This is a genomic window from Bradyrhizobium cosmicum (assembly GCF_007290395.2).
Taxonomy (GTDB): Bacteria; Pseudomonadota; Alphaproteobacteria; order Rhizobiales; family Xanthobacteraceae; genus Bradyrhizobium; species Bradyrhizobium cosmicum.
This window is the reverse complement of the sequence record NZ_CP041656.2, coordinates 3,052,800-3,107,082: the sequence shown is the minus strand read 5'-3', so window position 1 is coordinate 3,107,082 and position 54,283 is coordinate 3,052,800. Positions and strand designations below refer to the sequence as shown.

The window sequence follows — 54,283 nt, the reverse complement described above, 5'->3', positions numbered from 1 at the left end:
CCTGCGCGACTTCCTCAAGCACACCGCGCACAGCTATGCTGGCGATCGCGACCGCCCGGACCGGGAGGGCACCTCAAGCCTCTCCCCGCATTTGAGGTTCGGCGAGCTCAGCCCGCGCCAGGTCTGGCACGCCGCGCGGTTCGCTGCGGCCGAGAACCCAGCGATCGGCCCCGGCGTCGAGAAGTTCCTGAGCGAGCTTGGTTGGCGCGAGTTCTGCCGCCACCTCCTGCACGATCACCCCGACCTCGCCACCGAGAACCTGCAGGCGAATTTCGACGGCTTCCCCTGGAAGCCCGACAAGACAGCGCTCGCCGCCTGGCGACGCGGGCGCACCGGCTACCCCATCGTCGATGCCGGTCTACGCGAGCTCTGGCACACCGGTGTGATGCACAACCGGGTCCGGATGGTGGTGGCGTCCTTCCTGGTCAAGCATCTCCTGATCGACTGGCGCGACGGCGAGAGCTGGTTCTGGGACACGCTGGTCGATGCGGATGCCGGCAGCAATCCGGCCAACTGGCAATGGGTCGCCGGCTGCGGCGCCGACGCCGCGCCCTATTTCCGCGTGTTCAATCCGATCCTCCAGGGCGAGAAGTTCGACCCCGACGGAAGCTACGTCCGGCGCTGGGTGCCGGAGCTGAAGGACATGCCGGCCAAGCTGATCCACCAGCCCTGGCAGGCGACGCCGATCGAGCTTGCGAGCGCCGGCGTCACGCTCGGCAAGACCTATCCGCAACCGATCGTCGATCACGCCAAGGGGCGCGAACGCGCGCTCGCGGCCTACGCGAAGATCCGCAAAGGTTGAGCGTTGCTTTGACACAATTTTGAAACCCGCTATCGTCATCGCTCCATACAAAACGTGGGGGACGATATGGACGACGAGAAGACGATCACCGAACAGGCGATGGACACCATCACCACCGCCGTGGAGGCGACCAAAGACGCCGCTGTCACCGCCGTCAAGAAGGTGAAGAAAGCCGCCAAGAAGGCCGCGAAGAAAGTAGCGCCGAAGAAGGCAAAGAAGGCTTCCAAGAAGAAGGCCGCCAAGAAGTCGTCGAAGAAGGCGGCCAAGAAGACTTCGAAGAAATCGGCGAAGAAGACCGCCAAGAAGGCTTCCAAGAAAACTGCAAAGAAAGTCGCCAAGAAGAAAAAGGCCAAGAAGGCCAAGCGCTGATCGCAGCGCTCAAGCGTGTCTCCGGGTGCGGGCGGCGCCCGGAGATCGCTCCTGCGCCCTACCCGCGCCTGCTGGCCGCGCGCCGGCCCGGGTGATGCTCGCCTTGCGGATCGCGGAATTCGCTGCGATGGCCGCGCCGGTCCTCCTTGGCGAAGCGCCGCCGCTTCTCGGGCGAGCCGAACTGCTTGATCACCTTCCTGCCGTTGACCCTCTTGATGACATAGCCGCCCTCGGTCATCGAGAAAGGCTCCTTGAGCGTTCCCTTGTGGTCGAACCTAGTGCCGCGGGGATGCTTGAACGGTTCGAACCAGGACGGATAGACGAAGTTCGACATCGGAAAACCGTTGACGAGGAAGGAGTCCTCCTCCACGGCGTCGCAGACCTCATAGGCGTATTGCGTGTTCCTGTTCTTGTCGGCCCAGAGATTGGCCATGGGATCGAGCACCATCTCGAACAGCTCGTGTGAGGCCGCCAGGCTGACCGGATCGTCCTCGCCGAGCGTCTTGAGGAAGATTTTCGAGATCGGCTGGCCGCGATGCGTCAGCTCGTGCCGCGCGCCGAAGTTTTTGTTGGTAACATCGTCGAAATAGACCAGTTGCCAGTCCGTGGGTTTCGGCTTCCTCGTGACATCGAGATCGACAGGATAGCCCCAGACCGGCAGGAAATGCTCGTCGTAGCATTTCTGGAGCGCGGCGGTGAGCCGCGCCATCATCCGGTCGCTCATCATCTCTTCCGCGTAGTTGATGCAGGCAATCCGGACCGGCTTCAAGGACCTGCCGAGCAGTGCGCGCCGCGCCTTCTTCATGGAAATCACCGTTCCGAAAGGGAAACTGAAATGCGTCCAGCCTAACACGAACGCGCCGCGCACGTCAGGGATGTATTCCCGCCATTTGGTCCACCGTTCTAGAAGCGCCGGTTGACTACGAACACCGCCGCCGCGCACATCACCATGCCGGCAATCGCAAGCGCGTCGAGCCTCTCCCCGAACAGCAGATACGCCATCAGCGCCGTCACCGCCGGCACCAGATAGAACAGGCTCGCGACCGAGGTCGCCGCGGCGTGACGGATCAGCCAGTAGAGCAGCCCGATCGATCCGATCGAAAGCGCCACGGCGAGCCAGCCCAGCGCGAGCACGAACTCGCGCGTCCAGTGCACGACGCGATCCTCGAACAGGAAAGCACCGATCGTGAAGAAGATCGTGACGGAGACGTATTGCACCAGATTGCCGGCGCGCCAGTCGATGTGATTGCAGTAGCGGCGCTGATAGAGCGTGCCGAGCGTGATGGAGATCAGCGAGACCACCGAGGCGAGCCAGCCGAGCCCGGCTTCGCCGGTCATGGGGCGGCCATGCAGGATCAGCACGACGCCGCCGAGGCCGAGCACGAGGCCGGCCCATTGCACCGGGGTCACTTTCTCGCCGAGCCAGCGGTTGGCGATGGTCGAGGTCAGGATCGGCTGCAGGCCCGGGATCAGCGCCGACAGCCCGGCGGGAATCGAATGCGCGATCGCGATCGCGGTGCCGCCGAGATAGAAGCCGTGGACGAGGATGCCGGCCACCGCGCTGTGCGCGATCCCGATCCGATCGGGCCATTTCGGACGCGCGATCGCCGCGATGATCGCCATCAGGCCGACCACCACCGCCATGCGGATGGCGAGATAGGTCAAGGGATCGGCGTTATTGATGACATATTTGGTGCCGATGAATCCGGTGCTCCAGAGCACGACGAACAGGATCGGCGCGGCGCGGGCGGTCAGGGCTTCTTGATTATGGTTCATTGCCGCCCTCATTGCCCCACCGGGGCCTATGCGGCAATGCGAATTTCCACGTAAGAGATGCTGCGCCGCGACAGATTGCGAAAGCGCCGGATCAGTTCACCCGCTCACCATTCTTCCGGACAGGGATCGATGATCCTCCAGAGATCGACACCGTTCTTGATCTTCTTCATGTCGGTGGTGAGCCCGCCATTGCGGCGGATCCAGTCCTTCACCGTATCAGGGTAATAGGACATCAAATCGGAGGTCCCCTCCGCGCTGGTGACCTTGATGCCGAAGGTGAAGGCCTTGTCGTAATAGGCCTGGTGGAAGCCGAGGCTCGCGCGCGGCGTCACGCAGATCTTGTTCATCGGCACGATGCCGAGCACCAGGGTGCAGGCCGAGTTACAGATGCCGTCGATGATGACGCGCTCGCCCTTCTCGCGGACGCGCTTGTACTTGGCCTTGTACTCCTCGACGTAGCCGCCGTGGTCGCGGGTGATGTGCAGCTCGGCGCGCGCCGGCGTGGCGGCGGCGATGCAGAGCAACAGCAGACTCAGAAGCGTGATGCGCATGGCGGCGTGACGACGAAAGCCTTCAGGAATGGACCGGCCTCGAAGGACCCCCAAAGGGCCGGCAATAGGATTCTCAACCGAATTCTGTTTGGTCATACTTGTGTGGGGAATTCGTTAAGCATCCCGAAAAGGCCAAAAATGGGCAGCCACGGACGGCCATTCCGGCAATTCTGTCACACTCACCCGGGAATCTGCGGGATTGGCCCCGATTTACCGCCCCCGGACGGGTGTCCCGGCGGCTCGAACTGGCTATAAACGGCTCACCTATTCGAGCGGGTTCCGGAGAATCGAGATGAGCAAATTGAAGCTTGTAGCCGCGGTTGCTGCCTTGTCGGCCGCAATACTAGCCCCTGGTCTCGCGGAGGCGCGGGGACATCACCGGTACCATCGCTACGCCAACCCGCTGCCCTACCCGATCAGCTATGTGCACAATTACGGCCCCGGCATCGCGCCCGGCACCTTCGCCTTCTACGACGGCCCCTCGACCAATCACTGCTACCGCAGCGCCGCCGCCTATGTCGGCCAGGACCGCCGCCGGCACCCCTGCTACTGAGGAGCGCCAGCGCGTCCTTGACGGGCGTCCCTATCTGGCGGCGCCCGTCAGCAGCAACTGCTTCTCGATTTCGTAAACCGGCAGCTTGACGAGGTCCTTGCCGACTTCGCCCTGAAGTGCTTTGCGCACCGCGTCCGAATAGTCGGCGCGTATCATGCCGAGCGCGCGCGGTGAGGCCACCATGGTCAGGGCCGTGGTCTCGCCCGTGCTGACGGCGGCATCGAGCCGGCTGGCCAGGCTGCGCAGGAAAGCGCGCTCCGCCTCGTCATGCCAATCGGTCTGCTCGACCGAACTGCGCGCGCCGCCGGCCGCGGCATGCAACCGGCCCGGCGCATCGGTCCCTTGCGCGCTGGTCGACGGATTGGGTTGCTCGTGCACCTCTTTGGTGTGGAGGTTCGGAAACATCCCGTCGCCGAGGTTTTCCAGAATGAGCGCCTTGCGCCCATCGCACACGACCAGCCAGTCACCTTTGTCTAATCTCATCTTGTCCATTGCACAGCTCCAAGCAATCCGTGAGCCCGCCCTTCGATGTCCTCGAAAGCCAGGCCACGGCGACAAGACTAGGGACGAAGCCGCGCCGGTGAATTGCGCAGGATCAAGGATGCCGGCAACGGCTTGCTGAGGGCAGCGCCCGCGCAGCATTGGTCACGCGCCCGAACCTGGGATAGTCTCTCAAGACCGAAGGTCAGGCCTGCGGCGGACCGGCTGAAGATTTGTTCATCAGCATTACATTTCGGTTCCGCCACAATTTGATCAGAACAACTTCGATATCCTGTCCTGCGTAAGCGGAGGAAGACATTATGAAGATTAAGATTGGCCTCGTCGCCGCATCCCTGTTCGGTGCCATCGCGGCATCGCCGGTGGCGTCCGCCATGCCCATCGCACCCGCGCCTGCGACACCGCAGGCCTCCGGCGTCGAGCAGGTCCGCATGGTCTGCGATGCCTGGGGGCGCTGTTTCTGGCGTCCGAACGTTTATGGATATTACGGCCCGCGGCCGTACTATGGCCCCCGATATTATGGCCCGCGCTATTACGGTCCCCGCCCTTACGGACCCCGTCTCTACGGGCCCCGCTATTACGGCTATCGCGGCTGGTGACATCAAGAGGGGCCCTCCGGGGCCCCTTCGCTTTGAGAGATCCTGAATGGCGACGTGATCCAATCTAGACCGGTTCCAAAACTGATCTAGATCAAGGACGCCGCGCGCCATCCAGTCATGCTGTCTTGATGGTGGATTTTATTGTTTTCCGGTGCCCCCAGACGGGCATGAATGTGCAAACGCATTTGGAAAAGCAGCACAGACCTGAAGGTCGTAGCTTCGAGTCCATCACCTGTCCCGCATGCACGAGGCTCCACTTTATCGACCTCGCCACCGGCCAGCCGATGAACCGAGACCGTTGACGGTGACATCAATCCGTCCGGCCACGTGGCATGATGTCCGCAATACTACGGCCCGGAATCCGGTTTACTGAATCGTCGTGTTTCGCCAATGATGGCGCTGTACAGACGTTCATTTGATTGTCACATTTCAGCACCCGGCCGGACGCATGTTCTTCGACGCGCTTGCCCCCTCTTCCGCCCTTCAGTTGGTCCGCTTTGCCGATGTCGACGCGTTTCGACCGGCCGAGTCGCTCGAAGATGCCCGGAGCATTCCGCTAGACGTCACCAATTTCGCGGCGGCGCGCGCGGTCGTGAACCTGCCGGCGTGCCGGATCATCGTCGCGAAGTCGTTTGCGCGCATCCTCGATACCTCCTACCGCGCACCAGGCGGCATGGTGATCCTGCCGATGACCGACGATCTGCGCGCGACGTCGAGCGGGGTGAATCTCGATGCACGTTTCTTCGTGGCCCTGCGCGGCAACCATGACTGCCATTTCGTCGAGCCCCAGATCAGTTATCACGCGCTGATCATGTTCTCGCCCTTGCTCAGAGATCGCGGCTGGTTCGATCGTGCCGACAAATTGTGGGTTCGCGTCGCGGACAGCGCCGCTCAACTTCATGCCAGGCAGCTCGTGCTCGACATCCTCCGCACCGCCTCGGTCGAGCCGCACATGTTCGAGACGACGGAGGTCGCCGGACATCTCCAGGAGGGCCTGTTGCTCGCCCTGGATGATCTGTTTCGCATTGACCCGCTGGCGGTCGGCGGCGCTCCGATTGCGGGCGCCCGATGCGCGAAGCTCGTGCAGCAGATCGACGATTATATCGCGGCCTATCCGACAGCGCCGATTTATACGGCCGATCTCGCCGGTGCATTCGGAGTCTCGGTGCGGACTCTCAGCGGCGCAGTGACCAAGGTGCGCGGCATGAGCCTGCACCAGTACATCCGCCTGAAGCGGCTGTGGGCGACCCGCACGCAGCTCCTCAGGAGCAGTGGTGCGTCGGTCGCCACATGCGCACGCGCCCAGGGCTTTCATCACCTCGGCGAGTTTGCCGCCGCTTACCGTGCGACCTTCCACGAAGCTCCTTCCGCCACGCTGGCGCGCGGCCGGCAAACCGGTCTTTCGGCACACTGACCTCCCGGCGCCAGATGCCGGCCTCGGACTCGCATTTAGAGCCCTGGAACCAGTTCCCTTGAGTCGCGTTAGCTTGCCAGGCACCCCGCGAATCCCAAACGCGGGGTTTTTCTGGCCGTCATCAACCCGGTTCAAGGAAGCGAATGTCCATCAGCCGCAATTTGTTGTTTCTGATCATCGGCGCTCTGGTCGTCACCGCAGGCGTGCTCGGCTACAATCTCTACCAAGAGAAAAAGCAGCCCGACGGCGTCCAGATTAATGTCGGCCCCAATGGGCTGAAGATCCAAGGCAAGTAGACTGGTTAAGCGGATTGCAGCGGCCTGGTCCCAAAGCCCCGATCTGATAAAGCCCTGATCATAGCGGCGCGCTGACCAAGGTCATCGAACTCACTTGCAGGATTTCGGACGAACGACACACGGCGAATCTGATGGCAGCGACGCGAGTTAGCTTCGCTTCGCGTCTGCCAGCTGAAGTAAATCGGCGCTCCGAAATTCTCGTCGAAAGAATCCCTCGAACTGAACCTCGCTCGCGACCGAAGGGATCGGGAAACCGGCCCCCAGCGCGGCGACGCGCGAGCCGTAGATTCTTCAGGTTCTCTCGATCGGCTGTACAGACAGCGTTTCGCAGACGCCGCCGTGCCGATCTGTTGCTGCGCGAAGGCCGATAAGATCGCCGCGCGCGCCGTTGGCGCAGGACTTCTGGATGGGACGCGTCCTCACACGATCATCGCGAGCGAACGCATCGGACGAGTAAGGCGAACTGCGGCGGCTGCGCTGATCGGCGTCGCACCGCGCGGACCATGGTGTTCGTTGACATCGAGAATGAATGGCACGATAGTTCCAGTTAGACGAACGCTTGTTCAATAGGCGAACAGATTTGCGCACAGACATTCCCGGACGAGCGCGAGGGCCGACGTGAGCCAAAGGCTGGGGTTTGACCGCGTTTCGAAGGTCTTCGAAGGGACTGGTGACGACGCCGATTTCGTTGCTTTCGACGACATCACGCTTGAGGCCGCGCCATCGGAGTTTCTTGCGGTCGTCGGACCTTCGGGATGCGGGAAGTCGACCCTGTTGCGGATGGCCGCAGGTCTCATGGACCCCACCAGGGGCCAGGTCGTTCTGGACGGAAGGCCCGTTGTGGAGCCGCCGCCGGGCGTGATCTATCTCTTCCAGCAATACGCCAAGTCCCTCTTCGCCTGGCGCACGGTCATCGACAACGTCATGTTTCCCGTCGAGAGCGCGCCCCGGGCAAGGCGCGGCGAATTGCGGGCGCAATGCCGGGATTACCTGCGGCAGGTCGGCCTCGGCGGCTTTGAAGACAAGTATCCCTGGCAACTCTCCGGCGGCATGCAGCAACGTGTCGCCATCGCGCGGGCGCTTGCCGCCGATCCGCAGGTGCTGCTGCTCGACGAGCCCTTCAGCGCCGTGGACGCGCTGACGCGCATGGAGCTGCAGACCCTGGTGCTGCAGCTCTGGGAGCGGCGGAAGTTCACAGCGATCCTCGTCACCCACGACGTCGAAGAGGCGATATTCCTCGCCGACCGCATCGCCGTGCTGGGCGCACGGCCCACCTCGCTCAGGGAGGTCATCGACGTCGGCCTGCCTCGGCCGCGCGACCAGTTCGCAACGCGCGAGGATCCGCGTTTCCTGAAACTGCGCCATCACATCACCACCGCCTTGCTCACCGGGAATGACGGGCATGTCGCGTCGGCGTGACCGCATCGGCCCCGGACTGCTGGGGCTGGTTTCGCCGATTGTCGTGCTGTGCATCTGGGAGCTCGCTTCGCGCCTTGGCTGGACCAACCCGGTGCTGCTGCCCAGTCCCTCGCAAGTCATCGCGGCGTTATTCGCGCTGATGGCCTCGGGCGCGATCGTATCTCCGCTGGCGCATACGGTGGGCCTGTTCGCCGTCGGCTATGGGCTCGCCGTGCTGATCGGGACGGGTATCGGCATTGCCATGGCCACTAGCCGAACCCTTTACGGGCTGCTCGAGCCGCTGGTCGAAATCGTTCGCCCGATTCCGAAACCCGCGCTGGTCCCGGTGCTGTTCCTGTTCCTCGGCATCGGCAAGGCGACGATGATCACCCTCGTCGTGCTCGCGGCCGTGTTTCCGGTGCTGATCTCCACCTTCCAGGGCGTCAGGGGGCTCGATCCGGTCCTGCTGGAAACGGCGCGCACGCTGCAGGTCTCTCGCGCGCGCACGATCGTCTCGGTCATCCTGCCGGCGTCTCTGCCGATGGTTCTCGCGGGGATGCGCGTCGCGCTCGGCATCGGGCTGGTGCTCGTCATCCTCGCCGAGATGCTGGCCGGAGAAGACGGCATCGGCTTTCGCATTCTCGACCTCGAGCGCTCGTTCCAGATCCGCGACATGTTTGCGTGGATCGTCGTGCTGGTCGCAGTGGGCGGAGTTTTGACGAAACTGTTCGACATCGCCGAGCGACGCCTGGTGCCCTGGCGAGGCCGAAGCTGACAACCGAAAGGGAGAAAATCATGCGCAGAGCATTCGTTTGGCTGGGATTGGCGATGCTGGGGCTCTCCGCGCCGCCGGCCGCATCGGCAGCGGCCGATCTGGAAAAAGTCCGCGTCAGCATCATCCCGATCGGCGACGTAGCGCCGCTGTTCGCCGCCGTTCAGCAGGGTTATTTCCGCGAGGTCGGGCTCGAGATCGACACCACCCCTTCTGCAGGCGGCGCGGCAGGAATTCCCGGCCTCGTCGGCGGCAGCTTCGACATCGCCTACGGCAACGTCGTATCGGCGCTGCTGGCCGCCCAGCAGGGGCTCGATGTCAAAGTCATCGCGGCCGGCACTAACGTCACGGACCCCAAGCTCGATGCCACGGGAATCTTCGCGAAGAGCGATTCCGGAATCAAGAGCGGCAAGGACCTCGAGGGCAAGAGCATCGCCGTCAACACCCGCAACAACGTGATCTGGCTCTACGCCCGCGCCTGGGTAAAGACGACGGGTGGCGACCCCGAGCGCGTCACGTTCAAGGAAGTGCCGTTCCCGCAGATGGAGGACGCGCTTCGGCAGCAGCGCGTCGATGCGGCTTTCATGGTCCCACCGTTCTCCATCGTTGCCGCGCAGAAGGGCGGCCTCGGCAAGGTCGGCATGCCCTATTCGGACGTGCAGCCCGGCGTCGACGTCGGCCTCTATGTCACGACCGGAAAGCTGCTCACGACGAAGCCTGAGACGGTGAAGAAGTTCGTCGCGGCGCTTCGCAAGGGCGTCGAATGGTACAATGCCAACCTCACGAACGAGGCGCTCCTCACCCTGATCAGCGGCTACACCAAGGCGGACGTCGCGCTGCTCAGGCTGGCCCCGGTGCCGACCGCGCCTTCCCGCACCGACATGGCACAGGTCAGGAAGACGATGGAACTGATGATCGAGAGCAAGCTAATTCCGGCGCCGCTCGATCTGGACAAGATCGTCGATCCGCTGGCGCGTTGAGATCGGGAAAGGTCGCGTATGTCAGCGATGGACGGTGTGGAAGGGGTGCGCGACTCCAGGCGTTCGCGCCGGTCCGATCCGAACGGGGTCGATCGCCGTGCCTACGGCTTCCTGCTGCTCGCCGTGCTGCTGTTATTCTGGGAAGTGTCGTCGAGGGCGGGCTGGATCGTCAGCGCCTACTGGCCGCCAGTCTCGCAGGTCTTCGCGGCAGCCATCGAGCAGCTGGCGGGCGGCGAAATCCTGCTTGCGCTGGCCTCGACGCTGCGCCGGGCCGCGATCGGCTATGTCGCGGCTTCAGTGGCAGGTATCGTGCTCGGGATCGTGCTGGCCAGAAACCTGGTGCTGCGCTACGCCCTGCTTCCGCTGATCGAGATCGTCCGGCCGATGCCGACCCCAGCGGTGATCCCGCCGCTGATCCTGCTGCTCGGCGTCGACGACGCGCTGAAGATCTTCGTCGTGGCACTGGCGAGCTTCTTTCCGATCTTCAGCAACACCTTCGCCGGCGTCGCCACCATCGACGACACCCTGATCCAGACCGCCCGGACCTTCCGGACGCCGACGGTTCGCCTGCTCGTCCAGGTCGTCTTCCCCGCCACCTTGCCGGCGATTGCGGCGGGCCTGCGCACGGCCACCAGCCTTTGCCTCGTCGTCGCCGTGCTGTCCGAGATGATCGCAGGTTCCAGCGGCATCGGATACTATCTGGTCGAGACTCAATACGCGATGCGGCCCGATCTGATGTACGCTGCCGTCCTCTACCTCGCCGCCACAGGCTACGCGCTGAACCGGATCTTTCTCGCGCTGGAAGCGCGGTTGGTGCCGTGGATGGGTAGGTCGTGAGTTTTCCAGGATCGTCGGTGCATCTGATGCGATTGGCGCGCTCGGAGAGATTCGAACTCCCGACCCTCGGAATCGAAATCCGATGCTCTATCCAGCTGAGCTACGAGCGCCTCGGCCCTGGGATTGGGCCAAATCCGAACCGCCGGACCGCGGCTGGCAGGCCAGCACGCCGGGCGGGGTTCGGATGGGTTCGAATTAGCAGAGAGACTGACCAATAAAAAGCCCCACCCGTCTCGTTTCGAGGCGGGTCGAAGGCGATGTCACCAGGTCGTGTTGAAGAGCCCGAAATGCGGCTGTTGGGCCACCAGCATCATCGGACGGCCCTGCTGCTGCGGCGCCGGATGAATCCGGGCGACCTTGCGCTTGGGCTGAACGTGAGGAACCTGGACCTGAGCGACCTCTGCCTGCGGCTTGGCGTCGTTCCTCCTTGCCGCGGCGGTCTCAGCCTTGGGAGCCGGCGTGAACTGGGCAAAGGTTTCGCGCACCCTTGCCTTGGCCGACATCTCGGCCAGCACGTCCGCCTGCGCGGGCTGCTGCGGCGCGGCCACGGCGGCCGTCTTCAGCGCAGGCGCGACAATCGTGGGCTGGCTGGTGTCAAGCACGACGCGATCCGGCAAGTGACGATCCGACCGGATCCGGATCAGGGGCTGATCATTGCTTGCCATTGCGATCGCTTTGGCGACGGGCGCGGTCGGCCAAACGAAGTCCGCCCCAAGCAACAGTGCGAGCAAGGCTCCACCGACAAACAGGAAATACCGAAAGATGGGCATTGACCGAACTCCGCCCACCGCATCCCCGCGTGGGCACTTCGCCTCAACAGGCGATACTCTGATTGGTTCCTGCACCCGGCCTTGCGGTTCAAATGGCAACGCCGAGTTTTTTACCAAGGGGCAACGACCGTCACTTTTCCGCTACCGGCAAACGCCGCACTTTATGCACGCCGCGCGGCAATCAGCGAACATTTCGCCTGATCGGCGTTAACGTTGATGACGCCGACAGCCACGCCCACAAACGTTTTGCGGCTCTTCATGTTAACGGTATCGGCCAACACACGGCTGCGGTTGGTGAGATGACTGCCATCGCGTCGTGCGAACGCGCAAACCAACTCTAGATCCTTTACGGCATAGTCATTGTCGTTTCGCAACGTGAAGGTCACCAGCGCCTTCGAGCCGAGCCCGCCGCGACGCCATGTCTGCGATGAAATTCTGAGACGATCGATCTCTGCCGCAGTTGAAGCCTGAGCAATCGGCAAGACCACAGTTGCCACATCGCTGGGGACAGCAGGCTCGACGGTAGCCACGTCTGACTTCACCGGCTCGGTACTGCTTCCTTTGGAGAGAGGCAGCAGCATCCAGACACCGCAGCCGACAATGAGGGCCGCCAGCCCCCATAGCAGGCCTCGGCCGAACGTGACGCTCGCGATCGTCACGGTCCGCGCCAGTCGCTCGCCGTTCCCGACAAAACGTCCCAACCCGATCCGGTCAAACCTCGCACTCATGGGTATGTCACCGATGGCGGCCGAAGCAGTGTTCGAAGACTGGGCCACTGCTTACCTTAATCGAGCAGACGAACTAGGGTTCCCGCGCAGATGCGAATCGGCGAGGACGGTGGCGATCGTCGGTCGCCATCGCTAATATGCGCTGCAACATCGCAGCCCCCCGTTGGGAGAACATGAAATGCCTGTCGTCGTCACCTGGGATCACGTCCATCTGCGCAGCCCCGATCCGGAGGCCACGGCGACCTGGCTGCGGGACATTCTCGGTGGCGAGGTCGTGCGCGCACCGGGACGGATCGACGTGAACCTCGGCGGCGCAAAAATCTTCATCGCGCCGCTCGAGGGCGACAACGCCGTCAACCCGCCGCCCCCGCACCCGCATCAGGGCCTCGACCATTTCGGTCTCACGGTGAAGGACATCGACGCCGTCGCGGCCGAGCTCAAGGCCAAGGGCGTCACCTTCACCCGCGAGCCGACCACGCTCCGGCCGGGCGTGCGCATCTGCTTCATCCGCGGCCCCGAAGGCATCTCCATCGAGCTGCTCGAGCGCGACAAGAAATACACCTGACGCGGCACGCATCGGGTATCGACGAGAAGCCGGGCGGGCTGCCGCCCGGCTAAGTCATGCTACCGGGCATAAAGCAGCGGATGGTCACGCCCATGTAGCCATAGACCGGCCAGACCATGGTCCGGCCAACCCGGTTCGGCTCCGAGATCACGGCCTCCTCCGGTACGTCGACCCAGACGAGTTCCTGCTGCTGGCCGTCGAGCACATAGCCCAGGCGCGGGACGCGGACACGAAAATGTCCGTCCTTGCTTTCCCAGTCGGTGTCCGAGAGCGCCGAGCCATCGGCATCGGAGCAGCACGGCCCCTTGCCGCTTCGCAATCCGTCGAACCAGGCCTTCAAATCGGCATTGGTGTTGACGAACTGACCGCGATCGCGCGCGTACCCGAGCGGGGCAACGAGGGCGATCAGGGCCAAGGCACAGGGCAGGCTCGACAGGCTTGGCCAGCGCGTCGCGCGACTTGTCCTCCGGTGTTCGCTTTTGCAATTCGTGGAACGCGCACTGTACAGACGCGGCTCATGGCCGCCGGAATCGATCCAGTTGGTCACGTTGCTCTTGCTCCAGCACCCCGCGGCTAGTGCAACAATGGTTATGCATTTCGCGGGCCAGTTTTGATTCGCTCCAACTGGTCTCGCCCCGCAATGAGACGGTCATAGCCCTGTCGCAGACAAGCCGGGACAACTACGGCTCGTCGGTGGGCGGCGGCCGGCAAACTGCCGCGTTGCGCGAGCGAATGCGCTTTGGCATAAAAGCACTACCGGTTACGCCATTGGGCGATGGCGGCCGGCCTACGGGACGTTATGAAGAACGGCCTCTATTCGATTCACGTGAACCTGCTCGATGGCCGGGTCGGCAAGGGCAGCGGTGTGATTCTTTTCCGCGACGGCAAGATCCTCGGCGGCGATGCCTACCTCTATTACACCGGCAGCTACGTGGTGAAGGACAACACCTTCAAGGGTGAGGTGCTGGTGCAGCGGCACACCTCCCCGCGAGGCGACGACAATCCCCTGTTTGGCGGCCCAGCGGCTGTCGGCATCGGCGTGACCGGCACTTTCACCGATACGCGCGGGGACATGACGGGCACGGCGCTGGTCGGCAAGGCCAGCCAGATCTTCGGCGCCACGCTCCACAAACTTGCAGACGCAGACTAGGCGCGAAGCTATTCGGCAGCTTGCTCCAACGGGGCCACCCGCGGCAGGATGATCTGGATCCGCGTGCCCCCGCCCTGCTCGGAATCCAGATCGAGCCGGCCGCCGAGCCTGTTGGTGACGATGCTGTAGACGATGTGCAGGCCGAGACCGGTGCCACCCTGGTCGCGCCGCGTCGTGAAGAACGGGTCGAAGGCACGGCGACGGACGTCGAGCGACATGCCGCAGCCATTGTCGGCGAAGATGATCTCGACGTTGTCCTTGCCGGACTCGCGCACCTGGATGTCGATGATGCCCGGACGTCCATCCGGAAAGGCGTGCGCTACCGAGTTGAGAAACAAATTGGTCAGCACCTGGCCATAGGGGCCGGGATAGCTGTTCATGGTCAGGCTGGGCTGGCACTCGACGTTGAGCGTCAGATTGTGTTTGCGCAGGCCTGGCCGCAGGCTCATCACCACCTGCTCGGTGAGATCGCCGAGGTCGAAGCTGCGCTGGTCCGAATAGTTTCGGTCGGCAGCGACCTGCTTGAACGACTGGATCAGCTCGGCGGCGCGGTTGAGATTGGAGACGAGCTGCGAGGACGCATCGCGGCTGGTATTGAGGAAATCGTTGAGCGTGGAGCGGCGAAGCTCGCCGCGCTCGACCTCGGCGGTGAACATCGCGGTCTTACGCTCCAGCGCGGAGGCCACCGTGAGGCTGATGCCGACGGGATTGTTGACCTCATGCGCGACGCCGGCAACGAGCCGTCCAAGGGCGGCGAGCTTCTCCGCCTCGATCAGTGAAGCCTGGGTCTCGCGCAGATTACGCAGCGCGGTCTCGGCGGATTCCTTGGCTTTGCGCATCTCCTGCTCGCCGCGCTTGCGCTCGCCGATGTCGAGCGCCACGGTGACGATCCGCTCGATCTCGCCTTCGGCGTCGAGCAGCGGCAGCTTGTTGACCAGCCATTGCCGCATGTTGCCGGAGGAATCCTTGTACTCCTCCTCGTAGAAGCCGAGGCCCTTGCGAAGCTTGAGCACCCTCTTGTCGTTCTCGTCGGTCTTGGCCGCGCCATAACGCGACATCAGATCCGCAGTGGTGCGGCCGAGTGCGTCACCGGGCTCGATGCCGAAGATTCCGGCCATGTAGCGGTTCATCAGCACGTAGCGCAGATCGCGGTCTTTGACGTTGATCACCGCGGGCACGGTGTCGATGACCTGCTGGAGCAGGCGCCGGCCTTCGGCGATGGCGTCCTCCGCCCGCTTCTGGTCGGTGATGTCGCGCAGCGTGCCCTCATAGCGCACGATGTTGCCCGCCTCGTCACGCACGCCCGTGGCGCTGTCGGAAAGCCACAGGATGTCGCCGCTGCGCTGGCGCACTTGGTATTCGAATTCGCGCACCATGCCGTCGCGATTCATCAGCCGCTGATATTCGACGCGCGCCTCGGGATGGACGTAGATGGTGTGGGCAATGTCGTTGATGCTGTCGATCAACTGCTGCGGGCTGTCATAGCCCATCATCCGCGCCAGCGCCGGATTGGCGTTGAGAAGGTCACCGGCCGGCGTCGTTACATAGATGCCGTCGACCGAGCCCTCGAACAGTTTTCGGTAGCTTTCTTCGGCGAGGCGCTGTTCGGTGAGCGCGCGCACCGCCGCCTCGCGCGCCGTGTCGGCCTCTTCCAGCGCCCGGCGGAACACTTCGGCCGCGCGCGCGATGTCGCCGATCTCATTGTCGAGGTCGGCCGACGGGATCGAGGTGTTCTTCTCGCCGGCAGCCAGCGCGCGGATCGATCTGGCGATCTTCGCCAGCGGCCGCACGGTCCGCCGCACCACGAAGCCGGCCGCGAGAATGCCGATCAGCACGCCGATGGTGCCGAACACGATGCTCTGCCACCGCGCCTCCGTCAGCGTGCGGGCAAAATCGCGCGACAGTACGTGGCCGCGCCTTGCGCTGACCTCGCGCAGCAATTCGGTGACGCGGCCGATCAGCCGGCCCTCGGTGCCCAGCACTTCGCGGTCGATGTCGGCAATCTGCCGCTCCCGGACAGCCACCGCGATGATGGCCTCGGCATAGTCGCTCACGGCTCCCTTCAGCCTGGCATCCGCGATCTCCATCATCCGCATGCTCTGTGCGGCCTGCTCGGCCGCGGACGGGTTGCGCGCAAGCAGGCCGAGCGCGATCCGGCTCTGCGCCTCCGACAGGCGCGAGGCCAGCTCACGGTCCGCCGTGCCTCCGACGGCCGCATCGAACCGGTCACGCAGCGGCGGCAGGCCGGCCAGCAGCTGGGCACGGCGATCGATCAGGGTCGAGATCCGTTCGAGGCCGTTGCGATAGGTCGCAAGGCGCTCGGTGACCCCGTCGATCATGTCCTGCTGCTCGGGAGCGAGTTCGATGCGGGTCTTCTTCAGGATATCGCTCAGCGTCGAGGCCGCCTCGCCCACCTGCTTGAACTGGATGCCGGCGCCTGGGTCGGTGACGAAGTCGCGCGCGGCAAGGCGCAACTCGTTCATGCGGCGGTCGATGTCCTCGGCGAGGTCGCCGACGCTCTGGAGCCGCTGCAGCTCGGCGAAGGTCGTGTCGATGTGCCGGATCGCGATCACGCTCGCGGTCGAGGTGACGATGATCACCGCCAGCACCAACAGGAAGCTGCCGAACGTGAGCTGGCCGATGGAGAGCGAGAAGGTTCGCTTTTTCTCAGGGGTCGGCGTCAATTCGGCGGACATGGGTATGGTTGAGGGACCGGGCTACTGGGGGCCCAATATACGACGTAATGCCCCCCCGGGGGAACATGCCTCAGGCCGGCCAATATCCTTAATATCGCGGTCGTCCTGCCCTCCCGATTATGACGCTTTGACGGCGGCGGCCTTGCGCGCCGGGATCGTCATGGCGGCGACCCCGAGGACGACGCAGGCAAGCCCGATCCAGGCGGTCTGGCTCAGAGTTTCCCCAAGGAAGGTCACGCTGATGGCGACCCCGATGGGCACGCGCAGATAGGCCTGCGCGGTGGTGCCGACCGAACCCAAGGTCTGGATCAGGCGGAAATAGATCGCAAACGCTGCCGCGGTCGAGAACACCGCCAGGGCCAGCAGCGCCAGCACCGAACCCAGCGAAGGCGACAACGTCCAGGGCTGCTCGACGATCAGCGAGGCCGGGATCAGGGCCGCGGCCCCCGCCAGCAGCGAGCCGGCCGCAGGCGCCATGGGATCGAGCCCCTTGAAGCTGCGGCCGAAGATCGCGGCGCAGGCGTAGCAGATGGTCGCCGCGACGATGGCCGCCTCCGCGACGAAGCCGGTGCCGACGTCATGGAAGACGTCGACGCCGACGATCAGCAGGATACCGGCCATGCCAGCGACCACGCCGAACAGTTTTCGCGGTGACGTCGCCTCGTGGCGGGTGACGATCGCCGTGAGCAGGAAGGTGAAGATCGGTCCTGCGGAATTGAGGATGGTCGCGAGCGCGGCATCGACGTGGCGCTCGCCCCAGGCGATCAACGTCCAGGGGACGACGCTGTTGAGCACGGCCTGGAACGCGAAGCGCTGCCAGGTCGCCGCATCCGTCGGCATCCTGATGCCGCGCGCCCACATGACGGCGAGCAGCAGGAGGCCCGCGATCGCGGTGCGGGCCGCGATCAGCGTGATTGGCGGAATGGTGGCGACGCCGAGCTTGATGAAGGTGTAGGAGCCACCCCAGAGCGTTGCGAGCGCGACCAGCAGCGCCAGTTCGACGGCGATGTTGGTATCCTGCCGGTTGTCCATGGTGCTCATTCCGCCTCGCTGTCAGAGGACGGAACATACGGCAACGGCGGGGCGCGATAGTTCGTCGCCTGTCGAAGTGTGTCAGCCGACGGCGCCGACCTCGAACACCTCGCCGTCGTAGCCGGCCTCGAGGGGAATCCGGAGCTGGCGGCCGGCTTCGGTCTTGGTCATGACAGGCATCACCGTGACGATCGACATGCCACGGGCATGGTCGAGCGCAGCATCGACGCTACCCTGCTTGGCGAGCCGGATCAGGTTGCGCGTGGTCGGGAACGGCAGCTTGAAGCGTCCGCTCTCGCCACCCTCCACCGCCTCACGCGGCGACACCCAGATCGAATCCGTCGACTCACGACCGTCATGCGCGCCGAGCTGGTCGGGCGGCGCTGCGGCGAGGAAGAACCAGGTGTCAAAGCGCTTCGGCAGGCCCTCCGGCGTGATCCAGTGCGCGTAAGGCACCAGCGTGTCGAGCGCGAGCTGAAGCCCGTTGTCGGCCAGAATGCTGAGGAAGCTGATCTTGTGCTCGTTGAGCGCCACGCGATGCGCAGCCGCGATCTCGCCGGCGCGCCTGGCATCGATCGGCGTGCCCGAGTCCTTCGCGCGCGCCAGCAGGATGCCGCTCTCCTCAAAGGTCTCGCGGATCGCGGCGATACGAAAACCGCGGTCCGCCTCGCTGAGGCCCTCGCCGCCCGAATACAGGTCGGCACGGGCGACAATCTCCTGATCGCCGGCATCAACACTGCCGCCCGGAAACACCAGCGCGCCCGAGTTGAACTCGATCTGATGATGGCGGACCATCATGAAGACTTCGATCTCGTCGCGGCTCTTGCCGTCGACACTTGCGCCATCGCGCAGCAGGAGAATCGTCGAGGCCGGACGTGACGCTGATGTTTCGGGCATTCATTTAACCTGCAGCGCTGGATTGCGGGCCGAGATTGGCGCGCTTGTCGACACGGGCGACGCGCGACAGCAGGTACTCGACCTCCGCCTTCGCCGCCGGGGTGATGGTCGCGCCCGGCTTGCGCTGCGCGCTCGAGGCGATGATGCCGCGCTTCTGGAGCACGTATTTGCGCACGGCAAGGCCCGCGCCCGGCTGCTGCTCGTAGCGGATCAGCGGCAGATGCGCGTCGAACAGATCGTGCGCGGCGTCGCGCTTGCCGGCCTTGGAAAGGTTCACGACGTCGATCAGCAACTCGGGGAAGGCGTAGCCGGTCATGGCGCCGTCAGCACCGCGCTCCATCTCGAAATCGAGGAACATGCCGCCATTGCCGCAGAGGATCGACAGCGGACGGAGCGAGCCGTCCTTCTGGAAATTGCGTAGCGTCGATATCTTCTCGAGCCCCGGCCAGTCCTCGTGCTTGAGCATCACGCAGTTCGCATTGTCCATGACGATCTTGCGGATCACGGCGGGGGTGAAGATGACCGACAGCGTCAGCGGGTAATCCTGAAGCACCCAGGGCACATCGGGGCCGATGGCTTCGGCGGCCTGCTTGAAATAGCCGACAATCTGGTCGTCGGTACGCAAGCTCGGCGGCGGCGCGATCATCACGCCGGCCGCGCCGGCGTCCATCGATGCCCTGGCCAGCGCACGCATGGTGGCAAAGCCCGGCGCGGAGACGCCGACGATCACTTGCATTTTCTTGGCGCGCTTGACGAAGCGCACCGCCACCTGCTCGGCCTCGGCTGCGTCGAGCTTGGGCGCCTCGCCGAGGATGCCGAGCACCGTGACGCCATCGCAGCCGACCTCCTCGTAGAAATCGGTCAGGCGGTCGATCGAGCGTTCGTCGATCCGGCCGTCATCGTGGAACGGCGTCGGCGCGATTGCGAAGGTGCCCTTGGCGTCGGCGGTCAGTTTCATCGTCTTCCTTGTTTTCTCTCTCGTAGGGCTAAAACCGCCGCGCCCCCATCTTGATCTGCTCTTCGGAGAAGAAGATCTCCTTGGCATGATCGGCGATGTCCTGAGCCTTCCAGCCCGTGTGCGGCGGTTTCCAGCCTTCCATTTCCATCATCCGCATTTCGCGCACGCCGCGGGGCCCGGACACGCCCAGCACCTTGCCGGTCTGATCGCCCGACAAATCGCTGACCATGTATAGCACGGCCGGCGCGATGCCGTCCGGCCCCAGCGCGGCCCCCGGGTTCTCCTTATAGCGGGGCAGGTCTGCGGTCATGCGGGTCAGGGCGCCCGGGGCCAGCGTCCAGATCCGGATGTTGTACTTACGGCCCTCGATCGCCAGCACGTTGGACAGCCCCCAGATCCCGCCCTTGGCCGCGCCGTAGTTGGACTGACCAAAATTGCCGATCAGCCCCGAGGTCGAGGAGGTGTTGACGATGACGCCGCCGCCGTTTTCGCGCATCCAGCGAAACACCGGCATCGTGCAACAAAAGGTACCCTTCAGGTGGACCTTGATGACCTTGTCCCAGTCGGCCTCGGAGGCCTTGGCAAAGGTCTGGTCGCGCAAAATTCCGGCATTGTTGACCAGGATGTCGGCGCGGCCGAAATGCTTGATGGCGTCGTCGAACACCGACTGGCCGCCCTCCATGGTGGAGATGTCGGCGCCGTTGGCGACCGCCTTGCCGCCCTCGGCCTCGATCGCGTCCACGACCTGCTGCGCCATCGACTTGTCGGCGCCGGAGCCGTCGCGGGGACCGCCGAGATCGTTGACGACGACCGAGGCCCCTTCCCGCGCGAACAGTCTTGCGTAGGCCTCGCCGAGCCCGCCGCCCGCCCCGGTGATCAGCGCAACCTTGCCGTCGAGCAGTCCCATGGTGGCTTCTCCCTGTTTGTTTTTGCTTTCTCGTGTCCCGGACGCGATGCAGCGTGAAACGCTGCTTCGCAGAGCCGGGCCCCAATTCTTTCTTTGCCTGGGCTCTCTGGGCCCCGGCTCTGCGGCGCATCACTGGGTGCTGCGCCGCGTCCGGGGCACGAGACTGCACTAACCCAGCACCGTCTTCCCATTCTTGATCACGGTGACGCCGCGCGATTTCACCTTGGCTTCGAACGAGATCGTGTTGCCGTCCTTCCAGAGGTCCATCGTCACGGTCTCGCCGGGATAGACCGGCGAGGAGAACCGCGCGACGTGCTGGCGGAAGGCGGAAGCATCGTAGTCGGCATAGGTCTGGAGCACGCCGCGGCAGGTGATGCCGTAGGTGCACATGCCGTGCAGGATCGGACGCGGGAAGCCGGCCTTCTTGGCGAACTCGGGATCGGAGTGAAGCGGGTTTCGGTCGCCGCAGAGGCGATAGACCAGTGCCTGGTCGGGACGCGTGACGATGTCGATGGTCTTGTCGGGGCTGCGCGACGGGATCTTGTGCGGATCGGGCTGGGTCAGGTTCGGCCCGCCGAAGCCGCCGTCGCCGCGGGCGAAGCGCGAGGCAACCAGCGTTGCCAGCTTCTCGCCCTTCTCGTTCTTCAACACGGTCTGGTGAGCGATGACGACGCCCTTATCCTTGCCCTTGTCGTAGACCTCGACGACAGAGGAGTCGGCGGTGATGTTGGCTGCCACCGGCAGCGGCTGATGGAAAGTGATGTCGCGCTCGCCATCCACCACCATCACGCGGTTGAGATTCATCTCGCCGGGCCCCGAGCCCCACGCCGCCACGGACGCAAAGGTCGGCACCACCTTCAGCGGCCGCGGCGTCAGCGTGCCCTCGTTGACGAAGGCGAGCTCGTTCTCGTCCATGGGATCAGCGCCGAGGCCGATGCCATAAGCGTAGAGCATCACGTCGCGATCGGTGTAGGCGTATTTCTGGCCGATGTTCTTGAGGGCTTTGAGTTCTTCATATCTGGCGGACATTTTTTGTTTCCTCCCGGCATTTCACCGGCGCTCATTGAGGCGCCCTCTCCCCTTGCGGGAGAGGGCAGCGAGAGCCGTGCAGCAAACTCGTTTGGGTGAGGGGTTGCTTCCGCGTTGAAAATTCTCTCCGTGGAGCGATACCCCTCATCCGGCGCTTCGCGCCACCTTCCCCCGCAAGGGGGAAGGAAGAAAAGACTATGCCACCGTAAAGAACGGCAGCGGTGCGCCGTCGGTCGGCTTGAACACCACTTTCACCTTCTGGCCGATCTTCAGCTTCTCGAGATCGCAATCGACGAAGTTGGTCTGGACTGACGGACCTTCCTTCAGCGTGACGTAGCCGATCGCGTAAGGCCCCGTCGGCGACTTCCGCATCAGGCTCCAGGTGTAGATCGTGCCCTCGCCCGAAGCCTCTTCCCACACCGTCTTGTCCGAATAGCAGAACGGGCAGATCGAGCGTGGGAAGTAATGCGCCTCGCCGCAGGCGGTGCAGCGCTTGATCATGAACTTGCCCTGCTTGGCGGCGTCCCAGAACGCTGCAGTCTCCGGATTGGTTACGGGGGCCGGGTACTTCTTAGCTTCGCTCATCACACGCGCTCCAGAATGGCGGTCGAGGCGGCGTGGCGAACGCCCAGAAGGCCGCCGGTGCCATGCGCGATGGCGAGATCGCAATTTGGAACCTGCACCTTCGGATGCGCCTCGCCGCGCAACTGCCTGACGGCCTCGAGGATCTTGGTCATGCCGCCGCGATTGACGGGATGGTTGCTGCAGAGGCCGCCACCATCGGTGTTGAACGGCAGCTTGCCGACGCCCGAGATCAGATTGCCGTCGGCGACGAACTTGCCGCCCTCGCCCTTCTTGCAGAAGCCAAGGTCCTCGAGCTGCATCAACACCGTGATGGTGAAGCTGTCGTAGATCGAGGCGTATTTGATGTCCTTCGGCGTGATGCCGGCTTCCTCGAAGGCGCGCGGGCCGGACCAGATGCCGGCGGAGTATGTGAGATCGAGATCCTTGCCGCCGCGCGGGCCCTTCATGGCTTCGCCATGGCCGATCAGCCGCACCAGCGGCTTCTTCAGGCTCTTCGCGATCTCAGGCGTGGTCACGATCAGCGCGCCGCCGCCGTCGGAGACGACGCAGCAGTCCATGCGATGCAGCGGATCGGAGATCATCGGCGAGTTCAGCACGTCCTCGACGGTGACGACGTCCTTGAGCATCGCATGCGGATTGTATTGCGCGTGATGCGAGGCCGCGACCTTGATCCAGGCGAGCTGTTCGCTGGTGGTGCCATAGTCGTGCATATGGCGCATGGCACACATGCCATAGGCATTGTGGGTGGTCGCGCCGTACGCGGTCTCGAAATCGGCTTCGGCGCCCTGCGCCCGCGGCGGCATCGCGCCCGTGCGCGGCTTGCCGGCGAGCGTGATCAGCGCGATCGAGCACTTGCCCGCCGCGATCGCCTCGGCGGCATGGCCGAGATGGATGATGTAGGAACAGCCGCCGGTCTCGGTGGAATCGACGTGGCGCAGCTTCTTGGTGTTCAGGCCGAGATAGTCGACCATCGGCCAGGCGCCGCCGGGCGCATCGCCTGCGCAGAAATAGGCGTCGATGTCGTCCTTGCTGATCCCCGCATCCTCGATCGCGCCCTTGGCGACCTCGGCGTGGAGCTGGGCGGTGGATTTGTCCGGCGCATGCCGGGTCGGGTGTTCGTAGATCCCGGCAATGTAGGCCTTGCCCTTGATGGTCAAAACAGAGGTCTCCGCTCGCGTTTCTTCTTCGCCTTTTTTCTGAACCCCGGTGGCCTGATTGGCAAGCGCGGAAATATTCCGTCGGGCGAGAGGGCAGCGGGCTGGCGCAAATGGGCCCACCCTAAAGCCGGGAAACAGTAGGACGCGACCCTGCCCGCCGCGTCGTCATTGCGAGGAGCCCCGGCGACGAAGCAATCCAGAATCCATCCACGGAGAGACTCTGGATTGCTTCGCTGCGCTCGCCATGACGGAGTTCGTGGCGCTGACGGTGCTGTTCAACTCAACACTCGCCAGTAGACACATCCCCGCTTTCTCGCGGCATGTCCTGCCCGAGCTATGCGTCCGTCTGACTCCCTCTGGGAACAGAGGGCGCAGGGAAGACCGGGTGCCGACTGGCACCCGCGGTCCACTGTGCGAAAATTGCGCTACAAGAGGCTGCACAGCGGCATACAGGTGAAGCCAAACATCCGGCCTTCCCTGCGCAGTGGCTTTACGGCTTATGTCGCGCTCTCCTCGGGGAGCGATGCACTATTGCCCCCGTCGCCTTGCGAGTGACCGCAAGACTTGACGCCAGCCTGCGGGCGCCAGGACCACGCGATTTTGCCGTACGCGAGACCGCGCCCGTCGTGCACGCGAGACAATGTCCCGCGCGACGCAGCCCGCGTCCACCGCCGCTCACCCCGCGTTCCGTGACGATCGCGATACGCCCCTTTGAGAGGGATGAGGCGGCGGATGGATACGACAATTCCGAATTTCGGTAAAGCGAAATGTTTTTGCGCAGGCTGATTGACCCACGGCATGGGTGTTTTGCCCGACGGGCAGCACAACAGATAGTGCCGTAGGGCGGGCAAAGCGCAGCGTGCCCACGTCTTCGGACTCATCCCAGCTAGATGGTGGGCACGGCGCTTTGCGCCTTTGCCCACCATCCGGGACCTTCCCTACTCCGCGGCAATCTGCCTCGGAGCCGGCGGCGGGCTCGCCAGATCCGCCGCAAGCTGGGCGTAGCGGGCCTTGGCGTCCGCGACGGCCTTCTCCTTCACCGGGCCGTAGCCGCGAATGCGGTCGGGCAGCGACAGCAATTCCACCGCGGTGTCGATCGTGACCGGCGACAAGAGGCCGAGCACGGTGGCGACGTCCTTCTCGTAGCCCGTGATCAGGTCGCGCTCGAGCTTGCGGTCGGCGCTGCGGCCGAAGATGTCGAGCGGCGTGCCGCGCAGGACCTTGAATTTTGCGAGCACGCGGAACGCAGAGAGCATCCACGGGCCGAAGGCGCGCTTCTTCGGGCGTCCCAGTGCATCGACGCCACTGCTGAGGATCGGCGGTGCGAGGTTGAAGTTGAACTTGAAGTCGCCTTCGAACTGGTCACGCAGCTGCTTTTCGAACGCGCCGTCGGTGAAGAGGCGCGCGACTTCGTATTCGTCCTTGTAGGCCAGCAGCTTGGCGTAATTCACCGCGACCGCACGCGGCAGCGCATCGTCATAACCGCCCTGCTTCGCGGCCTCGCGAACCTGGTCGATCAGCTTGCGATAGCGTCTGGCAAGACGGTTGTTCTGGTAGGCGGTCAGGTGCTTGGCGCGATGCTCGATCACCTCGTCGAGCGTCATCGCGTCCAGAGACTTGGGCGCGACGACCTCGTCCGTTCCCTTCAGCATGCCGGCAAGACGTGCGGGATCGGCGACCGCGAGGCGGCCGAGGCGGAAGGCTTCCTTGTTCATCTTGATCGAGACGCCGTTCACCTCGATCGCCTGCTCGATCGACTCCGCCGACAGCGGCAAGAGGCCCTTCTGATAGGCATAGCCCATCATCATCATGTTGGTGGCGATGCTGTCGCCGAGCAGCTGCTCGGCCGGCTTGGTGAAGTCGAAGAAGACGGAGTCCTTGTGCAGCGCCGTTTCCAAAAGTCCGTTCAGCTTGCGGGTCTGGAAATTGAAGTCGCGGTTGAGCACGAAATCGGCGGTGGGAATGACGTGGCTGTTGATGATGCCGCGGGTGCGGGTGGTGTCGCAGAGCGAGATGGTGTCCCTGGCGACCGCAACCACCTCGTCGGCGGCGAGCACGACGTCGGCCGTGCCGGTGACAATTCGCGAGCATGTCACCTCGGCCGGATGATCCGATAGCCGTACGTGGCTGAGCACCGCGCCGCCCTTTTGCGCCAGGCCCGACATGTCGAGGATCATCGAGGCCTTGCCCTCGATATGAGCGGCCATGCCGAGCAGCGCGCCGATTGTGAGCACGCCGGTGCCGCCGACACCGCCGACGGCGATGTTGTAGGGTTTATCCAGCGTCGGCCGCGAGGCCGGCTCGGCAATCGCACCGATGTCACTGAGATCGGCCGGCGCGCGATGGCGCGGCTTGCCGCCGTCGACGATGACGAAGGACGGGCAAAAACCCTTCACGCAGGAATAGTCCTTGTTGCAGGACGACTGGTTGATGGCGCGCTTGCGGCCAAACTCGGTCTCCAGCGGCTCAACCGAGATGCAGTTCGACTGCACCGAGCAGTCGCCGCAGCCTTCGCAGACGGCCGGGTTGATCATGACGCGGCGCGCCGGATCCTCCAGCAGGCCGCGCTTGCGGCGGCGGCGCTTCTCGGCGGCGCAGGTCTGCACGAAAACGATCGCCGATGTGCCCTTGTGCTCCCGGCACATCTTCATGACGTTCTGCAGCTCGTCGCGATGATAGAGCTTCACGCCCGGCGCGATGCTGTCGGCGGGATAGGCATCGGGCGTTTCGGAGACCAGGTAGATCTCGCGGATGCCTTCGGCATGGAGCTGGAAGGTGATCTGCTGCGGCGACAGATCGCCGTCATGGCGCTGGCCGCCGGTCATGGCGACGGCGTCGTTGTAGAGGATCTTGTAGGTGATGTTGGTCTTGGAGGCGACCGCCTGGCGGATCGCCAGCAGCCCGGAGTGGAAGTAAGTGCCGTCGCCGAGATTGGCGAAGATGTGGTTCTCGTTGGTGAAGGGCGCGATGCCGACCCACGGCACGCCCTCGCCGCCCATATGCGTAAACGTCTCGGTCGAGCGGTCCATCCACAGCGCCATGAAGTGACAGCCGATGCCGGCCAGCGCGCGGCTGCCTTCGGGGACCTTGGTCGAGGTGTTGTGGGGACAGCCGGAACAGAAATACGGGGTGCGGGAGACGGGAGCGACCGCCTGCATCTGGGTCGCCTGGCGGCCGTTGAACCAGTCGGCCTTGACGCGGAGCATCTCCGCGATTTCAGGATTGAGATTCAGTCGAAGCAGTCGTTCGGTCAGCGAAGTCGCGAGCGAAGCGACGCTGAGCTCGGCGGAGAAGGTCAGGAAGCGCTTGTCGTGCTCGTCCATCTTGCCGACGATGCGCGGGCGGACGTCGTCGCGCCAGTTGAACAGCTCCTGCTTGACCTGGTTCTCGACGATCTCGCGGCGTTCCTCGATGATGAAGATCTCTTCGAGCCCGACCGCGAACTGGCGCACGCCTTCCGGCTCCAGCGGCCAGGGCATGCCGATCTTGTAGAGCCGAAGGCCGATCTTGGCGGCGATCTCCTCGGTGATGCCGAGCTCGCGCAGCGCCTGCCGGACGTCCTCGTAGCTCTTGCCCGACGCCATGATGCCGAAGCGGGCGTTCGGCGAATCCATGGTGATGCGGTTGACCTTGTTGGCGCGCGCAAAGGCGATCGCGGCAAAGCCCTTGTAGTCCTGCAGGCGGCGGTCCTGCTCGAAGCGGTCGTCGGGCCAGCGCAAATTGAGGCCGCCCGGCGGCAGCTCGAAATCGGTGGGGATGATGAACGGCTTCATCTCGTCGGTGAGGTCGATCTCGGCGGTGGTCTCCACCGTCTCAGTGATCACCTTCATGCCGACCCAGCAGCCCGAATAGCGCGACATCGCAATGCCGAGCAGGCCCATCTCGATCATCTCGTGAATGCTCGAGGGATAAAGATACGGCATCAGCGCCGACATGAAGGCGTGGTCGGACTGATGCGGAACGGTGGAGGATTTGGCGCCGTGGTCGTCGCCGGCGAGGCACAGCACGCCGCCGTTCTTGGCGGAGCCTGCGGCATTGCCGTGGCGGAACACGTCGCCACAGCGGTCGACCCCGGGGCCCTTGCCGTACCAGATGCCGACCACGCCGTCATACTTGGCGCCGGGCGAAAGGTTGAGCTGTTGCGAGCCCCAGACGGCGGTGGCCGCGAGGTCCTCGTTCACGCCCGGCTGGAACTTGATGTTGTACTGTTCGAGATGCTTGCGGGCGGCGAACAGCTGCTGGTCGTAGCCGCCGAGCGGCGAGCCGCGGTAGCCCGAGATGAAGCCAGCGGTGTTCAGCCCCGCGGCGCGGTCGCGGCGGATCTGAGCCATGGGCAGGCGGACCAACGCCTGAATGCCGGTCGTGAAGATATGGCCGGTGTCCTGGGTGTATTTCTGATCGAGACTGATCGGACCCTGGTTGATGCCCATTCTCGTCCTCTTCCGCCCTTTTGAGCGCTTGGCTGCTTAAGCCGTTGCCTGCCCGTTGTTTTTAGCTAGGGCGCGCCGACCATCCGCGCCACTCTATGTCGGATATTTAACGCTCCGCATCACAAATCTGGACCAAAGGAAGCGCCGGGTAAAAATCGCAACTTCGTGGCTGCAAGGCATCGGCGATTTTCAATTTGTGTCACGATACCCCCGCCGTCGCGAAACGACGTGACGCACGTATAATGTGGGACGTGGGCGATTGGTCGCGGGAGACCTCGGGATGCGGACGATTCTGGCTGTTTTGCTCTTGTGCAGTGCGGCTGCGAGCATGGCCCTCGCCGCCGAGCCATCGCCGGAGCTGATCGCCCATGGCAAATCGCTGGTCGAGGCCGGCGACTGCGCGGGCTGCCACACCGCCGATCCCGCAAGACCGTTCGCTGGCGGAAAGCGCATCGACACGCCCTTTGGCGCGATCTATGCGCCGAACCTGACGCCGGATCGCGAGACCGGGATCGGCGCCTGGCTGGATGCCGATTTCACGCGCGCGTTGCGCACCGGCATCGCGCCGGACGGTTCGAACTATTACCCGGCGTTCCCCTACCCCTACTTCACGAAGATGACCAAGGACGACACGCTGGCGATCCGGGCCTATCTCGGCACGCTGTCGCCCGTCGTGAGCCGGAACAAACCGCCGGAGCTGCGCTGGCCGTTCGGCTATCGCCGCTTGATGCGGGTCTGGAACGCCATGTTCTTCACGCCCGGCCTGTTCGAGCCGGATCAGAGCCAGAGCGCGGCGTGGAACAGGGGCGGCTATCTCGTCACCGGGCTCGGCCATTGCGGCGCCTGCCACACGCCGAAGAACTATTTTGGCGCGGACAAGACCGCGCAGGCGCTCGCCGGCAGCGAAATCGGCGGCTGGTATGCGCCAAGGCTCGATGGTGCCGCGCGCACCGGGCTGAAATCGTGGAGCGCGCAGGACATCGTCGAGTATCTGCAGAGCGGGCGCAATGCCAGGAGCCATGCCGGCGGCCCGATGGCGGAGGTAGTCGTCAACTCCACGTCGAAGATGAGCGATGCCGATGTGCGCGCGATCGCACTCTATCTGAAGAGCCTGCCGCCGGCGCGGCGCGAGACGATCGTGACGCCGCCCGGCGAGACCGAGATGAAGGCCGGCCAGGCCGTCTACGCAAAACTCTGCATCGCCTGTCATGAGGCCGACGGCACGGGCGCGCCACGGATCTATCCGCCGCTGCCGGGCAATGCACTGCTGCAATCGATCAATCCATCCTCCACCCTGCGCGTCATCCTCGACGGCGCCCACACGGTGACGACGCCGCGCGCGCCCAACACCGGCGAGATGCCGGCCTATGCCAAACAATTGTCCGACGAAGACATCGCGGCGGTGACCAATTACATCCGCAATTCCTGGGGCAATGCGGGCCTGATGGTGACGCCGGCGCAGGTGGCGAAGGCGCGGAAGCAGGATTGACGCCTCTCCGTCATTGCGAGCGCAGCGAAGCAATCCAGAGTCCCTCCGCGGAAAGATTCTGGATTGCTTCGCTGCGCTCGCAATGACGATGTGGATAGAGCGGAGCGAAGCAAGCGCTATTCCTCATCCCCCGTGAAGACGAATTTCGGCATCTCCCATTTGTAGCGGACCGCCAGCAGGCGGAAGCTGATGCCGAGCACGAACGTCAAGATGGTCCAGAGCTCGGCGTTGAGATTGAAACCGAAGGCGGTGGCATAGAACAGGCCGGTGGCCGCCGAAACGGTGGCGTAGAGCTCCGAGCGAAACAGCAGCGGCACGTCGTTGCAGAGCACGTCGCGCAGCACGCCGCCGGCGCAGCCCGTCACCATGCCGGAGACGATGACGATCGGCAGCGTCGCATCCATCTGCCAGGCGATATCGCAGCCGGTCATGGTGAAGACGACGAGGCCGATCGCATCGAGCACGATGAAGGCAAGCTTGAGCCGGTGCACGAGGCGCGCGGTCAGAATGGTGAGAAAGGCCGCGCCGCCGGCGAGCGCCAGATAGATCGGGCTCTGCACCCAGGCCAGCGGGTAGTGCCCGAGAAACAGATCGCGCAGCGTGCCGCCGCCGAGCGCAGTGATGCAGCCGAGGAAGCAGACCCCCAACCAGTCCATGCTGCGCCTGCCCGCCGCGAGCGCAGCGGTCATGCCTTGCGCGGCGACGGCGACCAGGGACAGGACATGCAGCACGCTATCGCTCGGCGGCAGGCTCCACATCGCCTTGTTCCCTTCGTGACCGGTGGAACCTAACAGGTTCCCGATTCCTTGCGAGGGGGCAACATGCGACGAAAGCATAAGGAGGGCGGAACAGAATCTCGCATCCAGGGGTTGTCACCGCGCAATAAACGAGGAGATCCAACGATGGCTGACGAGCGTTTTCCCAACGATCCGTATCGCCCCAACCTCGCCGACGATGAGTATGTTCGCGCGGCGCGCCGGGATGCCGAACTTCAGGTCGATCCCGAGCTTGGCGAAGGCCCCGCCTCCAGCGGCAAGGTCGCTGTGTTCGCGGTGGCGGTCGCCTTGGTACTGGGCGCCGTGTTCTATGGCTTGAACAACTCCAGCACCGGCAACCAGGCGAGCAACGCGCCGATGACGCAGACGGCCCAGCAGGCGCCGTCCGCCAAGCCGGCCGCACCTCCCGGCATGCGTGACGTGACGCCGCGCAGCAACACCGAACCCGGCATGACCACCGGCGCCGCACCGAGCAAGCCGGCGGCACCGGAACCGGCCGCTCCGTCTGACGCCGCAAAGTAACAATTCGCAATGACATTTGAGAGCGGCGGGACCCGAAAGGTCCCGCCGCTTTTCGTTTATCGTTGGAGCATGATCTTTCCGGAAAACCGCTTCACACTTTTCCGGATCATGCTCTAGCTGAACATCTTGTTGAGCTCGCCGCCGGGATAGCCTCCGGCAAGCTCGGTGAACGTTCCCTTTTCCGCCATCTCCCTGGCGGCGCGCATGAAGCCGCCCCAGGCGGCACGGGCGAGCGATCCGCCGACGCTGATGCGGCGCACACCGAGATCTTCGGCCTCCCGCAGCGACAGCCCGGATGCGCCGATCAGCAGGTTGAACGGCTTCGGTGCGACAGCCTTCACCACCGCAGCGATGTCCTCGCGGGTCTTCAGGCCCGGTGCGTAAAGACAATCGGCGCCGGCATCGGCATAGGCCGTGAGCCGGTCGATGACGAGCTTGAGGTCAGTGACGCCCCACAGATAAGCCTCGCAGCGACCAACCAGCATCGTGTTGCTGTCGCCGATCGCCTTGCGCGAAGCCGCGATGCGCTCGACCGCGAGCGCGCGCTCGTAGATCGGCTTGTCCTTGTCGCCGGTGGAATCCTCGATCGAGAGGCCCGCAACGCCGGTGCGCACGCAGCGCTCGACATGATCTGCGACCTTGTCCGGCTCGACCGCGAAGCCGCCCTCGAAATCCGCATTCACGGGGATGTCGACGGCCGAGCACAATGCTGCCAGATGCTGACAGACCTCCTCGACGGTGACATGGTTGTCGGCCTTGCCGATGGTCCAGGCAAAGCCCGCGCTGGATGAGGCCAGCGCCTTGAAGCCGAGATGCTGCAACGCCTTGGCGCTGCCGACATCGACCGGATTGGGCAGGATGAAGCAGCCGCTCTCGTGCATCTTCTTGAACGTCGCGCGCTTGTCAGCGGTTGTCACGTGCATGTTTCTCTCCCTGATTGATCGCCGCGCAGACATAAGCCCGCGTGAATGCAAGCGCTAGTGCGCGTCGTGCACCGCGCGGCTGTCCTTCGGCGCCTGCTCGCGATCGGTCATGCTGTAGTCCCTGACGACGCTGGCGATGCGCAGATGATAATCGGCAAAGATCTGCGCTCTGCCCTTGGCCTGGGTGCGCCGGTGCTCCATCGTGTTGCGCCAGGCTTGCACCGCGCCCTCGTCCCGCCAGAACGACACCGACAGGATCTTGCCCTTGTCGGTGAGGCTCTCGAAGCGTTCGACCGAGATGAAGCCGTCGATGGTCTGCAGGATCGGCTTCAGATCAGCGGCGAGATCGAAATAGTCCTGGCGATGTTCCGGCTTGGGCCAGACTTCGAAAATCACGGCGATCATGGGCATCTCCCTGCGTTGGTGGCCTACAGTACCACCTTGCGCAGGAAGGTGCGCTCTTCCGCGAGGATGAATTTGTGCTCCTCGGCGAAATGGAAATTGGCCATGCCCTCGGTATCCTGCCGCAGCCGCGCGCGATAGGATTCGTAGGCGGCCAGACTCTCGAAGCTGATCAGTCCGAAGGCGATGTTGTTGGTGCCCTCATGCGGCATGAAATAGCCGATCAGGTCGCCGCCGCATTTCGGAATGATGGTGAGCCAGCGCTTGGAATATTCCTCGAACTGCGCGCGCTTGAAGGGGTCGAGCTGGTAGCGGATGAAGACGGTAACGGACATGTGGGCTCCTGATTGGTCGTCGCAACGGACAAAGCGACACCGTCGCCGCTGAAGCAGTCTGGATTGCTTCGCTTCGCTCGCAATGACGAGTTTGTGGCAACACGCTACGCCCTTGCCCGACTACAATGCTTCGGCTACCATCGAAGCATGAAATCAGGTCCTGACATCGCCATGGTCGCCGCGCTGGTCGGCGATCCCGCCCGCGCCAACATGCTCACGGCGCTGATGAACGGCCGCGCGCTCACCGCGAGCGAGCTGGCGCAGGAGGCCGGCATCACGCCGCAGACCGCAAGCTCGCACCTTTCAAAACTCGAGGCCGGCGGACTGATCGAACCGGAGAAGCAGGGCCGGCACCGCTACTACCGCCTCACCGACGACGATGTCGCCGGCGTGCTCGAGGGACTTGCGGGGCTTGCTGCGCGCACGGGCCACATGCGCGTGCGCACCGGGCCGAAGGATCCGGCGCTGCGCCGCGCGCGGATCTGCTACGATCATCTGGCCGGTGATCTCGGCGTGCAGATGCTGGATAGCCTGCGCACGCGAAACCTGATCAGGCAGAGGAAGCAGGACATCGAGCTGACGCCGGAAGGCGAGCGCTTCCTGGCCAAACAGCTGCAGATCTCGCCCGACATGCTGGCCCATCCGCGCCGCCCGGTGTGCAAGGCCTGCCTCGACTGGAGCGAGCGCCGCCATCATCTCGCCGGCACGCTCGGCGCCGCCATGATGCAACGCTTCGCCGAGCTGAAATGGGCCGCGCGCGACAGCACCCCGGGCAGCCGCGTCGTGAATTTCACCCGCACCGGCGAGAAGCAGTTTGCGGCGCTATTCGGAAATGAGAAGGACTAGTCACGCGAGATGCGTAAGATCGCACGTTTGCGTGTGATCGGAGCTCCTCGTCGTGGCCGGGCTTGACCCGGCCATCCACGTCTTTAGTGCAGTGCGCGTTGATCCACGTGGATGCCCGGGACAAGCCCGGGCATGACGGAGATTGGATCTCCTCACTCCAACTCTACCCAGAGCCTCCCCATGACCCGCATCCTTACGGCCGCGCTCGCCGCCACCCTTCTCGCCGTTCCTTTCGCATCCAGCGCTGCCGACGGCCCACAGCGCGAACCCTACGGCATCGCGCTCGAAGGCTTTGCCTATCCCTATCCCGTGCACCTGCTGCCTGTTGTCAACGACGGCGAGCAGCTCAGCATGGCCTATATGGATGTCGCGCCCACGCAGCCGAACGGCCGCACCGTGGTGCTGCTGCACGGGCGCAATTTTCCGTCGAGCTACTGGGCACCCGTCACCAAGATGCTGAGCGAGGCCGGCTTCCGCGTCGTGGTGCCCGACCAGATCGGCTTCGGCAAATCCTCCAAACCGTCCGGCGAATTGCACTTCGACACGCTGGCGCGTAACACCATCGCGCTGCTCGATCACCTCAAGATCGACAAAGCGGAAGTCGTGGCGCATTCGCTCGGCGGCATGCTCGGCGTACGCATCGCCCGCGCCTATCCGGACCGCGTCTCTCATCTTGTTCTGACGGCCCCAATTGGGCTGGAAGACTACCGCCTCTATGTGCCGCCGACCCCGACCGACAAGATCATCGAGAGCGAGGACAAGCTCACCGCCGACGGCTACCGCAAGCAGCTCCAGACCAATTACGCGATCAAGCTGCCGCCGGAAGCGATCACGCCATTCGTCGATGCCCGCTTCAACATCAAGGGCAGCCCGGACTATCCGCGCTGGCTGCGCGCCTTCGTCTCCTCCGGCCAGATGATCTATCGCGAGCCGGTGGCGCACGAGGTCGCGCTTGTTTCCGAGCCGACGCTGTTCATCATGGGCGCCGACGACCACAACGCGCCGGGACGGCCACTCGCACCTGAGGCGCTGCGCGCCAAGATGGGACAGAATGCCGAGCTGGCGAAGGCGCTGGCCGCGAAGATGCCGAATGCGCGGGCCGAGGTGATCCCGGACACCGGCCACCTCGTCTTCCTTGAGGCGCCGGAGAAGTACAAAGCGCTGGTGCTAGGTTTTCTCGGCCGCTAGCGCCGTTGCATGTCGCCTGAAGCAGCATGCGGGAATGTTCATGCCGCATTCAGGTCATGATTGGCAGATTTGGATCGCGACGTGACGGCATGTTGCAAATTTAACATGTCGAATCGTGTCTTTTGATTCATTGTGCGCCGCAAGCGCCGCTCCTCGAGAATCTGCCCCCAAGGACGAGAAGGAAGATCAGATGAAGTATATGTTCGCCGCCGTGATGCTCGCCAGCGCGGTCGTCGGTTTCAGCGAGGCGGCCAGCGCCGCCGGCGGATGCGGCCCCGGCTGGTATCGCGGCCCATATGGCGGCTGTCAGCCGATGGCCCGGCGTGCGCCGGTCGTCGTCGTGGCGCCTCGCCCCGCCCCGGTCGTCGTGGTGCGTCCGCGCGTGTGCCCCTATGGCTTCCGCTGGTACGCCGGCCGCTGCCGTCCGTTCTGATCTGACCTTCTTGCATTGCAGAATGGCCGCGCGGCATCAGCCTGCGCGGCCATTTCTTTTGAGCACCGCGACATCGCGTGGGGTCGTAACAATTCCGAATCAAAACGGGGACCGCAATTGCGATCCCCGCTCAGAGCCTGGCTTGTGTAGAGCTTACCAGTGGCGGCGATGCCAACGGCGACGGCGCCAGCCCCAGTGACGGTGACGCCAGTGGTGGTGATGGCCGCGCCAATGCACCTGCTCGGGCTTAAGCTCTGCGGCCTCATCGCTGGTGGTGACGGCCGGATGGACGTCCGGATTGCCTTGCGGCATGCGGGGATCTCCGAGCGGCTGTGGCGCCAGCGGCGCGGCCTGTGCGGCGGACGTGAGCGCGGCGGCTCCCGCCGCGACACCGAATGCGAGTTTCAGAAAATTGCGGCGTTCCATGACATGTCCCTCTCGGCTTTCTCTCAAGTGATGCAGAGCGAATTGTCGTGGTGGTGACATGAACTGCCGCTGAATCCCGCGTTCAGGTTCATTGCAAAGCCGACAGGAAGAATCGTAGCCCTACGTTCCAAACGCCTGCGCCAGCACCAGCGTCTCGCGCGTGCGCGTCACATCGGGCCAGTCGCGGATGAAATCGGCGACGAGCCTGTTCAACGCATCGCCCTTCAGCATCGCAGCCAACGCGGCCTCATCGTCGAACTGATACATGGCCTGGTGCAGCGAGGGATCGTCCAGGCTCCAGAACCGCCAGGCCTTGGCTACGCCGAACGCCTTCACCGCGTCGGGCACGTGTTCGGTCTCGTACCATGTGTCGAAGGCGGCGCGCTTTGCCGGATCGGTGACGGTGGCGCGGACGACGAAATAGGCGGCGGGCATGTGTTTCCTCCTGATGTTTGGCGCCAGCATAGACCGTCCCCGGGCCGGCCACAAAAAGAGTTGGAAGCGTTGTCGGAACGCGCGCCCTTCGCCCGTCCTTGGCTTTGAACAGCACGCGTTTGAACCGTTGGAGACACCGCATGGCCGACCTCACGCTGACCACCTTCGATTGGGTTCCCCCTGCCCCGCGCGGCTTCGTGCGCGACCTTCGCGTGCGCTGGGCGCTGGAAGAAGCCGCTCTGCCCTATCGCGTCGCCAGAGTGTCGGGCGACAAGGGCCCCGAACATCTCGCCCACCAGCCGTTCGGCCAGGTGCCGTGGCTGACCGACGGCGATCTCTCGATCTTCGAGACCGGCGCGATCCTGCTGCATCTGGGCAAACTCAGCACCAGGCTGATGCCGTCAGATCCGCGCGGCCGTAGCGAGGCGACGGAGTGGGTGTTCGCCGCACTCAATTCGGTGGAGATGGCCAGCCTGCCCTGGGAGATGTCGAAGTTCATGGGACATCCGACCGACACGGCGGCGTGGAAATTCGTCGACGATTTCCTCAAGCTTCGCCTTAGGCATCTCGAGCCGGTGCTTGCGGGGCGCGAATGGCTGGCGGGTTCTTTCTCGGTCGCAGACATCCTCATGTCGGACGTGCTGCGCGTCGTCGATGGCTTCGGCGGGCTGGCGGATCATCCCGCCTGCCGCGCCTACGTCGCGCGTGCCACGGCCCGCCCGGCCTTCGCCAAGGCCCATGCCGACCAGATGGCCCATTTCGCCGCGGCGGATGTGGCGCGCGGAGTGTGACGAACCGCACATCATTAGCGCGGTGTTAGCCCTAGCTTCACCGCCATCGGAACCAAGCAATTTGCTTCAAATTATCCCGGCGGAAGGTGACACATGGCCCGCATCGAATATCTGAAAGAACAGCTTGCCCGCGCCGAGCGGCTGGCAAAAGCGATCCTCGACCAGCAGACCGCACAGCGACTTCAATCTTTTGCGGCCGAATGCCGCGGTGAGCTGCAGGTCCTGACGCGCAGGGCTGCGGCGTAAGGCGAACTTGCACTCGCCGGGCGCCGCGTCACACCAGCTTCATCGGTGTATCGGCCACCACGCGAAGGTCGATCCTGCTGATCAGCTGCGCGCGAAGCGCCTCGGCAGCACCGATGGCGTCTTCGGTCTGCCGCAACGTACTGACGTTCGAGCCGAGCGAGACGATTCCGCCCAGCACCAGAGCGATCGAGCCAAGCGCTGCGGTCTGCCCCATCCCGAACAGGCCGAGGATCGTGACCAGCAGCAGCGCGCCTCCGCTGCCGACGGCGATCTTGGACGCCAGAATGTACTTGCGGCAGCGCTCGGCGATCTCGGCAAGTGCCTCGATCCGATCTTCGATCTGTGAAATCTCGTCGGTCGGATCGTCTTCGGTCATCAGATTTAAGCTCGCGGAGTTAATCCGGCACAGTCGTAGTCCGCCACATTCGCCCTGGGCCGGCTCCAGCTGCCGAACGCACCCTAGGCACAAACTACGAGGCCATCCATAGCTCGCCAATTTCTCCGACGAGCCTGCTGCTGCCCTATGAGATCTGTCGTCGCCCCGCTTCATACCCAATGCGATGATAACAGCATGCTCGTCGTCAGCGAGCTCGCGCTCGCAAAGCCGCATGATCTTGCACAGCGTGGAGTAGCGCGCGGCGGTTGAGCGACCTGCAATAGCAAAATTTCTTGACATCGGCCGTCGGCTCATGCCATGGCTACTTTGCTTCTGGATGGAAGCTGAAAAGTGAACCTGAGACGGTTCTGGCTGTGTTGTTGCTGTAAAGCGACTGGTTTAGGTGCCCGTTCGCATCTGCGCTAGCGTTATTGCTACTGCGCCCGGAATCGGTCTCTCCGATTGGAGAAGCCGTTATGAATCCAGACAAAATCATCATTAAGTTTGAAGACGTGGCTGAGCAATTGCACGGCCCGGTTAAGCGCCTTGTTGGCTTCGTTCAGGCAAAAAACATGCTCAGCCTGTTCGATGCAGCTGATCTGGATGCGAACCCCCGCTCCGCAAAGGCCGGCCCCGTCACTCAGGCAATTTTCGATAGCATCGAAAAAGACCCCGACATATTTCCTTTCAAGACAAAAGGAATCTTGATCGGATCCTCCGAATACGAAGCGCTTCAGCGCAACCGATATCAGCTTCTCTTTGCTTCAACTGCAATCGAGGGGGTCCTCGATGGGGGCCATAATATGCTGGCGATCGGCACCTATATTCTCTCGTGCGTAGTCGAAGATGAAAAGGTGCTGAAAAAGATAAAACTTTGGGACGATTTCAAAAGCGCTTGGAACACCCATCGTGCTGCAGTCCAAGAGATTCGCGAGGAATTAACCTTCTTGGTTCCAGTAGAAGTACTTGTCCCATCAGACATCGAAGACGATGAAGTAGTTGCTGACTTTACTTCATCGCTTCTGGAGATTTGCGCGGCCCGTAATAACAACGCTGAACTTACTCTAGAAACCAAGGCCAATCAGAAAGGCTTCTACGAAGAAATCAAGAAGGCGCTGCCAGCATCCGTTAGCAGCCGCATCGAGTGGAAAACCAATATGACAGGTGGCGACGTCAAAGTACGCGACATTATTGCCCTAGCATGGATTCCACTGACGCTCATCAAGCTTCCTGGAAAAGTTAAATCGCCATCGCCGCAGAATATCTATCGCAACAAAGGCGAGTGCGCGAAACTGTTCGATGACATGATGGATGACCACAGCGTCTCGAAACCACAAGGTGGCCCGATACACGAATTGCACAACGCATCTGTCGCAAGCGCGATCAAGGTCCTTGGAGATCTCCCCTCCCTCTATGACAAAATCTACGCTGAATTTCCCAAGGCCTACAACAATTGGGGCGACTTCGGCCGCATGCGCATCGTACGCATTTTTGATCCCGCTAAGAAGGGCGACAAATCAGGAAAGTACATGCGAAGCCAACCCGAAACTCACTTCACAGAGCAGCCCGTGAAGTATCGATACCCTGACGGCCTTATCATGCCCTTGGTCTACGGTCTTCAGGCCCTGATGAAGGTTGAAGATGACAAGGTGGTCTGGGCAACTGATCCAAAAGTATTTTTAGACAAGCATCTCAAGGAAATCGCTGGCGCCTATAAGTTAGTACTAGAAATGTCGGGCTACGACCCTCAAAAAGTTGGGAAGAACGAGACGTCTTACAAAATCGCGCTCAGCGAGTTTGAAAAGGCGCTCCTGAAACAGGGTTCTAAAGCAGCTTGATCTGGTTAGGGGCGGCGCGGGTAAGGCGCCGCCCCTGTCCCTCACAACGGCAAATTGTCGTGCTTCTTCGCCGGCGTTTCCACCTTCTTGTCCTTCAGCATCGACAGCGCCCGTGCGATCCGCTTGCGGGTCGAGTGCGGCATGATGACGTCGTCGATGTAGCCGCGCTCGGCGGCGATGAAAGGTGACAGGAAGCGGTCCTCGTATTCCTTGGTTCTTGCTGCGATCTTGTCGGGGTCGCCGATGTCGCTGCGGAAGATGATCTCGACCGCGCCCTTGGCGCCCATCACCGCGATCTGGGCGGTCGGCCAGGCGTAGTTCATGTCGGCGCCGATTTCCTTGGAGGCCATGACGTCGAAGGCGCCGCCATAGGCCTTGCGGGTGATGATGGTCACCAGCGGCACGGTGCACTGCGAGTAGGCGAACAAGAGCTTGGCGCCGTGCTTGATCAGGCCGCCATATTCCTGCGCGGTGCCCGGCAGGAAGCCCGGCACGTCGACAAAGGTTACGATCGGGATGTTGAAGGCATCGCAGAAACGAACGAAGCGCGCGGCTTTGCGTGACGCATCGCTGTCGAGCACGCCGGCCAGCACCATCGGCTGGTTGGCGACGAAGCCGACGGTACGGCCGGCGATGCGGCCGAAGCCGGTGACGATGTTCTTGGCAAACAGGTCGGCGATCTCGAAGAAGTCGCCCTCGTCCACGACCTTCAGGATCAGTTCCTTCATGTCGTAGGGCTTGTTCGGATTGTCGGGGATCAGCGTGTCGAGCGACATGTCGACGCGGCCGATGTCGTCGAAGCTCGGCCATTCCGGCACGCCGTCGGTGTTGTTGGACGGCAGGAAGTCGATCAGGCGACGCATCTGCAAGAGCGTCTCGACGTCGTTCTCGAAGGCGCCGTCGGCGATCGAGGAGCGCGTGGCGTGCACGGAGGCGCCGCCGAGCTCTTCGGCGGTGACGACCTCGTTGGTGACGGTCTTCACCACGTCAGGGCCGGTCACGAACATGTAGCTGGTGTTCTTCACCATGAAGATGAAGTCGGTCATGGCAGGCGAATAGACGTCGCCGCCGGCGCAGGGGCCCATGATGACGGAGATTTGCGGGATCACGCCCGAGGCAAGCACGTTGCGGCGAAACACGTAGGAATAGCCGGCCAGCGCGGCGACGCCTTCCTGGATGCGGGCGCCGCCCGCGTCATAGAGGCCGATGATGGGCGCCCGCGCCTTCATCGCCATGTCCTGAAGTTTTGTAATCTTCAGCGCGTGCGTTTCGGAGAGCGAGCCGCCGAACACCGTAAAATCCTTGGCGAACACAAACGTCTTGCGGCCGTTGACGGTGCCCCAGCCGGTGACGACGCCGTCGCCGGGAACCTTGTTCTTCTCCATGCCGAACTCGGTGGAGCGGTGCTCGACGAACATGTCGAACTCCTCGAACGATCCCTTGTCGAGCAGCAGCTCGATGCGCTCGCGCGCGGTCAGCTTGCCACGGGCGTGCTGCGCCTCGATGCGCTTTTCCCCGCCGCCGAGCTTTGCGCCGGCACGACGATCTTCAAGGGCGTCCAGGATATTCTTCATTTGCTCCCGCCAGTTCTTAGCCTAAATGCGATTGCCGGGGGTTCTAACACGGCATTTTGCGGGCCGGGAAGCGGCTTTCGGCGCCGCAGGGCTGCCTTGCCGCAGCGGGAAAGCGCAAGGAATTACAAAGTTTTGCCCGGGGAGACGACGATGGACCAAGGAACGGCCAAGACGGGCGCTGTGACGGGCGGCGTCAACATCATGCTCCGGCTGGAAGGCCTCACCCTGTTCTTGGGCATGGTGATGCTCTATGCGGCCTGGGACGGGTCGTGGCTGGTGTTCGCCCTGCTCTTCTTGGTGCCCGATCTGAGCTTCCTGGCATACCTCTCCGACGCCAAATTCGGCGCGATGGTCTACAACGCCGCCCACAGCTACATGGCCCCGGTGACGCTGCTGACGCTGGGCTTCGGCTTCGCCTCGCCCCTCACCCTGTCCATCGCCTTGATCTGGCTCGCCCATATCGGCCTCGACCGGGCGCTGGGCTATGGGCTGAAATACTCGGCCGGGTTCGGCTTCACCCATCTGGGGCGGATCGGGCGGCAGAAGGATGCCTGACCTGCGGGCTCCGACAGCGGACGCCACCTGTAAATTTGGCGGCTCGCCAGGTTGACCCGGCCTGCCGATTCAGGCTTGCTCCGAGTCTACGATCAGGCGCCGAATGTTGCGTGAGCCCAGTCGGTACGGCGGTGATCCATGACGCTTTGGCTCAAGCATCACCTCATGTCCGCGACGGTCGTCCCCCTGCCGCCGAACTCATCGTCCGAAACCACCGACTTCCTGCGCCGAATGGCCAGCATGGTGTCGGGCCGGAACGGCGCGATGCTGCTGCGCGCCGCATCGCTGATCGAGTCGCTCGCGCAGCGGGCGATGACGGCCGAACGGCTCTATCACCAGCAGCAGGAAGAGAATACGCGCAGCACCGAGCTGCGCAAGGCCGCCGAGCTCGCGTCCGACGCCATGGTCAGCCAGATCGAGGCGCTGCGGGCGCAACTGGCGGACGTGACGGCGGCGGCCGCCACCGAGCGCGCCGCATTCGATGCCGAGCGCGACAAGCTGCTCGGCCTGATGCAGCATGCGGAGAGCCATATCGGCAAGCTCACCACCGAGCTCGACGGCTTGCGCGCCTCCGTCGACAGCTTCAACGAGACCGTGGTCTCCGTGCCGATCGAGGTGCTGCGGCTGGCGCGCACCCAGTTTGACTTCCTCTCCGAAGGGTTCGCCCGCAAGGGCGACGTGATCTCGCAGGCCATGAGCGAGATCGGCGGCTTTGCGATCGACGAGGCGCTGACGGTGAAGAAGACTGCCGACAAGGCGTGAGGCATTCAGGCGCCACATCCTCCGTCGTTGCGAAGTAGCGAAGCAATCCAGAATCTTTCTGCAGCTTCGGTCTGGATTGCTTCGTCGCACCAGCGCAAAATTGCTACGCATTTTTGTCGCGGGCTCCTCGCAATGACATGTGGAGAGAAGCGCGCTCTCGAGCGTGAGTGCTACGGCTCACCGGGCTTGAACGGCTCCTGCTTGTCCGGCGGCACCGTCTCTTCGGCCATCGCCAGCAGCATCGCGACCATCACGTAATTGCCGGCGACCGCGGTGAGGTCGACAATCTGCTGGTCGTTGAAGACCTTTTTCGCCCGCGCATAGGTCTCATCGCTGACCTTCCTCGTCGTGGTGAGCTCGGTGACGAAATCGTAGACCACCGCCTCGTCCTCGGCCATTTTCGACGGACGCTTGTTGGTCTTGAGCTCCGCGATGATGTCCGCCGACAGCCCCGCTTTCGCAGCCAGCGGCGCGTGCGCGAACCACTCCACCTGCGAGCGCCACTGCCGGCCGATGATGAGGATCGCGAACTCGTTGAGCTTGGTCGGGACCGAGGTTTCCCAGCGCAGATAGTAGAACAGGTCGAACAGGCGCTGGCCGAGCACGGGGCTGCGGATCATCGGATTGTAGGGCCCGCCGATGCCCACGCTCGACACCTTCATGATCTGCTCGCCGAGCGGTTTCTGCCTGGCGTCGAGCTGATCCATGGTGAGCTGCGGAAAGCGCGGCTCCTTGCTGGTGGCGGGCGCTGCAAACATCGTGGCGGCGAGCCAGCCGCCCGCGGCGGCCAACGTGAGCGACGACAGCCAGATTGGCGTTGAGTTCATTGATGTCCTCCCGACCTTCTTCTTGCTTGGTCTGAAGGATGCTAGTCGAGCGGCATCGTGTCCGCCAGCGCGGCGACGTCAGATCGCGCCGATCGCGGCAAGGCAGGCTTGCGTCAGCGGCATGCGCTCGCCGACGAGGCGCGGCTCGGTGCAATCCATATTGAGCGCGAACACCGTGTGCGCCTCGCCCTTCTCGGCCCAGCCAACCATCCAGCCGAGCGACGGCTCGCCGCGCTCGGCGCCGAGCAGGCCCGACTTGGCGCGGATGACACTCTCGCCGACCTTGGTCACCGGCAGGATGTCGGCGACCAGATCCTGGCTGCGCTTGGAAATCGGCAGCGCGCGGCGGCGCAACCGGTCGACGAAATCGATCTGCTCGATCGGATCGATGCGCAAATTCCCGGTGAGCCAGAACTGGTCGATGCCGCCGCCGATGTCGCGGTTGCCGTAGTCGAACAGGTCGACATATTTCTGCATGCGCTCCTGGCCGATGCGGCGCGCGATTTCCTGATAGACCGGCACCGCGCTCACCGCGATGGCACTGCGCAGCGTGTGATCCTTGTTCCAGGCCTCGATCGGACGCTTCACGCCGTCCCACGGAAACACGTCCTTGTCAGGATCGGCGACGACGCCGGTCTCCAGCGCGATCAGCGAGTTCGGGATCTTGAAGGTCGAGGCCGGCAGCTTGCCCTCACCCGAGCGCTCCTTGTCGCTGGCGACGATCAGATAGTCCTCGACCTTGTAGCCGACGAAGGTGCCAGATGTACCGAGATCGGTGAATCGCTTTGCCAGGCTGTCGCGGATCTCGTTGCGCGGCGGCGCGACGTGGGCGAGCGAGCGCTGCGGCAGGATCGAAGCGGCGGCGAGAAGGCCGAGGGTGGAACGGCGAGTCAGCACGGGTAAGATCCGTTAAGTGAGGATGCGCGCGACCATGCAGCCGGTACATGGTCAAACGATGACAACTACCGCCCCCGCCCCGACAGCCGCAGCACGAACACCAGCACTTCGGCGACGGCCTTGTAGAGGTCGGGCGGAATCTCTTCGCCGAGCTCGACCTTGGACAGCGCGCCGGCCAGGATCTCGTTCTCCTCGATCGGGATGTCGTTGGCCTTTGCGATCTCGACGATCTTTTCGCCGATCGTGCCCTTGCCCTTGGCGACGACGATGGGCGCGTTGCTGCCCTTCTCGTAATGCAGCGCGATGGCTAGCTTGGACGGATCGCTCATGTGGCGCGATCCAGGAAGTGGCCGGCGCGTGGCGGTGCGGGCTGCGGCGGCGTGCCGTCGCGGACCAGGATGTCGCCGGGCTTGAGCTCGGCCCGCGTCAGAGCCTGATTGAGCTCACCAATGCCGGCGCGAAGCTGCTGCGCGGTCGCGGCGCGCTCCGCCCACATCCGCACGAAGGTCTTGTCGCCATTGAGCGTGATCAGCGCATGCACGGGACCGGCCGGCTCGACATCGAGCGTGAAGCGCGCGCGCCAGGCGCGTTTGGCGGGATCGGCAGACTCGTTGCCGCCGTCACGCGAGATCTCGAACTGCGCCATCGCAGTGCCCTGCGGCGTCGCGAACGGAATCTCGAAATTCCACTGCGGCGCGGCCGGGTAGGTGCGGTGACCGCTGGCATCGGTGCGATCGGGCAGCGAGGCGACTTGCAACAGGGTCTGCCGTGCAATGGCGGCCTCGGTATCGTCGAGCAGCCGGTGCACCGTGGCGGAGAGCGGCGTATCGGGCGCGAGCGAGGGCGAAGCAACCGCCTGCGGCGCCGGCAGCGCCCCACGGAATGGCGGTGGCGTCGTGTGCGCGGCGGCCTCGAAAGTATGGCCGTCGGGTACGGCTTTGTTCGAGCCGGGGACGTTGCCCGTCATGCGCGACAGATTTTGAGCGACTTCCTGCAGAAGAGCCGCCGCAAGGCCGGCGCTCATCGTGCGGGTCATTGCCTGCGGAGCACTACCGGCGATGTCGGCGAGCACGGCGGCAGCCGGGTTGGCGTTGCGCGGTATCTGGGACGCTTCGGCGGTCGCCTCGCCTCCTGCCGCCGCGGCGGCCTGCGATGCCCCTGTGGCACTTGCGGGACGTGCTGCGCCCTGTGGCGCGGTGGTGTCGAGTGTGGCCAGCGTCTGGCGCAACACCAGCAGCGCGGCCTTCAGGTCCGGCATCGCACCGGAGGACGGCGTCGCGCCCGCGGCCAGCGAGGCCTCGAGCAACAAGCCGGATTTCTGGAAGGCGGATTCGATATCGCCGCCGTCGAGGGCGGTGTTGAGCGGCGTCTGCTGCGCCAGCACGTCCAGCACCGCCTGCTTCAACCCCGCCGGCAGATCGCGGCCGGTGACGACGGAGGCCAGATTGGCAAACAGCGGCGCCTGACTGCCCTGCTTCGTGACCGCCTCGGCCGAGGCCGTGGTCACAGCGGCCTGCTCCAAAGGCGTCAGAGTATTGTGTGCGGCGCCAGCGGCCGGCGCGAGCGGCGGGCTCTCCACCAGCGCGGCCGCGCGCAGCGTCAGCGTGATCTGATCCGCCGTCGCCTCGCCTGCGCCACTCATCACAGCGAGCCGGATGGTGCCGTCGTTTTGCGAGACCGCGAGCTGGAGATTTTGCCCCGGTGCCAGCGACACCTCCGACATCACGTCCATCGACAGATTGGCGATCGCGATCCGCACCAGATTGTCAGCCATCACACTGACGACCCTGGCGTCGACGACACTGCCTGCCTGAAGCACGAGATCGGGCGTTGCCGCATCAGCCACGGGGCTGGCAGCACTGACGGGAAGAATCGAGCTTATCGGCGTCGGCATCTGAAGGCGGCCCGGAGAACGCTAGTCCCCACCCTAAGGCCGCCGTCGTAAACCTCTCGTTAAGGACCTTTCGCCGCAGCGGGCTTTGCGGCGGCCAAGACCGCCACGGCGGCCTCGAAATCCCGCAGGCGGGCGGCCCGGCGGCTGGCCGCCTCTTCGTCCGCGCCCCATTTCTCGACGTTCCAGTCCTCGTCGACATGGGCGGCGGCCCAGACCTGGCCTGCATCACGCACGCCATGGGCCAGGGCGAGCGCGAGCAGCGCCGAACCGGTCAGGGTCGTCACCACATGGAGCGCGGCAATCGACCAGGCATCCCCAGGCAGCGCGCCGCGCGCCGCCTCGATGGCCTCGTCCGGCTGCTTCACATGCATGATGCCCTCGGACAGGATGAAATGCGCGCCCAGCGTTTCCGCCGCCCAGAACAGCAGGGGGTCCCAGTGCGCGGCCTCGCGGGCCACCAGCGCCTCGGGGTGGCCTGCCCGATAGAATAGCAGGTCGGACTCGAAGTATTTGGCGAGGTCGTCGGTGACGAGCTCGACACGGTCGATGACGCCCTCCACCACGCTGTTGGCGATCCGCGTCAGCGGCATGGTCACGGGATCGATCGTCTCGCCCTGCGCCGCCCATTCGGCAGCGACCGCATCTGCCAGCGCCCGCGAGGGGATCACCACCTGGCGGCCGGACGGCGTACGGATCGGCTTGCCGTCGAGCGTGATGGCGAAGCCGCCCTCGGATTCAGTGGCGCCGGCCTCCTTGTAGAAGCGCTTGCGCTGTGGCGTACGCCCAGACTGGCGGACCGATTCCCGGGGATCGCGAGCGGATTGCACCGCAGCTTCATCGAACAATTCGCGCATCTTGAGTTTTCGCTCTCCGCCGGTGGATGCTAGGCTTTTAAGACAAGACCATTTTAAGCCAAACCTTGCGGCCGATAAAGCGAGCGGCGGGCATGAGGGAACTTGCGGGCATTGTGGCCCTGTTCGCCGGGCTTTGGCTGGCCGCGGCGGAGGCCGGCTTTCGCAGCCCGGAATCGCTGGTCCGCAACGTCTATGCCTATTACGGCCAGGGCGCGCCGGAGCTGTCCAAGGGCCTGCCGCCGGACGGCGCCACCGCCCGGCAGTTCTTCGACCCCTCCTTGCGCAAGGCGTGGTCCGCGCCGCGGACCGAGCCCTATGATTTCCTGGTGCAGAGCCCGACCTGGAAACTCGGTCCTGTGACGATCGCGGTCGTTCGCAGGCAATACGACAAGACCTATGTCGCGGCGAATTTCGACAATCGCGGGCGGCGGGTGACGTTGAACTTCATCCTGGTCAACGGGCCCGAGGGCTGGCTGATCACGGATGTCGAAAGCCCGCACGACTCCTTGCGGATGTTTCTGGAGCAGTTCCGGAATTGAGGGTCCGGGCACCGCCGTCCTCCCACCGTCATTGCGAGCGCAGCGAAGCAATCCAGAGTGCATCCGCGGAGAGGTTCTGGATTGCTTCGCTGCGCTCGCAATGACGAGGGACCCCCTACTCTTCCGGTGCGTTCTCGATCGGATCGAACCGGCTCGCATCCAGCCCGAGCAAATTCCAGGACTGCTGCATGTGCGGCGGCAGCGGTGCGGTGGCGTCGATCACGCCGCCGCGGGGATGCGGAATGACGATGCGGCGCGCGAGCAGATGCAGCCGGTTCTGCAGGCCGCCCGGCAGCTGCCAGTTCTCGATGTTGAAATATTTGGGATCGCCGACGATGGGGTGGCCGATATGCGCCATGTGTGCGCGAAGCTGATGGGTGCGGCCCGTCACCGGCTTCAGCGACACCCAGGTCAGCTTGTTGCCGGCGGTCTCGACCACCGCGTAATAGGTCACCGCGTGGCTTGCGCCCTCGTCGCCATGCTGGGCGATGCGCATGATGGTGTCGTCCTCGCTCTCTTCCTTGGCGAGGAAGGTCGAGATGCGGCCCTGCTTCGGCTTCGGCAGGCCCGGCACCAGCGCCCAGTAGGTTTTCCGCGCCGAGCGCGAGCGGAACTCGCCGGTCAGATACGAGGCGGCGAAGCGCGTCTTGGCGATCAGCAGGCAGCCCGAGGTCTCCCTGTCGATGCGGTGCACGAGACGCGGCTTCTGGCCCTTGGAATCGCGCATCACCTCCAGCATCTGGTCGATGTGCCGCGTCATGCCCGAGCCGCCTTGCACGGCAAGGCCGGCAGGCTTGTTCAGCACGAGAACGTCGTCGTCCTCGTAGATGGTCATCTCCTTCAGCGCCTTGAGCGTCTTCTGCGCGCCTTCCGAGAGCTCGCTGACGGCCTTCGGCGTGTCGAGCTTCAGCGGTGGAATGCGGACGCTCTGCCCTTCCTCCAGCCGGTCCTTGCTGTCGACGCGCTTGCCGTCAACGCGCAGTTCGCCCTTACGGACGACGCGCTGGATGTGGGAGAACGATAGGCCCGGAAAGCGCGCTTCAAGGAAGCGATCGACCCGCATGTTGTTCTCGTCCGCCGTCACCTTGACCGTCTGCACCTTGGTCGGCAGCAGGGCCTCGACGGGCTTTGCCGGCACCGGCGTTTCCGGCGCGGCCACTTTGGGCGGACGCCGCTCGGCGCGCTCACCCGCAAAGCGCGGCGGCGGCTTCGCCCCCGGCTTGCCGCCCGGACGCGGGCTGACCTTTGACGCACCGCGCGCCTTGAACGGACGTGCCTCCTTGCGCTCGTCGCGCTCGCGAGGTTTCGGGTTCATTCTCTTGATGCGGCGGCTCATGCGGTTTTTCCAAGCTTTCGTGTCGACTGCGCGTTGGCACGACGGGGCAGCGTCGCAACCTGCGCACCGACCTCTTTCTCCGCCAGCCGCAGTTCATATTGCTGTTGCAGGTTCATCCAGAATTGCGGACTGGTGCCAAACCAATGACCAAGGCGCAGCGCAGTGTCGGCGGTGATGCCGCGCTGCCCGTTGATAATGCCAGTCACGCGATTTACGGGGACGTCGATCTGACGCGCGAGCTCTGCGGCGGATATGCCGAGTTCTCGCAGCTCTTCAGCGAGATGTTCGCCGGGATGGGTAGGTATGCGGGGCATGGTATTTTCTTGGTCGGACTAGCGCGAATTACGCGTTACGTAAACCGTAAATCCGACCTTACCGCAAGCTCCAAAGGCCTACGTCCCGCCCCGCTCCTTGCGCAGCTTCGCCCAATAATCCAGCCGTTTGCGGATCTCCCGCTCGAAGCCGCGCTCCGGCGGGTCGTAGAAGGTCTGACGCCCGAGCGCATCCGGAAAATAATCCTGCCCCGAGAAGGCGTCGGGAGTGTCGTGGTCATATTCGTAGGCTGCGCCGTAGCCTTCCGACTTCATCAGCTTGGTCGGAGAATTCAGGATGTGCTTGGGCGGCAGCAGCGAGCCGGCCTGCTTGGCGACCTGCATCGCCGCCTTGAACGCGGTGTAGACCGCGTTCGATTTCGGCGCGGTGGCGAGATAGACGACCGCCTGGGCGATGGCGAGCTCGCCTTCGGGGTGGCCGAGGAAATCGAAGGCGTCCTTGGCCGCATTGGCGATGACGAGTCCTTGCGGATCGGCAAGGCCGATGTCCTCCACCGCCATGCGCACGACGCGGCGGGCCAGGAACAGCGGGTCCTCGCCGGCATCGAGCATGCGGCAGAGATAATACAGCGCGGCATCGGGGTCTGAGCCGCGCACCGATTTATGCAAGGCCGAGATCAGGTTGTAATGGCCGTCGGCCGACTTGTCGTAGATCGGCGCGCGGCGCTGCAGGATGTCCTGCAATTGCGCGGCGTTGAAAATCTCATCCGCCCGAGCCGAACGCCAGACTTCCTCGGCAAGCGTCAGCGACGCCCGTCCATCGCCGTCGGCCATACGCACCAGCACGGCGCGCGCCTCGTCATCGAGCGGCAGCTTCTTGCCCTCGACCTCCTCGGCATGCGCGAACAGCTTCTCGATCGCGGCGGCATCGAGGGAGCGAAACACCAGCACGCGCGCGCGGGACAGAAGCGCCGCGTTGAGCTCGAAGGACGGGTTCTCGGTGGTGGCGCCGACCATGACGACGGTGCCGTCTTCCATCACCGGCAGAAACGAATCCTGCTGGGCGCGATTGAAGCGATGCACCTCGTCGACGAACAGCAGCGTGCCCTTGCCCATCTCGCGGCGGGCGCGCGCGGCGTCGAAGGCCTTCTTGAGGTCGGCGACGCCGGAGAACACCGCGGAGATCTGTTCGAAATGCAGATCGGTGGCATCCGCCAGCAGCCGCGCCACCGTGGTCTTGCCGGTGCCTGGCGGACCCCAGAACACCAGCGATCCCAGCGTGCGCGTCTCCAGCATGCGCGTCAGCGCGCCGTCGGGACCGAGGATGTGGTCCTGGCCGACGACCTCCGACAGCGCGCGCGGACGCAGCCGGTCCGGCAGCGGATGCGGCGCCTCGTGGTCGAGCCCCGCCGCGGCAAAGAGAGTTGGCGTCTGCTGTGGTCGCTTCGGACTCATCCGCCCAGCGTGACGTTGATCTGCTGGCCGCCGCGCACCAGCGTGATGCGCCAGACCCGCGGGCGCTCGCTCGCGGCCTTCTCGAGGTCGCCGGTCTTGCTGATCTTCTGGTTGTTCACCGCCAGGATGATGTCGCCCTTCTGGAAGCCGACATTCGCGGCCGCGCTGTCTCCTCCGAGATCGGTGATCACGACGCCCTCGGTGTCGGCGTCAAGATGCAGCTCGTCGGCAACCGCCGGCGTGATGCTCGACACCTTGGCGCCCTGGAACGGCGAGCGCGCGGTGACGACGAGCTCGTTCCGGCCGGTATCGGGCGCGGTCTCCAGCGCCACCGTCAGCTTGACCTGCTTGCCGCCGCGCTGCACGTCGATCTGCGCCGTGCCGCCGAGCGGCCGCGTCGCGAAGCGGTAGTCGAAGGCATTGGGATCATCCACGGTCTGGCCGTCGATCCCGATGATGAGATCGGAGGATTTCAGGCCGGCCTTCGCCGCGGGGCTGCTCGAGACCACGCTCGCAACCAGCGCGCCGGTCGGCGAGCGCAGGCCGAGGCTCTCGGCGATCTCGGGCGTCACCGCCTGCAATTTTGCGCCGAGCCAGGGACGCTTCACCGCCTTGCCGCCGCCCTTGGCGGAGGCGACGACGACGCGCACCATGTTGGCGGGGATCGCAAAGCCGATGCCCTGCGAGCCGCCGGAGCGCGAATAGATCGCGGTGTTGATGCCGGCGAGCTTGCCGCTCATGTCGACCAGCGCGCCGCCGGAATTGCCGGGATTGATCGCCGCATCGGTCTGGATGAAGAACTGGTAGTCGGTGATGCCGACCTGCGTGCGCGCGAGCGCCGAGATGATGCCATGGGTCACGGTCTGCCCCACGCCGAACGGATTGCCGATCGCCAGCACGACGTCGCCGACCAGCAACTCATCCGAATTGGTGAAGTCGAGGGTCGGGAATTTCTCCTTGGTGTCCTTCAGGCGCAGCACGGCGAGATCGGTGCGGGGGTCCTTCAACAGGATCTCGGCTTCGAACTCACGCTTGTCCGCCAGCGATACCTTCACCTGGTCGGCGCCCTCGATGACGTGGACGTTGGTGACGACAAGGCCGGATGCATCGACGATGACGCCGGAGCCGAGCGAGCGCTGCATCTGCTCGGGCTGCTGGCCGGGCACACCGAAGAAGCGGCGGAAGATCGGATCGTCGAGCAGCGGATTGCGGTTCTGCACCACCTTGGCGGCATAGACGTTGACGACCGCAGGCTGCACCCGCTGCACGATCGGGGCATAGGACATCCGCAGCTCGGCCGGCGACGACGGGACCCGGCGGTCCTGCGCGGTGGCCGGATCGAAGGAGGCCGAAAAGGCTATGCACAATGCAGTGATGACGGCGGCACGGATCGATCGAAACATTCCTACCTCTCGGAAAAGACGCCGGAATATAGGCGCGTTCGCCGGCCAATAGAAGGGCGCGGGGCGGCAATATTCACCCCTTCGGGGTGTCTCCGAAATGCAAGCCCTCCGTGCGAAATCGCAATCTTCCTGGCGTGACAGATTGGCATGACGCGCATCATCCCGCATTCTACCTCATGGTGGATTCGGTTGCGGCGAATTTACACCAGTGGGAACCACGCAACCGGAGCGCAGCGTCGCGGGGCAGTCATCGATCACTCCTAGGCTCTCCCGTTACGACTTGGGGAAGTTCGTCAAACGATGGAGGCGTGACATGATCAGAACAAGAATTGCAGCCACGGCGATTGGTCTCGCCGGCGCGCTGGCGGCCTCGCAGGCCCAGGCCCAGACCGCAAGCAGCAGCGAGCAGGAGATCGCGCTGCTGAAGCAGCAGTTGAAGATGCTGGAGCAGAAGCTCGACAAGCTCCAGAGCCAGACCGCGGCGAACACGGCCGCCACCGCGAAAGCCAAGTCCGAGGCAAAGGCCGAGGCCAAGGCGGAGGCGCGCTCGGAGGCAAAGGCCGTCGTCGCCAACGCCAACGCGGCAATCCCGCTCAAGGGACCGGCACCGGCGTCCGGCGTGGTGGTGACCATGCCGAACAACCGGCCGACCATCTGCACCGCCGATCAGGCCAACTGCGTCGCCATCACCGGCCGCTTGCACTACGACGTCGGCGGCTACGACTATCGACCCAACACCGCGGCGACCGTGCCGCAGAAGCTCGACAGCGGCGAGAACGTCCGCCGCGCCCGCATCGGCGTCGCCGGCAAATTCTTCAACGACTGGAATTTCGCGCTGGTCTACGATTTCGGCGGCTCTTCCGACGGATTTGGCGGCGCGGCTCCGGGATCGCTGCCCGGCGGCGGCACCTCGGGCGTCGAGAATGCCTACATCAGCTACACCGGCCTGAAACCGTTCGGCGGCAGGATGGCGGTCGAAATCGGCGTCATGGACCTGCCCTACACCCTGGACGAGGCCACGAGCTCCAACGACATCATGTTCATGGAGCGCGCCTCTGCCGGCATCATCGCGACCAACATCGCCGCCGGCGACTTCCGTTCCGCAGTCGGCACGCGCTGGTTCAACGACCAGCTCTGGATCGGCGGCTATGTCACCGGGCCGTCGACCGGCGCGATCCACTCCGCCTCGAGCACGGCTCCGGCGGGCACGAGCGAGCAATACGGCGCCGTGGCCCGTATTGCCGGCAACCCGATCAGCGGCAAGGACTACTCGGTGCATATCGGCGCCGACGCGCAATGGCTGATCCAGCCGCCGCGCAATCTGATCGCCAATACCCAGACGGTGACGCTCAGCGACCGGCCGGAACTGCGCCTCGACCCGACCACGCTGGCCTCGACCGGTGCGATCGCCAACGCCTCGGGCGCACAGGTCTACAGCGTCGAAGCCGCCGCGACCTACGGACCGCTGATCCTCCAGGGCGAGTACTTCTGGTACAACATCGATCGCACCGCCAACACCAGCCTCGCGCCGATCGGCGCACCCAGCCTGAAATTCCAGGGCGGCTATGCCCAGGCCGGCTACGTGCTGACGGGCGAAGGCCGGAGCTACAATGCGGCAAACGCGGCCTACAACGGCGTCAAGCCGGCGCATCCGTTCTCGCTCGACGGCGGCGGCTGGGGCGCGTGGGAGATCGCGGGGCGCTTCTCGACGATTGACCTCAACAACCAGTTGGGAACGGCAACAGGCATCGCCGGCGGCCGGCAGACCGTCTACACGGCGGCGCTGAACTGGTACGTCAACGGCAACGTCCGCTTCATGCTCGACTATCTGCACGGCACGGTGTCGAAGCAGGCCTCGCCGGTCTCGACCGCCGATGTCGGCTCGAAGTTTGACGCGGTGGCGATGCGCACGCAGTTCGCGTTCTGAGGCAATCTCATCCGGGGGCGGCAAGCCGCTCCCGGATTTTCACGCCGCGCGCTTCTTCTTCACAACAACCGGCGCCGGCGCGCAGGACAGCCGCTGCTGGTGGCTCTCGCCCCAGGCCTTGAGGATGTCGATCACCGGCCGCAGGCTCTCGCCGAGTTCGGAGAGGCAATACTCCACCCGCGGCGGCACCTCGGCGTAGACCTTGCGGACGACGAGCTTGTCCTCCTCCAGCGCGCGAAGCTGCTTTGTCAGCATGCGCTGGGTGATGCCGGGCATCCGGCGGCGCAGTTCGCCGAAGCGCTGGGTGCCGTCCTGGAGGTGGTAGAGGATCACGCCCTTCCACTTGCCGTCGATCAGATCCAGCGTCGCTTCGACCGAGCAGCCGGGACGCCGGGCAAAATCCCGCCGTTTCATACGTGTTTTCCCAATAGTATCCAAACGGGGACTATATCCCCGAATTTACAGTACTTGCCAAATGGGGCCTGGCGGGACAGTTACAATGGCAGGCGCACGTCGCAAGCTATCGCGCCATCTGATGGAGACAAGCCATGAAGGCCGTCGGCTACAAGAAGTCGCTTCCGATCGAGGATCAGGACGCGCTGATCGATTTCGAAACCGCAAAACCCGAACCCAAGGGACGCGACATCCGCGTCGCCGTGAAGGCGATCTCGGCCAATCCGGTCGATTACAAGGTGCGCAAGCGCGCCGCCCCGCCCGAGGGCGAAACCAAGATCCTGGGCTATGACGCGGCCGGCGTGGTCGATGCCGTCGGGCCCGACGTAACGCTGTTCAAGCCGGGCGACGAGGTGTTCTACGCCGGCTCGATCCTGCGCCAGGGCACCAATGCCGAATTCCATCTCGTCGACGAGCGCATCGTGGGCAGCAAGCCGAAGTCGCTCGCGTTCGCGCAGGCCGCCGCCCTTCCCCTCACCTCCATCACCGCCTGGGAATTGCTGTTCGACCGCCTCGGCGCGGTGCCAGGCAAGAGCGTCGATCCGCGCACGTTGCTGATCACGGGCGGCGCAGGCGGCGTCGGCTCGATATTGATCCAGCTCGCACGGCGCCTCACCGGGCTGACCGTGCTCGCGACCGCGACGCGGCCGGAGTCGCAGAAATGGTGCCTCGATCTCGGCGCGCATGCGGTGATCGACCATGGCAAGCCGATGAAGGAGCAGATCGAGAAGCTCAAGCTGCCGCCGGTCGCGCTGGTGGC

59 protein-coding genes and 1 tRNA gene (2 of these 60 only partly in view) are annotated in these 54,283 nt (G+C 64.2%); 25 read left to right on the top strand and 35 right to left on the bottom strand.

Translation table 11 applies throughout. The features are described from left to right. Nucleotides 1–802: the 3' portion of a cryptochrome/photolyase family protein gene (locus FNV92_RS14900; protein ID WP_143845873.1), read on the top strand. 638 nt of this gene lie to the left of the window's left edge; only the last 802 of its 1,440 coding nucleotides appear in the window; its start codon lies beyond the left edge, outside the window; the stop codon is at nt 800–802. A gap of 66 nt (nt 803–868) precedes the next feature. Continuing rightward, on the top strand, nt 869–1,171 hold the full coding sequence (locus FNV92_RS14895; RefSeq protein WP_168213710.1) for a histone: 303 nt from the start codon (nt 869–871) through the stop codon (nt 1,169–1,171). 58 nt (nt 1,172–1,229) lie between these two features. Here the strand turns inward: FNV92_RS14895 and FNV92_RS14890 are convergent, their stop codons facing one another. The 3 genes from FNV92_RS14890 to FNV92_RS14880 form a co-directional block, all read right to left on the bottom strand. Continuing rightward, nucleotides 1,230–1,976 carry a hypothetical protein gene (locus tag FNV92_RS14890; RefSeq protein WP_168213711.1) on the bottom strand — a complete coding sequence of 249 codons (747 nt, stop codon included), beginning with the start codon at nt 1,974–1,976 and terminating at the stop codon, nt 1,230–1,232. A gap of 98 nt (nt 1,977–2,074) precedes the next feature. Beyond that, nucleotides 2,075–2,947 carry a DMT family transporter gene (locus tag FNV92_RS14885; protein ID WP_143845876.1) on the bottom strand — a complete coding sequence of 291 codons (873 nt, stop codon included), beginning with the start codon at nt 2,945–2,947 and terminating at the stop codon, nt 2,075–2,077. 104 nt (nt 2,948–3,051) lie between these two features. After that, the gene (locus FNV92_RS14880) at nt 3,052–3,498 is read right to left on the bottom strand and encodes a hypothetical protein (protein WP_015685474.1); all 447 of its coding nucleotides are present in this window, start codon (nt 3,496–3,498) and stop codon (nt 3,052–3,054) included. Between the two features lie 292 nt (nt 3,499–3,790). Between FNV92_RS14880 and FNV92_RS14875 the strand changes: the two genes are divergently transcribed. Beyond that, complete coding sequence (locus FNV92_RS14875) at nt 3,791–4,051, top strand: hypothetical protein (protein ID WP_015685473.1); 261 nt, start codon at nt 3,791–3,793, stop codon at nt 4,049–4,051. Between the two features lie 30 nt (nt 4,052–4,081). Here the strand turns inward: FNV92_RS14875 and FNV92_RS14870 are convergent, their stop codons facing one another. Next, entirely contained in the window at nt 4,082–4,543 is a 462-nt protein-coding gene (locus FNV92_RS14870; protein ID WP_015685472.1) for a host attachment protein, read from the bottom strand. Between the two features lie 308 nt (nt 4,544–4,851). On the opposite strand from FNV92_RS14870, the gene FNV92_RS14865 reads away from it, so the two are divergent. The 7 genes from FNV92_RS14865 (at nt 4,852) to FNV92_RS14835 (ending at nt 10,845) form a co-directional block, all read left to right on the top strand. Continuing rightward, nucleotides 4,852–5,148 carry a hypothetical protein gene (locus tag FNV92_RS14865; RefSeq protein ID WP_143845877.1) on the top strand — a complete coding sequence of 99 codons (297 nt, stop codon included), beginning with the start codon at nt 4,852–4,854 and terminating at the stop codon, nt 5,146–5,148. A gap of 448 nt (nt 5,149–5,596) precedes the next feature. Then, nucleotides 5,597–6,562: an AraC family transcriptional regulator gene (locus FNV92_RS14860; protein ID WP_143845879.1), complete on the top strand. Its 966-nt coding sequence runs from the start codon at nt 5,597–5,599 to the stop codon at nt 6,560–6,562. A 143-nt stretch (nt 6,563–6,705) separates the two neighbouring features. Then, a complete protein-coding gene (locus tag FNV92_RS14855) occupies nt 6,706–6,858 on the top strand; it encodes a hypothetical protein (RefSeq protein WP_015685469.1) in 153 nt (50 codons plus the stop codon). 618 nt (nt 6,859–7,476) lie between these two features. After that, nucleotides 7,477–8,277, top strand: coding sequence for an ABC transporter ATP-binding protein (locus FNV92_RS14850; RefSeq protein WP_244623694.1), 801 nt, complete (start codon nt 7,477–7,479; stop codon nt 8,275–8,277). Then, nucleotides 8,261–9,031 (top strand): ABC transporter permease, encoded by a 771-nt coding sequence (locus FNV92_RS14845; protein ID WP_168213712.1) that lies wholly within the window; start codon nt 8,261–8,263, stop codon nt 9,029–9,031. Before FNV92_RS14850 ends, FNV92_RS14845 begins: the two co-directional genes overlap by 17 nt. 20 nt (nt 9,032–9,051) lie before the next feature. Beyond that, nucleotides 9,052–10,008 (top strand): ABC transporter substrate-binding protein, encoded by a 957-nt coding sequence (locus tag FNV92_RS14840; RefSeq protein WP_143845881.1) that lies wholly within the window; start codon nt 9,052–9,054, stop codon nt 10,006–10,008. A gap of 18 nt (nt 10,009–10,026) precedes the next feature. Further along, nucleotides 10,027–10,845 carry an ABC transporter permease gene (locus FNV92_RS14835; RefSeq protein ID WP_143845882.1) on the top strand — a complete coding sequence of 273 codons (819 nt, stop codon included), beginning with the start codon at nt 10,027–10,029 and terminating at the stop codon, nt 10,843–10,845. A gap of 33 nt (nt 10,846–10,878) precedes the next feature. Here the strand turns inward: FNV92_RS14835 and FNV92_RS14830 are convergent. From FNV92_RS14830 to FNV92_RS14820, 3 genes are all read right to left on the bottom strand, one after another. Continuing rightward, nucleotides 10,879–10,955: transfer RNA gene (locus FNV92_RS14830), tRNA-Arg, on the bottom strand. 150 nt (nt 10,956–11,105) lie between these two features. Then, nucleotides 11,106–11,615, bottom strand: a complete 510-nt coding sequence (locus tag FNV92_RS14825; RefSeq protein WP_143845883.1) for a hypothetical protein — start codon at nt 11,613–11,615, stop codon at nt 11,106–11,108. Nucleotides 11,616–11,776: 161 nt separating this feature from the next. Beyond that, nucleotides 11,777–12,343 (bottom strand): hypothetical protein, encoded by a 567-nt coding sequence (locus FNV92_RS14820; protein ID WP_143845884.1) that lies wholly within the window; start codon nt 12,341–12,343, stop codon nt 11,777–11,779. Between the two features lie 178 nt (nt 12,344–12,521). Between FNV92_RS14820 and FNV92_RS14815 the strand changes: the two genes are divergently transcribed. Next, nucleotides 12,522–12,908, top strand: a complete 387-nt coding sequence (locus FNV92_RS14815; protein ID WP_143845885.1) for a VOC family protein — start codon at nt 12,522–12,524, stop codon at nt 12,906–12,908. Nucleotides 12,909–12,957: 49 nt separating this feature from the next. On the opposite strand, the gene FNV92_RS14810 is transcribed toward FNV92_RS14815, so the two are convergent. Next, on the bottom strand, nt 12,958–13,455 hold the full coding sequence (locus FNV92_RS14810; RefSeq protein ID WP_143845886.1) for a hypothetical protein: 498 nt from the start codon (nt 13,453–13,455) through the stop codon (nt 12,958–12,960). 252 nt (nt 13,456–13,707) lie between these two features. Here FNV92_RS14810 and FNV92_RS14805 point away from each other — a divergent pair, with 252 nt between their 5' ends. Continuing rightward, nucleotides 13,708–14,058, top strand: coding sequence for a GrlR family regulatory protein (locus FNV92_RS14805; RefSeq protein WP_015685460.1), 351 nt, complete (start codon nt 13,708–13,710; stop codon nt 14,056–14,058). Between the two features lie 8 nt (nt 14,059–14,066). Here the strand turns inward: FNV92_RS14805 and FNV92_RS14800 are convergent, their stop codons facing one another. The 9 genes from FNV92_RS14800 to FNV92_RS14760 form a co-directional block, all read right to left on the bottom strand. Further along, nucleotides 14,067–16,754, bottom strand: a complete 2,688-nt coding sequence (locus FNV92_RS14800; RefSeq protein WP_143845888.1) for a PAS domain S-box protein — start codon at nt 16,752–16,754, stop codon at nt 14,067–14,069. Between the two features lie 117 nt (nt 16,755–16,871). Next, nucleotides 16,872–17,786, bottom strand: coding sequence for a DMT family transporter (locus tag FNV92_RS14795; protein ID WP_143846312.1), 915 nt, complete (start codon nt 17,784–17,786; stop codon nt 16,872–16,874). Nucleotides 17,787–17,867: 81 nt separating this feature from the next. Beyond that, nucleotides 17,868–18,683, bottom strand: coding sequence for an NUDIX hydrolase (locus FNV92_RS14790; RefSeq protein WP_143845889.1), 816 nt, complete (start codon nt 18,681–18,683; stop codon nt 17,868–17,870). 4 nt (nt 18,684–18,687) lie between these two features. Further along, complete coding sequence (locus FNV92_RS14785; protein ID WP_143845890.1) at nt 18,688–19,641, bottom strand: dihydrodipicolinate synthase family protein; 954 nt, start codon at nt 19,639–19,641, stop codon at nt 18,688–18,690. A 28-nt stretch (nt 19,642–19,669) separates the two neighbouring features. Continuing rightward, complete coding sequence (locus FNV92_RS14780) at nt 19,670–20,548, bottom strand: SDR family oxidoreductase (protein WP_143845891.1); 879 nt, start codon at nt 20,546–20,548, stop codon at nt 19,670–19,672. A gap of 168 nt (nt 20,549–20,716) precedes the next feature. Beyond that, nucleotides 20,717–21,577 (bottom strand): MaoC/PaaZ C-terminal domain-containing protein, encoded by an 861-nt coding sequence (locus tag FNV92_RS14775; RefSeq protein WP_143845892.1) that lies wholly within the window; start codon nt 21,575–21,577, stop codon nt 20,717–20,719. A gap of 195 nt (nt 21,578–21,772) precedes the next feature. Then, nucleotides 21,773–22,162, bottom strand: a complete 390-nt coding sequence (locus FNV92_RS14770) for a Zn-ribbon domain-containing OB-fold protein (protein ID WP_015685453.1) — start codon at nt 22,160–22,162, stop codon at nt 21,773–21,775. Then, nucleotides 22,162–23,319, bottom strand: coding sequence for a thiolase domain-containing protein (locus tag FNV92_RS14765; RefSeq protein ID WP_015685452.1), 1,158 nt, complete (start codon nt 23,317–23,319; stop codon nt 22,162–22,164). The genes FNV92_RS14770 and FNV92_RS14765 overlap by 1 nt, the downstream gene beginning before the upstream one ends. Nucleotides 23,320–24,257: 938 nt before the next feature. Beyond that, nucleotides 24,258–27,749: an indolepyruvate ferredoxin oxidoreductase family protein gene (locus FNV92_RS14760; RefSeq protein WP_143845893.1), complete on the bottom strand. Its 3,492-nt coding sequence runs from the start codon at nt 27,747–27,749 to the stop codon at nt 24,258–24,260. A 280-nt stretch (nt 27,750–28,029) separates the two neighbouring features. On the opposite strand from FNV92_RS14760, the gene FNV92_RS14755 reads away from it, so the two are divergent. Continuing rightward, the gene (locus FNV92_RS14755) at nt 28,030–29,238 is read left to right on the top strand and encodes a c-type cytochrome (RefSeq protein WP_143845894.1); all 1,209 of its coding nucleotides are present in this window, start codon (nt 28,030–28,032) and stop codon (nt 29,236–29,238) included. Between the two features lie 116 nt (nt 29,239–29,354). Here the strand turns inward: FNV92_RS14755 and FNV92_RS14750 are convergent, their stop codons facing one another. After that, nucleotides 29,355–29,996: a trimeric intracellular cation channel family protein gene (locus FNV92_RS14750; protein ID WP_143845895.1), complete on the bottom strand. Its 642-nt coding sequence runs from the start codon at nt 29,994–29,996 to the stop codon at nt 29,355–29,357. A 144-nt stretch (nt 29,997–30,140) separates the two neighbouring features. On the opposite strand from FNV92_RS14750, the gene FNV92_RS14745 reads away from it, so the two are divergent. Then, the gene (locus FNV92_RS14745; protein WP_143845896.1) at nt 30,141–30,536 is read left to right on the top strand and encodes a hypothetical protein; all 396 of its coding nucleotides are present in this window, start codon (nt 30,141–30,143) and stop codon (nt 30,534–30,536) included. A 113-nt stretch (nt 30,537–30,649) separates the two neighbouring features. Here FNV92_RS14745 and FNV92_RS14740 read toward each other — a convergent pair whose 3' ends face one another. From FNV92_RS14740 to FNV92_RS14730, 3 genes are read right to left on the bottom strand one after another with little or no spacing between them, the layout of a single operon-like run. Beyond that, entirely contained in the window at nt 30,650–31,459 is an 810-nt protein-coding gene (locus FNV92_RS14740) for an isocitrate lyase/PEP mutase family protein (protein WP_143845897.1), read from the bottom strand. A 54-nt stretch (nt 31,460–31,513) separates the two neighbouring features. Next, complete coding sequence (locus FNV92_RS14735) at nt 31,514–31,864, bottom strand: antibiotic biosynthesis monooxygenase family protein (RefSeq protein WP_143845898.1); 351 nt, start codon at nt 31,862–31,864, stop codon at nt 31,514–31,516. A gap of 23 nt (nt 31,865–31,887) precedes the next feature. Further along, nucleotides 31,888–32,196, bottom strand: a complete 309-nt coding sequence (locus FNV92_RS14730; protein ID WP_143845899.1) for an NIPSNAP family protein — start codon at nt 32,194–32,196, stop codon at nt 31,888–31,890. A gap of 147 nt (nt 32,197–32,343) precedes the next feature. Between FNV92_RS14730 and FNV92_RS14725 the strand changes: the two genes are divergently transcribed. The 3 genes from FNV92_RS14725 (at nt 32,344) to FNV92_RS14715 (ending at nt 34,663) form a co-directional block, all read left to right on the top strand. Beyond that, entirely contained in the window at nt 32,344–33,042 is a 699-nt protein-coding gene (locus tag FNV92_RS14725) for a metalloregulator ArsR/SmtB family transcription factor (protein ID WP_168213713.1), read from the top strand. A 180-nt stretch (nt 33,043–33,222) separates the two neighbouring features. Then, a complete protein-coding gene (locus FNV92_RS14720) occupies nt 33,223–34,230 on the top strand; it encodes an alpha/beta fold hydrolase (protein WP_143845900.1) in 1,008 nt (335 codons plus the stop codon). A 190-nt stretch (nt 34,231–34,420) separates the two neighbouring features. Then, nucleotides 34,421–34,663, top strand: a complete 243-nt coding sequence (locus FNV92_RS14715; RefSeq protein ID WP_015685441.1) for a GCG_CRPN prefix-to-repeats domain-containing protein — start codon at nt 34,421–34,423, stop codon at nt 34,661–34,663. 153 nt (nt 34,664–34,816) lie between these two features. On the opposite strand, the gene FNV92_RS14710 is transcribed toward FNV92_RS14715, so the two are convergent. Together FNV92_RS14710 and FNV92_RS14705 are read right to left on the bottom strand one after the other, a co-directional pair. Then, on the bottom strand, nt 34,817–35,089 hold the full coding sequence (locus tag FNV92_RS14710) for a twin-arginine translocation signal domain-containing protein (RefSeq protein WP_143845901.1): 273 nt from the start codon (nt 35,087–35,089) through the stop codon (nt 34,817–34,819). Nucleotides 35,090–35,209: 120 nt separating this feature from the next. Next, the gene (locus FNV92_RS14705; protein WP_168213714.1) at nt 35,210–35,524 is read right to left on the bottom strand and encodes a hypothetical protein; all 315 of its coding nucleotides are present in this window, start codon (nt 35,522–35,524) and stop codon (nt 35,210–35,212) included. Between the two features lie 140 nt (nt 35,525–35,664). On the opposite strand from FNV92_RS14705, the gene FNV92_RS14700 reads away from it, so the two are divergent. Then, a complete protein-coding gene (locus FNV92_RS14700) occupies nt 35,665–36,315 on the top strand; it encodes a glutathione S-transferase family protein (RefSeq protein WP_143845902.1) in 651 nt (216 codons plus the stop codon). Nucleotides 36,316–36,408: 93 nt separating this feature from the next. Continuing rightward, nucleotides 36,409–36,561 carry a hypothetical protein gene (locus FNV92_RS14695; protein ID WP_015685437.1) on the top strand — a complete coding sequence of 51 codons (153 nt, stop codon included), beginning with the start codon at nt 36,409–36,411 and terminating at the stop codon, nt 36,559–36,561. Between the two features lie 28 nt (nt 36,562–36,589). Here the strand turns inward: FNV92_RS14695 and FNV92_RS14690 are convergent, their stop codons facing one another. After that, nucleotides 36,590–36,937 (bottom strand): hypothetical protein, encoded by a 348-nt coding sequence (locus tag FNV92_RS14690; protein WP_143845903.1) that lies wholly within the window; start codon nt 36,935–36,937, stop codon nt 36,590–36,592. 476 nt (nt 36,938–37,413) lie between these two features. On the opposite strand from FNV92_RS14690, the gene FNV92_RS14685 reads away from it, so the two are divergent. Then, nucleotides 37,414–38,775, top strand: a complete 1,362-nt coding sequence (locus tag FNV92_RS14685) for a hypothetical protein (RefSeq protein ID WP_143845904.1) — start codon at nt 37,414–37,416, stop codon at nt 38,773–38,775. 41 nt (nt 38,776–38,816) lie between these two features. Here the strand turns inward: FNV92_RS14685 and FNV92_RS14680 are convergent, their stop codons facing one another. After that, complete coding sequence (locus tag FNV92_RS14680) at nt 38,817–40,349, bottom strand: acyl-CoA carboxylase subunit beta (RefSeq protein ID WP_143845905.1); 1,533 nt, start codon at nt 40,347–40,349, stop codon at nt 38,817–38,819. 150 nt (nt 40,350–40,499) lie between these two features. On the opposite strand from FNV92_RS14680, the gene FNV92_RS14675 reads away from it, so the two are divergent. Together FNV92_RS14675 and FNV92_RS14670 are read left to right on the top strand one after the other, a co-directional pair. Then, the gene (locus tag FNV92_RS14675) at nt 40,500–40,904 is read left to right on the top strand and encodes a DUF4260 domain-containing protein (RefSeq protein ID WP_143845906.1); all 405 of its coding nucleotides are present in this window, start codon (nt 40,500–40,502) and stop codon (nt 40,902–40,904) included. Nucleotides 40,905–41,069: 165 nt separating this feature from the next. After that, complete coding sequence (locus tag FNV92_RS14670) at nt 41,070–41,666, top strand: hypothetical protein (protein ID WP_168213836.1); 597 nt, start codon at nt 41,070–41,072, stop codon at nt 41,664–41,666. Between the two features lie 170 nt (nt 41,667–41,836). Here FNV92_RS14670 and FNV92_RS14665 read toward each other — a convergent pair whose 3' ends face one another. The 5 genes from FNV92_RS14665 to FNV92_RS14645 form a co-directional block, all read right to left on the bottom strand. Then, the gene (locus tag FNV92_RS14665) at nt 41,837–42,493 is read right to left on the bottom strand and encodes a carboxymuconolactone decarboxylase family protein (RefSeq protein WP_143845908.1); all 657 of its coding nucleotides are present in this window, start codon (nt 42,491–42,493) and stop codon (nt 41,837–41,839) included. A gap of 78 nt (nt 42,494–42,571) precedes the next feature. Continuing rightward, nucleotides 42,572–43,390: a class D beta-lactamase gene (gene blaOXA / locus FNV92_RS14660; RefSeq protein WP_143845909.1), complete on the bottom strand. Its 819-nt coding sequence runs from the start codon at nt 43,388–43,390 to the stop codon at nt 42,572–42,574. A 65-nt stretch (nt 43,391–43,455) separates the two neighbouring features. Then, nucleotides 43,456–43,719, bottom strand: coding sequence for an EscU/YscU/HrcU family type III secretion system export apparatus switch protein (locus FNV92_RS14655; protein ID WP_015685429.1), 264 nt, complete (start codon nt 43,717–43,719; stop codon nt 43,456–43,458). Then, nucleotides 43,716–45,284, bottom strand: a complete 1,569-nt coding sequence (gene fliK, locus FNV92_RS14650; protein ID WP_168213715.1) for a flagellar hook-length control protein FliK — start codon at nt 45,282–45,284, stop codon at nt 43,716–43,718. Before fliK ends, FNV92_RS14655 begins: the two co-directional genes overlap by 4 nt. Nucleotides 45,285–45,343: 59 nt before the next feature. Next, complete coding sequence (locus FNV92_RS14645) at nt 45,344–46,138, bottom strand: ATP12 family chaperone protein (protein ID WP_143845910.1); 795 nt, start codon at nt 46,136–46,138, stop codon at nt 45,344–45,346. A gap of 92 nt (nt 46,139–46,230) precedes the next feature. Between FNV92_RS14645 and FNV92_RS14640 the strand changes: the two genes are divergently transcribed. Further along, nucleotides 46,231–46,677: a hypothetical protein gene (locus FNV92_RS14640; RefSeq protein ID WP_143845911.1), complete on the top strand. Its 447-nt coding sequence runs from the start codon at nt 46,231–46,233 to the stop codon at nt 46,675–46,677. Nucleotides 46,678–46,792: 115 nt separating this feature from the next. Here FNV92_RS14640 and FNV92_RS14635 read toward each other — a convergent pair whose 3' ends face one another. The 4 genes from FNV92_RS14635 to FNV92_RS14620 form a co-directional block, all read right to left on the bottom strand. Next, nucleotides 46,793–48,013 carry an RluA family pseudouridine synthase gene (locus FNV92_RS14635; RefSeq protein WP_143845912.1) on the bottom strand — a complete coding sequence of 407 codons (1,221 nt, stop codon included), beginning with the start codon at nt 48,011–48,013 and terminating at the stop codon, nt 46,793–46,795. Then, nucleotides 48,010–48,327 carry a HigA family addiction module antitoxin gene (locus FNV92_RS14630; RefSeq protein ID WP_143845913.1) on the bottom strand — a complete coding sequence of 106 codons (318 nt, stop codon included), beginning with the start codon at nt 48,325–48,327 and terminating at the stop codon, nt 48,010–48,012. The genes FNV92_RS14635 and FNV92_RS14630 overlap by 4 nt, the downstream gene beginning before the upstream one ends. Nucleotides 48,328–48,405: 78 nt before the next feature. Next, nucleotides 48,406–49,740, bottom strand: coding sequence for a replication-associated recombination protein A (locus FNV92_RS14625; protein ID WP_143845914.1), 1,335 nt, complete (start codon nt 49,738–49,740; stop codon nt 48,406–48,408). Beyond that, nucleotides 49,737–51,143 (bottom strand): DegQ family serine endoprotease, encoded by a 1,407-nt coding sequence (locus FNV92_RS14620; protein ID WP_015685423.1) that lies wholly within the window; start codon nt 51,141–51,143, stop codon nt 49,737–49,739. The genes FNV92_RS14625 and FNV92_RS14620 overlap by 4 nt, the downstream gene beginning before the upstream one ends. A 313-nt stretch (nt 51,144–51,456) precedes the next feature. Here FNV92_RS14620 and FNV92_RS14615 point away from each other — a divergent pair, with 313 nt between their 5' ends. Continuing rightward, on the top strand, nt 51,457–53,070 hold the full coding sequence (locus tag FNV92_RS14615) for an OprO/OprP family phosphate-selective porin (RefSeq protein ID WP_015685422.1): 1,614 nt from the start codon (nt 51,457–51,459) through the stop codon (nt 53,068–53,070). Nucleotides 53,071–53,109: 39 nt separating this feature from the next. Here FNV92_RS14615 and FNV92_RS14610 read toward each other — a convergent pair whose 3' ends face one another. Continuing rightward, nucleotides 53,110–53,484 (bottom strand): winged helix-turn-helix transcriptional regulator, encoded by a 375-nt coding sequence (locus FNV92_RS14610; protein WP_015685421.1) that lies wholly within the window; start codon nt 53,482–53,484, stop codon nt 53,110–53,112. Nucleotides 53,485–53,618: 134 nt separating this feature from the next. Here FNV92_RS14610 and FNV92_RS14605 point away from each other — a divergent pair, with 134 nt between their 5' ends. Continuing rightward, nucleotides 53,619–54,283, top strand: the 5' portion of a protein-coding gene (locus FNV92_RS14605; RefSeq protein WP_143845915.1) for a zinc-binding alcohol dehydrogenase family protein. Its footprint extends 349 nt past the window's final position; 665 of the gene's 1,014 nt are visible here — the first part of the coding sequence; its start codon is at nt 53,619–53,621; its stop codon lies off the right edge, out of view.

Coding starts and splice junctions, on each gene's coding strand:
- FNV92_RS14870 (WP_015685472.1), bottom strand. CDS start 4,543: ATGGACAAGATGAGATTAGACAAAGGTGACTGGCTGGTCGTGTGCGAT.
- FNV92_RS14675 (WP_143845906.1), top strand. CDS start 40,500: ATGGACCAAGGAACGGCCAAGACGGGCGCTGTGACGGGCGGCGTCAAC.
- FNV92_RS14785 (WP_143845890.1), bottom strand. CDS start 19,641: ATGAAACTGACCGCCGACGCCAAGGGCACCTTCGCAATCGCGCCGACG.
- FNV92_RS14770 (WP_015685453.1), bottom strand. CDS start 22,162: ATGAGCGAAGCTAAGAAGTACCCGGCCCCCGTAACCAATCCGGAGACT.
- FNV92_RS14615 (WP_015685422.1), top strand. CDS start 51,457: ATGATCAGAACAAGAATTGCAGCCACGGCGATTGGTCTCGCCGGCGCG.
- FNV92_RS14695 (WP_015685437.1), top strand. CDS start 36,409: ATGGCCCGCATCGAATATCTGAAAGAACAGCTTGCCCGCGCCGAGCGG.
- FNV92_RS14875 (WP_015685473.1), top strand. CDS start 3,791: ATGAGCAAATTGAAGCTTGTAGCCGCGGTTGCTGCCTTGTCGGCCGCA.
- FNV92_RS14805 (WP_015685460.1), top strand. CDS start 13,708: ATGAAGAACGGCCTCTATTCGATTCACGTGAACCTGCTCGATGGCCGG.
- FNV92_RS14890 (WP_168213711.1), bottom strand. CDS start 1,976: ATGAAGAAGGCGCGGCGCGCACTGCTCGGCAGGTCCTTGAAGCCGGTC.
- FNV92_RS14700 (WP_143845902.1), top strand. CDS start 35,665: ATGGCCGACCTCACGCTGACCACCTTCGATTGGGTTCCCCCTGCCCCG.
- FNV92_RS14715 (WP_015685441.1), top strand. CDS start 34,421: ATGAAGTATATGTTCGCCGCCGTGATGCTCGCCAGCGCGGTCGTCGGT.
- FNV92_RS14645 (WP_143845910.1), bottom strand. CDS start 46,138: ATGCGCGAATTGTTCGATGAAGCTGCGGTGCAATCCGCTCGCGATCCC.
- FNV92_RS14680 (WP_143845905.1), bottom strand. CDS start 40,349: ATGAAGAATATCCTGGACGCCCTTGAAGATCGTCGTGCCGGCGCAAAG.
- FNV92_RS14730 (WP_143845899.1), bottom strand. CDS start 32,196: ATGTCCGTTACCGTCTTCATCCGCTACCAGCTCGACCCCTTCAAGCGC.
- FNV92_RS14835 (WP_143845882.1), top strand. CDS start 10,027: ATGTCAGCGATGGACGGTGTGGAAGGGGTGCGCGACTCCAGGCGTTCG.
- FNV92_RS14840 (WP_143845881.1), top strand. CDS start 9,052: ATGCGCAGAGCATTCGTTTGGCTGGGATTGGCGATGCTGGGGCTCTCC.
- FNV92_RS14755 (WP_143845894.1), top strand. CDS start 28,030: ATGCGGACGATTCTGGCTGTTTTGCTCTTGTGCAGTGCGGCTGCGAGC.
- FNV92_RS14895 (WP_168213710.1), top strand. CDS start 869: ATGGACGACGAGAAGACGATCACCGAACAGGCGATGGACACCATCACC.
- FNV92_RS14740 (WP_143845897.1), bottom strand. CDS start 31,459: ATGCACGTGACAACCGCTGACAAGCGCGCGACGTTCAAGAAGATGCAC.
- FNV92_RS14815 (WP_143845885.1), top strand. CDS start 12,522: ATGCCTGTCGTCGTCACCTGGGATCACGTCCATCTGCGCAGCCCCGAT.
- FNV92_RS14800 (WP_143845888.1), bottom strand. CDS start 16,754: ATGTCCGCCGAATTGACGCCGACCCCTGAGAAAAAGCGAACCTTCTCG.
- FNV92_RS14795 (WP_143846312.1), bottom strand. CDS start 17,786: ATGGACAACCGGCAGGATACCAACATCGCCGTCGAACTGGCGCTGCTG.
- FNV92_RS14845 (WP_168213712.1), top strand. CDS start 8,261: ATGTCGCGTCGGCGTGACCGCATCGGCCCCGGACTGCTGGGGCTGGTT.
- FNV92_RS14780 (WP_143845891.1), bottom strand. CDS start 20,548: ATGGGACTGCTCGACGGCAAGGTTGCGCTGATCACCGGGGCGGGCGGC.
- FNV92_RS14750 (WP_143845895.1), bottom strand. CDS start 29,996: ATGTGGAGCCTGCCGCCGAGCGATAGCGTGCTGCATGTCCTGTCCCTG.
- FNV92_RS14725 (WP_168213713.1), top strand. CDS start 32,344: ATGAAATCAGGTCCTGACATCGCCATGGTCGCCGCGCTGGTCGGCGAT.
- FNV92_RS14630 (WP_143845913.1), bottom strand. CDS start 48,327: ATGCCCCGCATACCTACCCATCCCGGCGAACATCTCGCTGAAGAGCTG.
- FNV92_RS14705 (WP_168213714.1), bottom strand. CDS start 35,524: ATGCCCGCCGCCTATTTCGTCGTCCGCGCCACCGTCACCGATCCGGCA.
- FNV92_RS14620 (WP_015685423.1), bottom strand. CDS start 51,143: ATGTTTCGATCGATCCGTGCCGCCGTCATCACTGCATTGTGCATAGCC.
- FNV92_RS14790 (WP_143845889.1), bottom strand. CDS start 18,683: ATGCCCGAAACATCAGCGTCACGTCCGGCCTCGACGATTCTCCTGCTG.
- FNV92_RS14635 (WP_143845912.1), bottom strand. CDS start 48,013: ATGAGCCGCCGCATCAAGAGAATGAACCCGAAACCTCGCGAGCGCGAC.
- FNV92_RS14670 (WP_168213836.1), top strand. CDS start 41,070: ATGTCCGCGACGGTCGTCCCCCTGCCGCCGAACTCATCGTCCGAAACC.
- FNV92_RS14655 (WP_015685429.1), bottom strand. CDS start 43,719: ATGAGCGATCCGTCCAAGCTAGCCATCGCGCTGCATTACGAGAAGGGC.
- FNV92_RS14820 (WP_143845884.1), bottom strand. CDS start 12,343: ATGAGTGCGAGGTTTGACCGGATCGGGTTGGGACGTTTTGTCGGGAAC.
- FNV92_RS14690 (WP_143845903.1), bottom strand. CDS start 36,937: ATGACCGAAGACGATCCGACCGACGAGATTTCACAGATCGAAGATCGG.
- FNV92_RS14665 (WP_143845908.1), bottom strand. CDS start 42,493: ATGAACTCAACGCCAATCTGGCTGTCGTCGCTCACGTTGGCCGCCGCG.
- FNV92_RS14625 (WP_143845914.1), bottom strand. CDS start 49,740: ATGAGTCCGAAGCGACCACAGCAGACGCCAACTCTCTTTGCCGCGGCG.
- FNV92_RS14825 (WP_143845883.1), bottom strand. CDS start 11,615: ATGCCCATCTTTCGGTATTTCCTGTTTGTCGGTGGAGCCTTGCTCGCA.
- FNV92_RS14860 (WP_143845879.1), top strand. CDS start 5,597: ATGTTCTTCGACGCGCTTGCCCCCTCTTCCGCCCTTCAGTTGGTCCGC.
- FNV92_RS14855 (WP_015685469.1), top strand. CDS start 6,706: ATGTCCATCAGCCGCAATTTGTTGTTTCTGATCATCGGCGCTCTGGTC.
- FNV92_RS14885 (WP_143845876.1), bottom strand. CDS start 2,947: ATGAACCATAATCAAGAAGCCCTGACCGCCCGCGCCGCGCCGATCCTG.
- FNV92_RS14710 (WP_143845901.1), bottom strand. CDS start 35,089: ATGGAACGCCGCAATTTTCTGAAACTCGCATTCGGTGTCGCGGCGGGA.
- FNV92_RS14775 (WP_143845892.1), bottom strand. CDS start 21,577: ATGTCCGCCAGATATGAAGAACTCAAAGCCCTCAAGAACATCGGCCAG.
- FNV92_RS14640 (WP_143845911.1), top strand. CDS start 46,231: ATGAGGGAACTTGCGGGCATTGTGGCCCTGTTCGCCGGGCTTTGGCTG.
- FNV92_RS14720 (WP_143845900.1), top strand. CDS start 33,223: ATGACCCGCATCCTTACGGCCGCGCTCGCCGCCACCCTTCTCGCCGTT.
- FNV92_RS14685 (WP_143845904.1), top strand. CDS start 37,414: ATGAATCCAGACAAAATCATCATTAAGTTTGAAGACGTGGCTGAGCAA.
- FNV92_RS14735 (WP_143845898.1), bottom strand. CDS start 31,864: ATGATCGCCGTGATTTTCGAAGTCTGGCCCAAGCCGGAACATCGCCAG.
- FNV92_RS14865 (WP_143845877.1), top strand. CDS start 4,852: ATGAAGATTAAGATTGGCCTCGTCGCCGCATCCCTGTTCGGTGCCATC.
- FNV92_RS14880 (WP_015685474.1), bottom strand. CDS start 3,498: ATGCGCATCACGCTTCTGAGTCTGCTGTTGCTCTGCATCGCCGCCGCC.
- FNV92_RS14745 (WP_143845896.1), top strand. CDS start 30,141: ATGGCTGACGAGCGTTTTCCCAACGATCCGTATCGCCCCAACCTCGCC.
- FNV92_RS14610 (WP_015685421.1), bottom strand. CDS start 53,484: ATGAAACGGCGGGATTTTGCCCGGCGTCCCGGCTGCTCGGTCGAAGCG.
- fliK (WP_168213715.1), bottom strand. CDS start 45,284: ATGCCGACGCCGATAAGCTCGATTCTTCCCGTCAGTGCTGCCAGCCCC.
- FNV92_RS14760 (WP_143845893.1), bottom strand. CDS start 27,749: ATGGGCATCAACCAGGGTCCGATCAGTCTCGATCAGAAATACACCCAG.